This window comes from Pseudomonas gregormendelii (assembly GCF_017114825.1).
GTDB lineage: Bacteria > Pseudomonadota > Gammaproteobacteria > Pseudomonadales > Pseudomonadaceae > Aquipseudomonas > Aquipseudomonas gregormendelii.
In genome coordinates, this window is sequence record NZ_JADEVO010000019.1 from 1 (window position 1) to 56187 (window position 56187).

Annotated in this window: 54 protein-coding genes and 2 pseudogenes (1 of these 56 only partly in view); 27 read left to right on the forward strand and 29 right to left on the reverse strand. The window is 60.2% G+C overall.

Going from position 1 to position 56187, the window contains the following annotated elements; all coding sequences use genetic code 11:
* Both IMW75_RS14610 and IMW75_RS14615 read left to right on the forward strand, forming a co-directional pair.
* Nucleotides 1-459: pseudogene (locus tag IMW75_RS14610) on the forward strand (hypothetical protein); the annotation flags it as partial.
* Nucleotides 460-473: 14 nt separating this feature from the next.
* Complete coding sequence (locus tag IMW75_RS14615) at nt 474-1052, forward strand: MFS transporter (protein ID WP_336512429.1); 579 nt, start codon at nt 474-476, stop codon at nt 1050-1052.
* Between the two features lie 48 nt (nt 1053-1100).
* On the opposite strand, the gene IMW75_RS14620 is transcribed toward IMW75_RS14615, so the two are convergent.
* From IMW75_RS14620 to exaC, 11 genes are all read right to left on the reverse strand, one after another.
* On the reverse strand, nt 1101-1265 hold the full coding sequence (locus tag IMW75_RS14620) for an SRPBCC family protein (RefSeq protein ID WP_205893026.1): 165 nt from the start codon (nt 1263-1265) through the stop codon (nt 1101-1103).
* 69 nt (nt 1266-1334) lie between these two features.
* Entirely contained in the window at nt 1335-1589 is a 255-nt protein-coding gene (locus tag IMW75_RS14625) for a helix-turn-helix domain-containing protein (RefSeq protein WP_205893027.1), read from the reverse strand.
* A gap of 473 nt (nt 1590-2062) precedes the next feature.
* Nucleotides 2063-2815: a S24 family peptidase gene (locus IMW75_RS14630; RefSeq protein WP_205893028.1), complete on the reverse strand. Its 753-nt coding sequence runs from the start codon at nt 2813-2815 to the stop codon at nt 2063-2065.
* Between the two features lie 229 nt (nt 2816-3044).
* Nucleotides 3045-3572, reverse strand: coding sequence for an inorganic diphosphatase (gene ppa / locus IMW75_RS14635; RefSeq protein WP_045061525.1), 528 nt, complete (start codon nt 3570-3572; stop codon nt 3045-3047).
* A 113-nt stretch (nt 3573-3685) separates the two neighbouring features.
* Nucleotides 3686-4498, reverse strand: a complete 813-nt coding sequence (locus tag IMW75_RS14640; RefSeq protein ID WP_205893029.1) for a M90 family metallopeptidase — start codon at nt 4496-4498, stop codon at nt 3686-3688.
* A 6-nt stretch (nt 4499-4504) separates the two neighbouring features.
* A complete protein-coding gene (locus IMW75_RS14645; protein ID WP_045061523.1) occupies nt 4505-5161 on the reverse strand; it encodes a DedA family protein in 657 nt (218 codons plus the stop codon).
* Nucleotides 5162-5481: 320 nt separating this feature from the next.
* Nucleotides 5482-5940 (reverse strand): GNAT family N-acetyltransferase, encoded by a 459-nt coding sequence (locus IMW75_RS14650; protein WP_045061522.1) that lies wholly within the window; start codon nt 5938-5940, stop codon nt 5482-5484.
* A gap of 118 nt (nt 5941-6058) precedes the next feature.
* Nucleotides 6059-6883 carry an ethanolamine ammonia-lyase subunit EutC gene (eutC, locus tag IMW75_RS14655; RefSeq protein WP_205893030.1) on the reverse strand — a complete coding sequence of 275 codons (825 nt, stop codon included), beginning with the start codon at nt 6881-6883 and terminating at the stop codon, nt 6059-6061.
* Between the two features lie 8 nt (nt 6884-6891).
* On the reverse strand, nt 6892-8286 hold the full coding sequence (locus tag IMW75_RS14660) for an ethanolamine ammonia-lyase subunit EutB (protein ID WP_205893031.1): 1395 nt from the start codon (nt 8284-8286) through the stop codon (nt 6892-6894).
* A gap of 51 nt (nt 8287-8337) precedes the next feature.
* Nucleotides 8338-9789 (reverse strand): ethanolamine permease, encoded by a 1452-nt coding sequence (gene eat / locus IMW75_RS14665; protein WP_045061519.1) that lies wholly within the window; start codon nt 9787-9789, stop codon nt 8338-8340.
* A 148-nt stretch (nt 9790-9937) separates the two neighbouring features.
* A complete protein-coding gene (exaC, locus tag IMW75_RS14670; protein ID WP_045061518.1) occupies nt 9938-11458 on the reverse strand; it encodes an acetaldehyde dehydrogenase ExaC in 1521 nt (506 codons plus the stop codon).
* Nucleotides 11459-11757: 299 nt separating this feature from the next.
* Here exaC and IMW75_RS14675 point away from each other — a divergent pair, with 299 nt between their 5' ends.
* The 4 genes from IMW75_RS14675 (at nt 11758) to IMW75_RS14690 (ending at nt 16106) form a co-directional block, all read left to right on the forward strand.
* Nucleotides 11758-13674, forward strand: coding sequence for a sigma-54-dependent Fis family transcriptional regulator (locus IMW75_RS14675; protein WP_205893032.1), 1917 nt, complete (start codon nt 11758-11760; stop codon nt 13672-13674).
* A gap of 176 nt (nt 13675-13850) precedes the next feature.
* Nucleotides 13851-15200, forward strand: coding sequence for a UDP-N-acetylmuramate:L-alanyl-gamma-D-glutamyl-meso-diaminopimelate ligase (gene mpl, locus IMW75_RS14680; protein WP_205893033.1), 1350 nt, complete (start codon nt 13851-13853; stop codon nt 15198-15200).
* Nucleotides 15197-15829 carry a flavin prenyltransferase UbiX gene (ubiX, locus tag IMW75_RS14685; RefSeq protein ID WP_045061515.1) on the forward strand — a complete coding sequence of 211 codons (633 nt, stop codon included), beginning with the start codon at nt 15197-15199 and terminating at the stop codon, nt 15827-15829. Before mpl ends, ubiX begins: the two co-directional genes overlap by 4 nt.
* Nucleotides 15822-16106, forward strand: coding sequence for a YceK/YidQ family lipoprotein (locus IMW75_RS14690; RefSeq protein WP_205893034.1), 285 nt, complete (start codon nt 15822-15824; stop codon nt 16104-16106). The genes ubiX and IMW75_RS14690 overlap by 8 nt, the downstream gene beginning before the upstream one ends.
* Nucleotides 16107-16158: 52 nt before the next feature.
* On the opposite strand, the gene IMW75_RS14695 is transcribed toward IMW75_RS14690, so the two are convergent.
* The 3 genes from IMW75_RS14695 to IMW75_RS14705 all read right to left on the reverse strand — a co-directional run bounded on the left by IMW75_RS14695 (nt 16159) and on the right by IMW75_RS14705 (nt 19115).
* Nucleotides 16159-16800 carry an oxidoreductase gene (locus tag IMW75_RS14695; protein ID WP_045061513.1) on the reverse strand — a complete coding sequence of 214 codons (642 nt, stop codon included), beginning with the start codon at nt 16798-16800 and terminating at the stop codon, nt 16159-16161.
* A gap of 27 nt (nt 16801-16827) precedes the next feature.
* On the reverse strand, nt 16828-18546 hold the full coding sequence (locus IMW75_RS14700; protein WP_045061512.1) for a C13 family peptidase: 1719 nt from the start codon (nt 18544-18546) through the stop codon (nt 16828-16830).
* A gap of 113 nt (nt 18547-18659) precedes the next feature.
* Nucleotides 18660-19115: a MaoC family dehydratase gene (locus IMW75_RS14705; RefSeq protein WP_045061511.1), complete on the reverse strand. Its 456-nt coding sequence runs from the start codon at nt 19113-19115 to the stop codon at nt 18660-18662.
* Between the two features lie 196 nt (nt 19116-19311).
* On the opposite strand from IMW75_RS14705, the gene IMW75_RS14710 reads away from it, so the two are divergent.
* The 3 genes from IMW75_RS14710 to IMW75_RS14720 are packed head-to-tail and all read left to right on the forward strand — an operon-like array spanning nt 19312 to nt 20989.
* The gene (locus IMW75_RS14710; RefSeq protein ID WP_045061510.1) at nt 19312-19674 is read left to right on the forward strand and encodes a CidA/LrgA family protein; all 363 of its coding nucleotides are present in this window, start codon (nt 19312-19314) and stop codon (nt 19672-19674) included.
* Nucleotides 19671-20387, forward strand: a complete 717-nt coding sequence (locus IMW75_RS14715) for an LrgB family protein (protein WP_045061509.1) — start codon at nt 19671-19673, stop codon at nt 20385-20387. Before IMW75_RS14710 ends, IMW75_RS14715 begins: the two co-directional genes overlap by 4 nt.
* A gap of 11 nt (nt 20388-20398) precedes the next feature.
* Nucleotides 20399-20989, forward strand: coding sequence for an LON peptidase substrate-binding domain-containing protein (locus IMW75_RS14720; RefSeq protein ID WP_045061508.1), 591 nt, complete (start codon nt 20399-20401; stop codon nt 20987-20989).
* Between the two features lie 23 nt (nt 20990-21012).
* Here IMW75_RS14720 and IMW75_RS14725 read toward each other — a convergent pair whose 3' ends face one another.
* Both IMW75_RS14725 and IMW75_RS14730 read right to left on the reverse strand, forming a co-directional pair.
* Entirely contained in the window at nt 21013-22329 is a 1317-nt protein-coding gene (locus IMW75_RS14725; protein ID WP_205893035.1) for a bifunctional DedA family/phosphatase PAP2 family protein, read from the reverse strand.
* Nucleotides 22330-22513: 184 nt separating this feature from the next.
* Entirely contained in the window at nt 22514-23212 is a 699-nt protein-coding gene (locus tag IMW75_RS14730; RefSeq protein ID WP_205893036.1) for a DNA-3-methyladenine glycosylase, read from the reverse strand.
* A gap of 170 nt (nt 23213-23382) precedes the next feature.
* Between IMW75_RS14730 and IMW75_RS14735 the strand changes: the two are divergent.
* From IMW75_RS14735 to IMW75_RS14795, 13 genes and pseudogenes are all read left to right on the forward strand, one after another.
* Nucleotides 23383-24672 (forward strand): annotated as a pseudogene (locus tag IMW75_RS14735) (glutamate-5-semialdehyde dehydrogenase); the annotation flags it as partial.
* Between the two features lies 1 nt (nt 24673).
* Nucleotides 24674-25363 carry a nicotinate-nucleotide adenylyltransferase gene (gene nadD, locus IMW75_RS14740; RefSeq protein WP_163019394.1) on the forward strand — a complete coding sequence of 230 codons (690 nt, stop codon included), beginning with the start codon at nt 24674-24676 and terminating at the stop codon, nt 25361-25363.
* Nucleotides 25364-25435: 72 nt separating this feature from the next.
* On the forward strand, nt 25436-25930 hold the full coding sequence (gene rsfS / locus IMW75_RS14745; RefSeq protein WP_045062095.1) for a ribosome silencing factor: 495 nt from the start codon (nt 25436-25438) through the stop codon (nt 25928-25930).
* Nucleotides 25931-25942: 12 nt separating this feature from the next.
* Nucleotides 25943-26410 (forward strand): 23S rRNA (pseudouridine(1915)-N(3))-methyltransferase RlmH, encoded by a 468-nt coding sequence (gene rlmH / locus IMW75_RS14750; RefSeq protein WP_003185785.1) that lies wholly within the window; start codon nt 25943-25945, stop codon nt 26408-26410.
* Between the two features lie 10 nt (nt 26411-26420).
* Nucleotides 26421-28316, forward strand: a complete 1896-nt coding sequence (mrdA, locus tag IMW75_RS14755; RefSeq protein WP_205893038.1) for a penicillin-binding protein 2 — start codon at nt 26421-26423, stop codon at nt 28314-28316.
* Between the two features lie 31 nt (nt 28317-28347).
* Nucleotides 28348-29451: a rod shape-determining protein RodA gene (gene rodA, locus IMW75_RS14760; RefSeq protein ID WP_205893075.1), complete on the forward strand. Its 1104-nt coding sequence runs from the start codon at nt 28348-28350 to the stop codon at nt 29449-29451.
* A 17-nt stretch (nt 29452-29468) separates the two neighbouring features.
* Entirely contained in the window at nt 29469-30479 is a 1011-nt protein-coding gene (gene mltB / locus IMW75_RS14765) for a lytic murein transglycosylase B (protein WP_045062093.1), read from the forward strand.
* A complete protein-coding gene (locus IMW75_RS14770; protein WP_045062092.1) occupies nt 30479-31492 on the forward strand; it encodes a septal ring lytic transglycosylase RlpA family protein in 1014 nt (337 codons plus the stop codon). Before mltB ends, IMW75_RS14770 begins: the two co-directional genes overlap by 1 nt.
* A 180-nt stretch (nt 31493-31672) precedes the next feature.
* On the forward strand, nt 31673-32830 hold the full coding sequence (locus IMW75_RS14775) for a D-alanyl-D-alanine carboxypeptidase family protein (protein ID WP_205893039.1): 1158 nt from the start codon (nt 31673-31675) through the stop codon (nt 32828-32830).
* A gap of 86 nt (nt 32831-32916) precedes the next feature.
* Nucleotides 32917-33192, forward strand: coding sequence for a DUF493 domain-containing protein (locus tag IMW75_RS14780; RefSeq protein WP_045062090.1), 276 nt, complete (start codon nt 32917-32919; stop codon nt 33190-33192).
* Nucleotides 33192-33839, forward strand: coding sequence for a lipoyl(octanoyl) transferase LipB (lipB, locus tag IMW75_RS14785; protein ID WP_205893040.1), 648 nt, complete (start codon nt 33192-33194; stop codon nt 33837-33839). The genes IMW75_RS14780 and lipB overlap by 1 nt, the downstream gene beginning before the upstream one ends.
* Nucleotide 33840: 1 nt before the next feature.
* A complete protein-coding gene (gene lipA / locus IMW75_RS14790) occupies nt 33841-34863 on the forward strand; it encodes a lipoyl synthase (RefSeq protein WP_045062088.1) in 1023 nt (340 codons plus the stop codon).
* Nucleotides 34864-35035: 172 nt separating this feature from the next.
* A complete protein-coding gene (locus IMW75_RS14795; protein WP_205893041.1) occupies nt 35036-35986 on the forward strand; it encodes a S66 peptidase family protein in 951 nt (316 codons plus the stop codon).
* Between the two features lie 117 nt (nt 35987-36103).
* On the opposite strand, the gene IMW75_RS14800 is transcribed toward IMW75_RS14795, so the two are convergent.
* The 4 genes from IMW75_RS14800 to leuS form a co-directional block, all read right to left on the reverse strand.
* Entirely contained in the window at nt 36104-37426 is a 1323-nt protein-coding gene (locus tag IMW75_RS14800) for a lytic murein transglycosylase (RefSeq protein WP_205893042.1), read from the reverse strand.
* Nucleotides 37427-37550: 124 nt separating this feature from the next.
* A complete protein-coding gene (gene holA / locus IMW75_RS14805; protein WP_122838934.1) occupies nt 37551-38588 on the reverse strand; it encodes a DNA polymerase III subunit delta in 1038 nt (345 codons plus the stop codon).
* Nucleotides 38589-38627: 39 nt separating this feature from the next.
* The gene (locus tag IMW75_RS14810) at nt 38628-39233 is read right to left on the reverse strand and encodes an LPS-assembly lipoprotein LptE (RefSeq protein WP_205893043.1); all 606 of its coding nucleotides are present in this window, start codon (nt 39231-39233) and stop codon (nt 38628-38630) included.
* Nucleotides 39234-39320: 87 nt separating this feature from the next.
* Nucleotides 39321-41927 (reverse strand): leucine--tRNA ligase, encoded by a 2607-nt coding sequence (leuS, locus tag IMW75_RS14815; RefSeq protein WP_205893044.1) that lies wholly within the window; start codon nt 41925-41927, stop codon nt 39321-39323.
* 279 nt (nt 41928-42206) lie between these two features.
* On the opposite strand from leuS, the gene IMW75_RS14820 reads away from it, so the two are divergent.
* Both IMW75_RS14820 and IMW75_RS14825 read left to right on the forward strand, forming a co-directional pair.
* On the forward strand, nt 42207-42527 hold the full coding sequence (locus IMW75_RS14820) for a hypothetical protein (protein ID WP_205893045.1): 321 nt from the start codon (nt 42207-42209) through the stop codon (nt 42525-42527).
* A gap of 106 nt (nt 42528-42633) precedes the next feature.
* Nucleotides 42634-43395, forward strand: coding sequence for a YdcF family protein (locus tag IMW75_RS14825; protein WP_205893046.1), 762 nt, complete (start codon nt 42634-42636; stop codon nt 43393-43395).
* Nucleotides 43396-43526: 131 nt separating this feature from the next.
* Here IMW75_RS14825 and lnt read toward each other — a convergent pair whose 3' ends face one another.
* The 5 genes from lnt to miaB all read right to left on the reverse strand — a co-directional run bounded on the left by lnt (nt 43527) and on the right by miaB (nt 48952).
* The gene (lnt, locus tag IMW75_RS14830) at nt 43527-45050 is read right to left on the reverse strand and encodes an apolipoprotein N-acyltransferase (protein ID WP_205893047.1); all 1524 of its coding nucleotides are present in this window, start codon (nt 45048-45050) and stop codon (nt 43527-43529) included.
* Between the two features lie 8 nt (nt 45051-45058).
* Nucleotides 45059-45898, reverse strand: a complete 840-nt coding sequence (locus tag IMW75_RS14835; protein WP_045062079.1) for an HlyC/CorC family transporter — start codon at nt 45896-45898, stop codon at nt 45059-45061.
* 5 nt (nt 45899-45903) lie between these two features.
* Nucleotides 45904-46398 (reverse strand): rRNA maturation RNase YbeY, encoded by a 495-nt coding sequence (gene ybeY / locus IMW75_RS14840; protein ID WP_205893048.1) that lies wholly within the window; start codon nt 46396-46398, stop codon nt 45904-45906.
* Nucleotides 46391-47395, reverse strand: a complete 1005-nt coding sequence (locus IMW75_RS14845) for a PhoH family protein (protein WP_205893049.1) — start codon at nt 47393-47395, stop codon at nt 46391-46393. Before IMW75_RS14845 ends, ybeY begins: the two co-directional genes overlap by 8 nt.
* Before the next feature lie 228 nt (nt 47396-47623).
* Complete coding sequence (gene miaB, locus IMW75_RS14850) at nt 47624-48952, reverse strand: tRNA (N6-isopentenyl adenosine(37)-C2)-methylthiotransferase MiaB (protein WP_177328596.1); 1329 nt, start codon at nt 48950-48952, stop codon at nt 47624-47626.
* A 135-nt stretch (nt 48953-49087) separates the two neighbouring features.
* Between miaB and IMW75_RS14855 the strand changes: the two genes are divergently transcribed.
* The gene (locus tag IMW75_RS14855) at nt 49088-49417 is read left to right on the forward strand and encodes a DUF1820 family protein (protein ID WP_045062075.1); all 330 of its coding nucleotides are present in this window, start codon (nt 49088-49090) and stop codon (nt 49415-49417) included.
* A 67-nt stretch (nt 49418-49484) separates the two neighbouring features.
* Here the strand turns inward: IMW75_RS14855 and IMW75_RS14860 are convergent, their stop codons facing one another.
* The 4 genes from IMW75_RS14860 to IMW75_RS14875 form a co-directional block, all read right to left on the reverse strand.
* A complete protein-coding gene (locus IMW75_RS14860) occupies nt 49485-50033 on the reverse strand; it encodes a tetratricopeptide repeat protein (RefSeq protein WP_045062074.1) in 549 nt (182 codons plus the stop codon).
* A gap of 224 nt (nt 50034-50257) precedes the next feature.
* Nucleotides 50258-51541 carry a glutamate-1-semialdehyde 2,1-aminomutase gene (hemL, locus tag IMW75_RS14865; RefSeq protein ID WP_045062073.1) on the reverse strand — a complete coding sequence of 428 codons (1284 nt, stop codon included), beginning with the start codon at nt 51539-51541 and terminating at the stop codon, nt 50258-50260.
* Nucleotides 51542-51572: 31 nt separating this feature from the next.
* On the reverse strand, nt 51573-52196 hold the full coding sequence (gene thiE / locus IMW75_RS14870; protein WP_045062072.1) for a thiamine phosphate synthase: 624 nt from the start codon (nt 52194-52196) through the stop codon (nt 51573-51575).
* Between the two features lie 32 nt (nt 52197-52228).
* Nucleotides 52229-53026 (reverse strand): hydroxymethylpyrimidine/phosphomethylpyrimidine kinase, encoded by a 798-nt coding sequence (locus IMW75_RS14875; RefSeq protein ID WP_045062071.1) that lies wholly within the window; start codon nt 53024-53026, stop codon nt 52229-52231.
* Between the two features lie 284 nt (nt 53027-53310).
* Here IMW75_RS14875 and IMW75_RS14880 point away from each other — a divergent pair, with 284 nt between their 5' ends.
* Nucleotides 53311-55689, forward strand: a complete 2379-nt coding sequence (locus tag IMW75_RS14880) for a hybrid sensor histidine kinase/response regulator (protein ID WP_205893050.1) — start codon at nt 53311-53313, stop codon at nt 55687-55689.
* Nucleotides 55690-55764: 75 nt separating this feature from the next.
* Nucleotides 55765-56187, forward strand: the 5' portion of a protein-coding gene (locus IMW75_RS14885; protein WP_205893051.1) for an acyl-CoA dehydrogenase family protein. Its footprint extends 1227 nt past the window's final position; 423 of the gene's 1650 nt are visible here — the first part of the coding sequence; it begins with the start codon at nt 55765-55767; its stop codon lies beyond the right edge, outside the window.

Here is a 56187-nt window from a genome sequence, read left to right on the forward strand (position 1 = left end):
CTGGCTGAGGCCCTGGATATGACCGATTTGAATGGCGGCGCGTTCTTCGACGCTGAGTTCGTGATAGGACATGGGGCAGCACCGTACCGGAAAGGTCAGGTGTTGCACTCAGTTTTTGCCGCCGCCGGTCTAGCTAATATGCTATATTTTCCAGCATTAGCGATATCAATTAAGCAGCTAGTGTCAGCGGACTGTAGAACAGATTTCTTTAGTTACTCTAGCCTGCTTGATCAACTTACAAAAATATCCACTCCACTTCTCGCTGGAGTACTCACTATTTTTCTGCCTGTGCAATCAATATTTTTGGTTTCAGTCGCACTTCTACTTGCGGCTGTGCCCTTTTTAAGATTTATATGGCCTAGCTTGCAGCCAACTCTGCCAAATGCTGTGCTTACTATAAGGTCAGTTTTTATCGACCTTATAAACGGAGTTAAAATCTTTCGATCTTTCGATCTTTAGACTTTTAGTTAAAAATAGGTTTTTTTTACTCGCTCTTAACATCTCTCGCTTTGGCTAGCTACGACCCTCACCTTGCATCGCTCATAACGTCTCTTCAATTTCCAGCGATTGTTTTTTCCTTAATAGTATCCTCTACCGCAGCGGGTGCTGTATGTGCTGCCATTGCGGTTAAATTTAAAATAATAAAGTTTAATGAAATAAAGTTGCGGACTCTTGGGTTGGTTTTTTTTAGTGCCGGGGTCTTGTCTGCATGTATTATTTTGTATTTCTCTTCTGTTATCCACCCTGCTTATTTTATGGTCTCTTGGCTTCTAAATGGATTTGGCTACGAGCTATTGATTATATCTTCTAATGTCATACTTCAAAATCTCTGTCCAGCAGAAAAGTTAGGAAGGGTTTCAGCGTCATTCAGAAGCCTGCAAATGCTCTGTATCGTCTTAGGCCCAATATTAGGTAGTCTGCTTATTTCAATGTTTGGTCGGGCCTCACCTTTTATTTTGGCTTCTACATTAACTTTGCTCACTGCAGTATTGGCGATTTATTTCCAGTGTGTGTCGAAGCGCATCGAAAATGCAGAATCACAAATGATGTGAGTTTGCCTCCGTCGTTCGACAGAGAAACCCAGGCTTGCGTCATTACCCTCAATACGCAACAACAGTTGTCCCCCCCACCGTCAGATCATTCGCTGCATGAGTGGTGCGCCAATCATCAGTGGCGTCCCATTGCAGGATATCCCCGGGATTATTGAACGCCTGCCAGGTTTCACCGATGGGCGCGGCAACGCTCGTTTGGATCTTGATTTTCATAATGTAAAAGCCATTCCGGCACAAACCGGGCGTCCAGTGGCAAGTACGCGCATGTAGTGGCCGCTCGCTCTAGGCATGGCGGTTCCTGATTAGCATTTGTTCTATCTCGGTCAGGATGCGGTGCGGGTCAGCACCCAGATTCATGGAGACCTCGAGGAATTCAATCACGTCGAGCCTGCGCTCTCCACGCTCATACTTCGATACGTAGGACTGAGGTCGGCCCAGCTTTTCGGACAGCTCTTGCTGAGTGAGCTGCGAGGTCTTCCGTGCCTCGACCAAAAGCGCGAGAAAGTGTTGATACGGTGCTGTGTGAATCGTCTTCATGCTGATCTGCCGATTTTTTACCAACAGATCAAATAAACCTTTTTCAGGTTTATCCCAAAACGGGTTTGGCCCGTTTTAGGTTTGTGGTAGATTCTGATTTTCTTCGCAGACGTTGGGAGCATGTCGTGGCGTCGACCAGCACAAGAGCAATCAGGAAGGATGCCAAAGCGGACAGGTTTATTTCAGGCATTAAAAAGCCGGCTTGTGGCCGGCTTCTCGGGGACTGGCTTGATTCATTTTTGGTAAACCGCGCCAGCCTTCAAAACGTACACCCGGCTCTTGCGTCCGGCTGTGGGACCTGGGGAGAAAATCATCTGCCAGGTCGGTGCGATCTGGGCCTCGGAAGGGTCGATGCGCAAATGTGGGGCGCAGCATACTGATTTTTGTGGGCAATTCCCAGTGTGACGTGGCCGGTAGAGCGTTTCGGTGTGTAGCAGCTAGCTGCACAGCTGCTACAGGTCAGTTCGTCAGGTTTACAGGAACGGCACGATCGGCCGGCGTTTGTTGAGGGTGGACCACCAGAAGACCCAGCCGAGCACGCGGATGTTTTCTTCTTCGATTTGCGCCGAGCGGAAGACTTCGTCGGGGTATTGGGCGTTGTTGTGACTGCGCATGCGAATGGCGTTGCCGGGCACGCGGTGCAGGTATTTGATCAGGAGCATACCATCGTGTTCGACGGCGTAGATCTCGCCGTCGATGATTTGAGTGAGTCCGCGATCGATTGCGAGCAGGGAGCCGTCTTCGATTTTCTCGGCCATGCTGTTGCCCATCATTCGTGCGCAAATGGCGTCGGAATATTTGATTTCCAGGGAGTCGAGGTCGCAGCGGGGCAGGCGGATGAAGTTTTCCGGGTCCTTGCCGACGTGGGTTTTGCTGGAGCCGGGTGTAATTGGCATTTCCTTGTAGAAGGGCACTTCGACATCCGTCGGCTCGATCACCTGGTAGGTGCCGCGGATGGCATGGGCGTCGAAGATGTTGCCGGTGTTTTCGATCTGGCGCGCTTCCGTGGCGTCCTTGGGGCCTTCGCCGATTTTCAGCCAGGCGCTGTTGATGGACAGAATCCTGGCGACTTCTTCCATGCGGTACTCGGGCACGCCTCGGGTGTACCAGTTATGGACGTTTTGCGCATTGGAGATCTGCAGGAAGTCGGCGAATGCCGTCGTCGTGATCTTCGCTTCCTCGAGGGCTGCCTTGAATCGTTTGCCACAGGTTTTGTTCTTTTTCATAAACGCGAGTTTAATGCGGCGGGCCAAGGCTTTGAATCAACGAGCCGTTCAAATATCGCCTGATTTTTGCCACGGGATGTAAGACGCTTTGTAGGAAAATTAAACAAAGAAAAACCAATTCGGCTTGTTGTTAAACACATTGTTTAAGGCGCTTTTCAGCGCCCATAAAAAACCCCGGGTCTCCGGGGTTTTTCTTGAAGCTGCAAGCTTGGGGCTCGAAGCGGCTTCTTTAGCCTTTATAGGCCGCAACCGACTTCATGATCTCGGTGCGGGCTGCTTCTGCGTCGCCCCAACCTTCGATCTTCACCCATTTGCCTTTTTCGAGGTCTTTGTAGTTCTCGAAGAAGTGCTTGATCTGTTCCAGCAGCAGGGCTGGCAGATCGGTGTATTCCTTCACGTCGACGTACAGCTGGGACAGCTTGTCGTGCGGGACTGCGATGACTTTGGCATCGCCGCCGCCGTCGTCGGTCATGTGCAGGATGCCGACCGGACGAGCGCGGATCACCGAGCCTGGGGCAACCGGGTAAGGGGTTACGACCAGCACGTCGAGGGGGTCACCGTCGTCAGCCAGGGTGTTCGGGATGAAACCGTAGTTGGCCGGGTAGAACATCGGGGTGGCCATGAAACGGTCAACGAACAGGCAATCGCTGTCTTTGTCGATTTCGTACTTGATCGGCGCGTGGTTGGCCGGAATCTCGATCGCGACGTAGATGTCGTTCGGCAGGTCTTTGCCAGCCGGAATCTTGCTGTAGCTCATTGGGCGGTGCCCCCGTTAGTTGACCAAAAACACTTGGCCGGATTGACCAAAAAGTGGCGGCGATTATAGGCATATTCCGCCGTCGATGCCACGTACCAAGGGTCGTAGAGACCTTAGTCGTGTGCCTGATAGACCGGGTCTTCGGCCTGAAGTTGCCGCAGCCGGGCGAGCGGGTCCTGCCGGTAAAACAGCTTCAGCTGCTCGTAGACCTGAGGATACGCCTCGTGCAGCAAATCCGGGGCGCTGAAGAAGTATTCGCTGGTGACGGCAAAGAACTCCGCAGGATTCTCTGCGGCGTACGGGTCAATGGCGGTCTGGGCGTCGGGATCTTGGTCCAGTTGCCCATCGAGGTCGTCGTACGCCTGCTGCATGACCCGGGCCCAGTCGCTGACCCGCATGTCGGCATGCAGCGGCGGCAGGCCGTTGGCGTCGCCGTTGAGCATGTCGAGTTTGTGTGCGAGTTCGTGGATGACCAGGTTGTAGCCTTCCCAGCCGCCGCTGGCCATCACGCCCGGCCAGGCGAGGATGATCGGGCCTTGCTGCCAGGCTTCACCGCTGTGTTCGCCATCCCACTCATGCTCGACGCCGCTCGCGTCGCGATGGCGCTGAGGGCTGAGGAAGTCATCCGGGTACAGAACGATCTCGTGAAAACCCTGATACCAGTTCAGGTCACCCAGGTGCAGCAACGGCAATTGCGCCTGGACGGCCAACAGCAGGCGCTGTTCCTGGTGCAGTTCGACGCCGGGCAGGGCGGTCAGGTGTTTATCGTCGAGGAACAGCACGCTGGCTTCACGCAGCCACTGGTCTTCCTCGGCGCTGATGCCGTCGAGGAAGCTCAAATGATGGCGCACCCGTTGCCACAGGTCGTCGGCAATCGGGTGCTTTGCCAGGATGCGCTGGCGCCGCCAGGCGCTCAGGGACCACATGGCCGGTCAGTGTTGGGCGGTTTTGGAGCTGGAGCCACCCATGCGGCTGCGCACGATACCGATGATCATCGGAATCAGCGACAGCAGAATGATGCCGACCACCAGCAACGACAGGTTGGTCTTGATGAACGGTACGTTGCCGAAGAAGTAGCCCAGCGTCACCAGCCCGCCGACCCAGAGGATGGTGCCCAGTACGCTGAAAAAGAAGAAACGCGGGTAAGGCATCCTGGCAACGCCGGCGACGAACGGTGCGAAGGTGCGGATGATCGGCAGGAAGCGCGCCAGGGTCACCGTTTTGCCACCGTGCTTGTCGTAGAAGTCGTGGGTCTGCTGCAAGTAGTCGCGACGAAAGATTTTCGAGTTGGGGTTGCTGAACAAGCGCTCGCCCGCCGTTCGTCCGATCACGTAGTTGGTGCTGTCGCCGAGGATGGCCGCCAGCATCAACAGGCCTCCCAGCAGTACCGGGTCCATGCCGCCACCGGCGGCTACGGCACCGGCGATGAACAACAGGGAATCGCCCGGCAGGAACGGCATGACCACCAGGCCGGTCTCGCAGAAGATCACCAGGAACAGAATGGCGTAGATCCATGGCCCGTAGTTGTTGACCAGCAAATCGAGGTAGACGTCGAGATGCAGGATAAGGTCGAGCGGGTTGAAATCCATGGAAAGCACCTGTGGTGACGGCCCGACTCAGCAAGCCTGTGCGAATGACTACGCGAAAAGGCCTACAAGGGGATGTAGTTTTTCTTACGAGCCGAAAAGGTCGGCATTATACGAGCTGACAACTGAAAAGCCCGTTGAGTTTGTAGCGGGGGATGTCGGGGAGACCGGCGGTGTATTCGGCAGGGTTTTGTGTGGGCTGCTCGCGATCTGGTGTGTCATGCAGCAACTGAGGTGAATGTGCCACCGCTATCGCGAGCAAGCTTTGCTCCCACAGTAAAGGGTGAGCGTGCACCCTCAGTCGCGAGCTCCGGGTGTATCGCTCAGAGTTCGTCGCTGATCGGCAGCACGTAGTTCTTGAACTCGGTGTCTTCCTTGAAGCCAATGGACTCGTAGGTTTTCTGCGCGACTTCGTTATCACTGCTGGTGGAAACGCGCATGCGCACGGCGTTGGTGTCCTTGGCCATCTTCTTCGCAGTGCGGATCAGATTGTCGGCCACCAGTTGGCGCCGGGCATCTTCGGCGACGTAGATGTCGTTCAGGATCCACACGCGTTTGAGCGACAGCGAAGAAAAGCTTGGGTACAGCTGGCAGAAGCCCATCAGCTTGCTGTCGTCATCGGATACGGCCAGGTAAATCACCGACTCCTTGCGACGCAGGCGTTTTTCGAGGAACGCCCGGGATGAGTCCGGATAAGGCAGGGAGCCATAGAACTCGCGGTATTTGACGAATAACGGGGTCAGCATGTCCAGGTGTTCGAGGGTCGCTTGAATAATCCGCATCGATAGGTCTCGTCTTCAAGTGGCTGTCTTCACGTGCTCTGGCGGCGAACGGTTCTCACTCGGCAGCCGTGCGTCGATCCTGCCTGAAACCGCAGGCCAAACGCAATGCGGAAACGGTTCAGGCTTCTGGTGGGCTGAGCAGGAAGTTGCCTTTCATTTCAACGTCCGGGTCCGCTTCGAGGGTTTGCACCTGGGCCTCATCCTTCAGATTGACCCCGGATAACTGCCGCCGACAGGCCTCGCGCATCAGGTACAGCAAACGATGGGCCGCCATGCCGTAGCTCAAGCCCTCGAGACGAACGTTGGAAATACAGTTGCGATAGGCATCGGTCAGTCCGACCTTGGGGTTGTAGGTGAAGTACAGCCCCAGGCTGTCCGGCGAGCTGAGGCCGGGGCGTTCGCCAATCAGTATGACTACCATCTTTGCGCCCAGCAGCTCGCCGATTTCGTCACCCACGGCGACTCGACCCTGTTCCACCAGGATCACCGGCGACACTGACCAGCCTTCGGCCTGGATCTGTTCTTCCATGCGCTCCAGGAAAGGCAGGGTGTGCCGATGCACGGCCAGCGCCGACAGGCCGTCGGCCACCACGATGACCAGGTCCACTCCGCCGGGGTTGGCTTGTGCGTGTTCGCGCAGGGTCTGGGCCGACTCGTCGCTCAATTTCCGGCCCAGATCGGGGCGTTGCAGATAGCTGTGGCGGTCGGTGGCGGCACTGCGCAGCAGCAGGCTTTGACGTGCGCGTTGATCAAGTTGTGCACTGATAGCGGAGTGATCAAACGGCAGATGCACTGCGTCCCGCGCCTGGGCGTGGGCCAGCTGGAAGTCCAGCTGGGCACTGGTGGGCATGCTGGTGCCAGTTCGTCCGAGGGCGATCCGCGCCGGTGTCAGGCGGCGCAGTTCCAGCCAGGGGTTTTGCGGATCAACAGGTGGTTTGTCCATATCAACACTCATCCCAATTGCGCCAAGGCCTGGCGGAAAGCCGGGGGCAGGTTGTTGCCGAAGAGGACCTTGCCGTCCGCCTGGGTGAAGATGCCCATCCTGGCCAGCCACTGTTCGAATTCCGGCGCGGGTTTCAGGCCCAGGGTCTGCCGGGCATAGAGCGCGTCATGGAACGAGGTGGTCTGGTAGTTGAGCATGATGTCGTCGGAGCCGGGGATGCCCATGATGAAATTGATCCCGGCAACGCCCAGCAAGGTCAGCAGGGTGTCCATGTCGTCCTGGTCGGCTTCAGCGTGGTTGGTGTAGCAGATGTCGCAGCCCATGGGCACGCCCAGCAGCTTGCCGCAGAAGTGATCCTCGAGGCCGGCGCGGATGATTTGCTTGCCGTTGTACAGGTATTCGGGGCCGATAAACCCGACCACCGTGTTCACCAGGAACGGTTTGAAATGTCGCGCAACGGCGTAGGCCCGGGTTTCACAAGTCTGTTGATCGACCCCGTGGTGGGCGTTGGCGGACAACGCACTGCCCTGGCCGGTCTCGAAATACATCAGGTTCTTCCCCAGAGTGCCGCGATTCAGGCTTAGCCCGGCGTCGTAGCCTTCCTGCAGGACATTGAGGTTGATGCCGAAACTGGCATTGGCCGCTTCGGTGCCGGCGATGGACTGGAACACCAGGTCCAGGGGAACTCCGCGATTGACCGCTTCGATGGAGGTCGTGACATGGGTCAGCACACACGCCTGGGTCGGGATGTCATAGCGCTGGATGATGGCATCGAGCATTTCCAGCATCGCGCAGATGGAGGCGATGCTGTCGGTGGCCGGGTTGATCCCGATCATGGCGTCGCCGTTGCCATACAGCAGGCCATCGAGAATGCTCGCGGCAATGCCGGCGGGTTCGTCGGTGGGGTGATTGGGCTGCAAACGAGTGGAGAGCCGGCCGCGCAAGCCCATCGTGCCGCGGAACCGGGTGACCACGCGGATCTTCTGCGCGACCAGCACCAGGTCCTGTACGCGCATGATCTTCGATACGGCAGCGACCATTTCCGGGATCAGGCCAGGTGCGAGGGCGCGCAGGCTCTGTTCGTCGGCGTGGTCGCTGAGCAGCCAGTCGCGAAAACCGCCGACGGTTAAGTGGCTGACCACCGCGAAGGCCTGCTTGTCGTGGGTGTCGATGATCAGCCGGGTGACTTCATCGGCTTCATAGGGGATTAGTACTTCCTGCAGGAAGTGGGTCAGCGGGATGTCGGCCAGCGCCATTTGCGCGGCCACCCGCTCGCCGTCGTTGAGCGCGGCAACGCCGGCCAGGAAGTCCCCGGAGCGTGCCGGGCTGGCCTTGGCCATGACGTCCTTGAGGCTTTCGAACCGATAGACCTGGGCGCCGACGGTGTGAGCAAAACTAGCCATACAGATTCTCCGTGACGGCGCAGGCCGGGCCTGCGCCGTGGTTTGCGGCGGTCAGTGCAAGGCTTTTTCAGCGGCCTGAATCGCCGCGAACTCTTCTTCGGGCGTGCCTGCTACCAAGTGATGCCGACTGTAGAACGCAAAGTAAGCAATTAACACTCCATAGATGATCGCTGCGCCGATGACCACCCGCGGATCCACCAGGAAGCCCGCCACTACCGCGATGCAGGCCAGTACCAGGGCTACGCCGGAGGTGAAGATGCCGCCCGGCGTACGGTATGGCCGATCCATTTTGGGGCGGCGAATGCGCAGGGTGATGTGGGCGGCCATCATCAGGACGTAGGAAATGGTCGCGCCGAACACGGCCACGAGGATGAGCAGGTCACCCTGGCCGGTCAGCGACAGGCCGAAACCGATAATCCCTGGAATGATCAGCGCCAGCACCGGTGCTTTGCTTTTATTGGTTTCAGACAGTTTGCGCGGCAGGTAGCCGGCGCGGGACAGGGCGAAAATCTGCCGCGAATAGGCATAGATGATCGAGAAAAAGCTGGCGATCAGGCCTGCAAGGCCCACCAGGTTGACGAAGCCGCCCATCCAGGTCGAACCGCCATACGCTTTGCTCAAGGCTTCGACCAGCGGGTTGCCCGAGGTCAGCAGCGCGTTGGCACCTGCACCACCGGGCCCAATGACCAGGATCAGCAGGGCAAAGCTCACCAGCACCAGCATCGCGCCGATCAGGCCGCGGGGCAGGTCGCGTTTCGGGTTCTTGGTTTCTTCTGCCGCCAGCGGCACACCTTCGACCGCGAGGAAGAACCAGATCGCGTAGGGAATCGCGGCCCACACGCCGACGTAACCAAAGGGCAGGAAGCTGCTCGCGCCCTTGGCGTCCGTTACGGGAATGTCCAGCAGGTTGGCGACGTTGAAGTGCGGCACCATCGCCACCAGAAATACGCCCAGGGCCAGCGCGGCAACGGCGGTGATGATAAACATCAGCTTCAGGGCCTCACCGACACCGAAGATGTGGATGGCGATGAAGATGATGTAGAACGCCAGGTAGATCATCCAGCCGCCAATGCCGAACAATGACTCGCAATAGGCGCCGATAAACACCGCGATCGCTGCGGGTGCGATGGCGTACTCGATCAGAATCGCTGTTCCGGTCAGGAATCCGCCCCAGGGGCCGAATGCGCTGCGGGCAAAACCGTAACCGCCACCAGCGGTAGGAATCATGGAAGACAGTTCGGCCAGTGAAAAGCACATGCACAGGTACATGGTGGCCATCAGCAATGTGGCGAGGAACATGCCACCCCAGCCACCTTGGGCGAGGCCGAAGTTCCACCCGGCGTAATCTCCGGAAATGACGTAGGCCACGCCGAGGCCGACCAGCAGGACCCAGCCGGCGGCGCCTTTTTTCAGTTCACGTTGCTGGAAGTATTGCGAGTCGACTTTTTCAAAGTCCACGGAAGAGCCGGTCGCCGGGACGCCCGAAGGGGATTCGCTAGGCATAGGGTTCACCATTCTTATTGTTTTGGGTGGGCCTTGTGGGGTGTGAGCCTGCTCGCGATGGCGGTGGATCATTCAACTGATGCGTTGAAAGGGTGAACCGCTATCGCGAGCAGGCTCGCTCCCACAGGGGGAGCAAGTGCTGCGAGTTTTAGAAGAAGCCCAGCGGATTGATGTCGTAGCTCACCAGCAGGTTTTTGGTCTGCTGATAGTGGTCGAGCATCATTTTGTGGGTTTCACGACCGACGCCGGATTTTTTGTAACCGCCGAACGCGGCGTGCGCCGGGTACAGGTGGTAGCAGTTGGTCCATACGCGACCGGCCTTGATGGCGCGGCCCATGCGGTAGGCGCGGTTGATGTCACGGGTCCAAAGGCCGGCACCCAGGCCGAACTCGGTGTCGTTGGCGATGGCCAGGGCTTCGGCTTCGTCCTTGAAGGTGGTGATGCTCACCACCGGGCCAAAGATTTCTTCCTGGAACACGCGCATTTTGTTGGTGCCCTTGAGCAGGGTCGGCTGGATGTAATACCCGGTCGCCAGGTTGCCCTCGAGTTTTTCCACCTTGCCGCCGGTCAGCAGCTCCGCGCCTTCGCCCTTGGCAATTTCCAGGTACGACAGAATCTTGTCGAACTGCTGCTCGGACGCCTGTGCGCCGACCATGGTGTCGGTGTCCAGCGGGTCGCCCCGCTTGATCTGCAGGACTTTTTTCATCACCACTTTCATGAAGTCGTCGTAGATCGACTCCTGCACCAGTGCGCGGGACGGGCAGGTGCAGACTTCGCCCTGGTTGAAGAATGCCAGCACCAGGCCTTCAGCGGCCTTTTCAATGAAAGTTTCTTCAGCGTCCATGATGTCGGCGAAGAAGATGTTCGGCGACTTGCCGCCCAGCTCCACGGTGGACGGGATGATATTTTCGGCGGCGCATTTCATGATGTGCGAGCCCACCGGGGTCGAGCCGGTGAACGCGATCTTGGCGATGCGTTTGCTGGTGGCGAGCGCTTCGCCGGCTTCTTTGCCGAAGCCTTGCACGACGTTGAGCACGCCCGGCGGCAGCAGGTCGCCGATCAGCTCCATCAGCACGGTGATGCCCAGTGGAGTTTGCTCGGCTGGCTTGAGCACTACGCAGTTACCGGCGGCCAGCGCCGGGGCGAGTTTCCAGGCGGCCATCAGGATCGGGAAGTTCCACGGGATGATCTGCCCGACCACGCCCAGGGGCTCATGGATGTGATAGGCCACGGTGTTGCCGTCGATCTCGGCAGCGCTGCCTTCCTGGGCGCGCAGGCAACCGGCGAAGTAGCGGAAATGGTCGGCCGCCAGCGGGATGTCGGCATTCAGGGTTTCGCGCACGGCCTTGCCGTTGTCCCACGACTCGGTGATCGCCAGGACTTCCAGGTTCTGCTCGATACGATCGGCAATTTTCAGCAGTACCAGCGAACGCGCCTGGGCAGAAGTGCTGCCCCAGGCGTCAGCGGCGGCGTGTGCAGCGTCCAGCGCCTTGTCGATATCTTCGGCGGTGGAACGCGGGAATTCGGCGATGGGCTGGCCATTGACTGGCGAGGTATTGGTGAAGTACTGACCTTTGACAGGCGCGACGAACTCGCCGCCGATGTAGTTACCGTATTTGCTTTTGAACGAAACGATAGCGCCTTCAGTACCGGGGTGAGCGTAACGCATGATGGTTCTCCTTGGCTTTTATGCTTATTGAGGGAGTGGCGCATGTGCGCTTGCCATAAGCGTAGAGCAAAGGTTGGGCCACTGCCTTGCAGGGCAGGGGAATCAAGGGGTTGCGCGGTTTTTCTCGGACGGGTGGGCGGGCGCTGTGACGGTATCGGCACAGCGTGGGTGACAGTTTGTGCCGGATTTGCCACACCTTGTGACTGGGCAGTCTTGCCAGCATTGCAATGCGCTGGAGCCTGGAGGATGCTCAGTGGGCGTGATGGACCGCGTAGGACCTCTCGGGAGAATAATAAGAGATGCAAGACAATCATTTGAGCCGCCATGCCCAGCAGGTCATGACCGTCACCCAGGGCAAGTCACACCTGCATGGCCCTGGCAGTGATCCGTCCATCGCCCGTTCGTGGCTGCGTTGTCTTGAGGATTATCACCTTGACCCTTCCCTGACGATGGCGCCCACGGTGCTGGAGCACGGCCGCGTGCTGGAAAGTCGCGAGCGCTTGCAGCAAGTGCTGCATATCGCCGGTACTGAAATGACCAGCCTGCACCAGCAATTGTCCGGCGCCGGTCATGCCGTGCTGCTGACCGATGCCCGGGGGGTGATTCTCAACTGTGTCACGGCGCCTGCCGAACGCAAGATCTTCGAGCGTGCCGGCCTCTGGCTGGGCGCCGACTGGAGCGAAGCGTGCGAAGGCACCAATGGCATCGGCACCTGCCTGGTGGAGCGTCAGTCGCTGACCATCCATCAGGATGAACATTTTCGCGGGCGTCACACCGGCCTGACCTGTTCGGCGAGCCCCGTGTTTGACCCGCATGGCGAGCTGCTGGCGGTGCTCGACGTGTCCTCGGCGCGCCACGATGTATCGCGCCAGAGCCAGTTCCACACCATGGCCCTGGTCAACCTCTCGGCGAAGATGATCGAGAGCTGTTACTTCCTGCGCTATTTCGATAATCAATGGCTGCTGCGCTTTCACCTGCAAGCCGAATCCGTCGGGCTGTTCAGCGAAGGCTTGCTGGCATTTGACGGGGAAGGGCGGATCAGCGCCGTCAACCAGAGCGCCCTGAATCTGTTGGGGCACATTCGCGGCGGGCTGCTCGGCAAGCCCGTCGAGGCGTTTTTCGATTGTTCGCTGGACGAGCTGCTCGGTCGTGCAAGTATCAATGCCAGCGCCAGTTGGCCACTGCGCACCCGTGACGGGCGCAACCTGTTCGCCTTGTTGCGCGGGCAATCGCGCAGTGTTGCGGCACCACTAGTAAAGAGCCCGGTAGCGCCGCAGCAACCGCGTCCTGCCGGCATTTGCCTGGGGGATACGTCGCTGCAGGAGGATTTTCGCAAGTCCTTGCGAGTCTTCGAGCGTGACGTGCCGCTGCTGATCAACGGCGAGACGGGCTCGGGCAAGGAGGCTTTTGCCAAAGCCGTGCACAACGCCAGCCAGCGCTGCGAAAAAGCATTCGTCGCGCTCAATTGTGCGGCCATCCCCGAAAGCCTGATCGAAAGTGAGTTGTTCGGCTATCGCGGCGGCAGTTTCACCGGGGCGCGCAAGGAAGGCATGCGAGGCAAACTACAGCAGGCGGATGGCGGCACCCTGTTCCTGGATGAGATCGGTGACATGCCCCTGGCATTGCAAACCCGCCTGCTCAGGGTGCTGGAAGATCGCCAGGTGGTGCCGATCGGCGGTGAACCGGAGGCGGTGGATGTACGCATCATCAGTGCGACTCACCGTAACTTGCTGGGGCGGGTGCAGGACGGCAGTTTCCGCGAAGACTTGTATTACCGGCTCAATGGACTCGAAGTCGCCTTGCCGGCGCTGCGCGAACGCTCCGATAAATCGCAGTTGCTCGATTTCCTGCTGGCCGAGGAGGCCGGCTCGGACGCTGTGCTGATTGAAGAGCCTGCGCGCCAGGCGCTGCTCGGGTTTGCCTGGCCGGGTAATGTGCGCCAACTGCGCAATGTGCTGCGCACCTTGGCGGCATTGTGCGACGGCGGGCGGATCGGTCTTGCGGACTTGCCGGCAATGATTCGCCAGGCGTTGCCGCAAACGTATATTGCCCCGGCACCATCGGAGCATCCGCTGGAGGATGCCGAGCGGTTGGCCTTGCTCAATGCGCTGGAGCAAACGCGCTGGCACATGACTCACACGGCCGAGCAGCTGGGTGTCAGCCGAAATACCCTGTATCGCAAACTTCGCAAGCACGGCCTAAGCCGATCCCTGTAGGAGCGAGCTTGCTCGCGAAAAACCAGAGAACAATGTGCTCATTCAGAATACACGCGTCATCGTTGACGTTTTTCGCGAGCAAGCTCGCTCCTTCAGGGTAGGCGGTGATCTTGAAACACAGGGTGCGAATTTTGCCTCCCTAGGCTAACCTGCGGCCATGTTTTACGAGGTCGACTATGCACATTCATATTCTTGGTATCTGCGGCACTTTCATGGGTTCGATGGCGGTCCTGGCCAAAGAGCTGGGCCATCGTGTCACGGGCTCCGATGCCAACGTCTACCCGCCAATGAGCACTCAGCTTGAGGCTCAGGGCATTGAGTTGACCCAGGGTTACGATCCCGCGCAACTGGACCCGGCTCCGGATCTGGTGGTGATTGGCAACGCCATGTCCCGCGGTAACCCGGCAGTCGAATACGTCCTGAACAAAGGCCTGCCGTATGTCTCCGGCCCGCAGTGGCTGGCGGACCATGTGCTGCAAGGCCGCTGGGTGCTGGCCGTCGCCGGGACCCATGGCAAGACCACTACCAGCAGCATGCTCGCCTGGGTGCTGGAACACGCGGGCATGAGCCCGGGTTTCCTGATCGGCGGCGTGCCGCAGAATTTCTCGGTGTCGGCGCGTCTGGGTGAAACGCCGTTCTTCGTCATCGAAGCAGACGAATACGACAGTGCCTTTTTCGACAAGCGCTCCAAATTCGTTCATTACCGTCCGCGCACCGCGATCCTGAATAACCTTGAGTTCGATCATGCGGACATCTTCCCGGATCTGCCGGCTATCGAACGGCAGTTTCACCATTTGGTCCGAACCATCCCGAGTGAAGGCCTGGTGATCCATCCGACTACCGAGCCTGCCCTGCAACGGGTGATCGACATGGGTTGCTGGACACCTGTGCAGACCACCGGTGCCGGCGGCCAGTGGCAGGCCAGGCTGCTCAGCGAAGACGGCTCGAAATTCGAAGTGATGTTCGAAGACAAGGTCCAGGGCGTGGTGGAGTGGGACATGACAGGCCAGCACAACGTTGCCAATGCCTTGGCAACCCTGGCGGCGGCGCGACATGTCGGCGTGGTGCCGTCCATGGGCATCGCAGCCCTGAGCGCCTTCAAAAGCGTGAAGCGGCGGATGGAGAAAGTGGCGGAAGTTCGCGGCATCACCATCTATGACGACTTCGCTCACCACCCGACGGCTATCGCCACGACGCTCGACGGCCTGCGCAAGCGAATCGGCGACGCACCGCTGATTGCGATCATCGAACCGCGTTCCAACTCCATGAAACTTGGCGCACACCGTGATGGCCTGCCGGAAAGCGTGGTCGATGCCGACCAGGTGATCTGGTATGCCCCGGCCAATCTTGGCTGGGACCTGGGCGCGACCGCCGCGCTGTGCACGGTACCGTCGATTGTCAGTGATTCCCTGGAAGGCATCATCGAACGCGTGAAGAGCCAGGCCCAGCCCGGCACTCACGTGGTGATCATGAGCAACGGCGGCTTCGGCGGCCTGCACGGCAAACTTGCCGAGGCGCTGCAATGAACAACGGTCCGGAACGCATCACGCTGGCGATGACCGGCGCTTCGGGCGCCCAATACGGCTTGCGCCTGCTGGACTGCCTGGTGCGCGAAGACCGCGAGGTGCACTTTCTGATCTCGAAGGCGGCGCAATTGGTGATGGCCACCGAGACTGACGTTTCGCTACCACCGAAAACCCAGATGATGCAGGCGTTCCTGACCGAATACACCGGCGCTGCCGCCGGGCAGATTCGCGTCTATGGCAAGGAAGACTGGATGTCGCCGGTCGCTTCGGGCTCCGGGGCCCCGGCGGCGATGGTGGTGGTGCCCTGTTCCACCGGGACTTTGTCGGCCATCGCCACCGGGGCCTGCAACAACCTGATCGAACGGGCGGCCGATGTCACCTTGAAAGAGCGTCGCCAGCTGATCCTGGTGCCCCGTGAAGCGCCTTATTCGAGCATTCATCTGGAGCACATGCTCAAGCTGTCGAACATGGGCGTGACCATTCTGCCGGCATCGCCGGGCTTCTATCATCAGCCGCAGACGATTGATGACCTGATCGATTTTGTCGTGGCGCGGATTCTCAACCTGCTGAACATTCCCCAGGACATGCTGCCGCGTTGGGGCGAACACCATCTGACCAGCGATGAATAAGCTGCTGTTGGTCGTCCTCGCGCTGCAACTGGGCGGCTGTGCCACGGCACGCACGCTGGATGCCGCCAAGCCCGGGGCGCCAGTGGTTTATTCGGGGACTCGTCTGGACTTGTATGCCTTGAACGGCGGGTGCTGCGCCATGGATCGCTTTGGCGCTGAGGCTCCCAGCTACCCTGGCGTAGACCTGCCGGCGAGTGCGTTGCTGGATACGCTGCTGTTGCCGTTGTCGTTGTTGACGGTGATTGGCGTGGGTTTTCAGGCGACTGGGGGATTGTGAAAGTCAAAAGATCGTCCGATCGCGGCCCGAGCCTTCGGACGATCTTTTGATCTTATTTACCTAACTTACGTAATTCATCCGACTCAACCACCCGAACCCCATCCTGTTCTTCCAGTGCCAGGCGCCACATCGCCCGCGCCAGTTGGCAGGCTTCGATCCCGTGGTACTTGCCCGGAATCAGCCGGGATAACGGCCCGACGACCTTTTCAGCCAGGCGTGGCTCAACTCGATCACCCAGCAGTAGAGAAGGGCGGCAGATAGTCAATTGCGGCCAGTCTTGCGCGCGCAAGGCTTGTTCCATCTCGCCTTTGACCCGGTTATAGAACACCGACGACTTCGGATCCGCACCCAGCGCGCTGACCACGATCAGGTGCCGAGCGCCCATCTCCCGGGCGCGTTTGGCGAATGCCACTACCATGTCCAGGTCCACGGCGCGGAACGCCTGTTCCGAGCCGGCCTGCTTGATGGTTGTGCCGAGGCAGCAGTAGGCAATGTCCACGCGGCCGTTGAGTTGCGGCAGAAACACCGCCGGGTCGCCGACAGGGTTTTCCAGGTGGGGGTGCTTGGCCAATGGCCGGCGTGAGGGCGCCAAAACCCGGTTAATCGTGGGTTCATTAAGCAGGCGGTCAAGCAAGTGTTCACCGGTCAAACCGGTAGCTCCGGCAAGCAATACGTGCTGAGGCGTCAAGTACATAGTGTTTCTCCCTTGATACTGTTCAGCTTAGTTGCTCTTTGCATCCTTGCTGTCGACAGACACACTTTGCAGCGCTTTGCGTGCCTGCTGCTTGCGCAATAATTGCCAGTGCGACAGGACGGTTTTGGGCGCCCAGATCTGCGGTTCGGATGCTTCAAAGTTGTCAGCCAGCTCGCGCTCGGCCACAGTCGCTCTGGCCAGCTTGAAGGCTTGTTCCAAGTCATCGGTCTGGTTCAGCGCCTGCGCGAACAGGGCATCGCCGAAATAGGTGAAGTTGGCTTCCTCGGAGCAGCCGAACGACACGCGATCAGCCCGTGAGGCGGTCATGATCAGGGTGCGTTCATCCTTGAGGGTCGGGATGAAACCACCGGAGTAGCACGCGGAAATCACGATGATCTTGTCGCGATTTTTCAGCGGGGCCAGCACTGCGGCAAGCTCGTCTGCCGGCAGGTCTGACAACTCCATGCGCGGTTGGTCCAGGACCAGTTCATGCTCGCTGGTGCCGTGGCTGGTCAGGTAAATGAAAATAAGGTCTTCCGGCCCGCTGCGCTCGGCCAGGGTCGCCGCGGCGCGGCGCAGGTTTTCCCGGGTGGCCATCGGTCGATCCACCAGATGGTCGCGATGATTGACCAGGCGGATCTGGCCAAACGCACCGAAACGGCTGCTGAGCATGTTGCTGACGTAATCGGACTCGCGCAGGAACACGCTCTGCTTGCCATCACCCCCGAGGGTCAGGGTGTAGAGCTCGACGGCTGGCGTCGAGGCGGGCACGCTTGCCAGCGCGTCGTCCAGTAACCGCCCCTGGGCCAGCAGGCCAAGCTCAAGGCTGTCAGGCAGCAGCTTGCCTTCGGCATCGCGAACCCGCTGGCCAGCGATCCAGGTACCGCTTTGCACGGTGCCGTCAGTCAACACCAGCGTGCCGCGACCCGAGTAGCTGTCATTGTCGAACTGGCCAACATAGAAACTGCCGTCCGCAAGGTTCAATCGCCCCGGGCCGCTGAAGCGCCAATCGCTGAACTGACCCACGTAATGGCTGCCATCGGCGCCAATCAGTTCGCCTTTGCCATTGAGCGACCCTTCCTTGAACTGGCCGAGCCAGACATCGCCATCGGCATTCTCGTAGCGACCCTTGCCGTGCAGCTGGTTGTTTTTGAAGCTGCCGACATAGATATCGCCATCGGCACTGTTGAAGGTCCCGTTACCCTCCAGCTGACCGTCGACAAAATTGCCGGTGAACTGGTTGCCACTGGCGTCGCCGCGCTGGCCTTCACCGTTGGGTTTGCCATGGGCGAACTGGCCCTGATACGAACTGCCGTCCTCGAGCTCGAGGCGACCCAGTCCTGAATATTGATCGGCCTTGAACTCGCCGCGATAGGTCATGCCGTTTTCTTTGAGGGTGCCTTCGCCGTCCCTTCGACCGGCCTTGAAACCGCCGGTATAGCTGCTGCCATTGGTGGTCAGCGTACCCTGGCCGTCGAACAGGCCCTGGTTGAATTGTCCGCGATACACTTCGCCATTGCTGCCGTGCCACTCGCCCTGGCCATGCCATTGGCCTTTGTCGAACTCGCCGGCATACCAGCTGCCGTTCGGATAATCGACGCGGCCCTGGCCTTGCAGCAATCCGTCTACCAGTTCGCCGCGATAGCGTCCGCCGTCCGGCAGGCGCGCGTCAGGGGGCAGCAGCGATTCGCCGTCTCCGCAAGCGGTCAGCAACAGGGTCAACGCGAGGAGGGCAATCGAGCGCATAGCGGGATCCGGGCAATTAGGCGACCGAGTATGCCGCAGCTCCATGACCTTATATAGCCAGGAAAGCAGGAGAAGGCGCGAAACAGCATGAGCTGCTTCGCATCCAGGATCATTTACACGAAGCAGAGCGACAGGGGTTCGGCAATGTAGGCCGGTTTCTCTGAGCCTTCGATTTCCAGCGTGGCGGTGGCCTTGAGGAGCCATTGGCCGGGCTTTTTCTCGGTGACTTCGGCCAGGTCGACCTTGAGGCGGACCCTGGAATTGACTTTGACCGGCTGAATGAACCGCACGCTGTCGAGGCCATAATTGACCACCATCTTCAGGCCTTCAGGCAGTATGAGGATGTCTTCCATCAGCTTGGGGATCAGCGACAGCGACAGGAAGCCGTGGGCAATGGTGCTACCGAATGGCGTTTGCGCGGCTTTGACCGGGTCGACGTGGATGAACTGGTAATCCCCGGTGGCTTCGGCGAACAGGTTGATGCGCTCCTGGTCGATGGTGAGCCATTCGGAACTTCCAAGTTCCTTGCCGACATAATCTTTGAGCTCTGCAACTGGAACATAGGGCATTGAGACTCTCCTTGGGTTCATCGGTTTTATAGTTTTGAGGTGGGGGGCTCAGACCTCCCGAGTTACCACTTTAGATCACCATGGCCGTGTAACGCGGTCAACTGTCCATGCTTTTGGCGAATGCCGGTCCATAGCGTGGGCATGCTTATAATGCTCGGCCCGCCATTGCGGGTGACGGGATTGGCGGGAGGCCAGGATGCTGCTACGAGGTTTGACATGGCTGGTGCTGTTCCAATTGCTGGGAACAGCGATCAATCACCTGTTTTTGCCGGTGTTGCCAGGGCCCATCGTCGGGCTGCTGCTGTTGCTGGCGTATCTGATCAGTCGCGGGCAGGTGGGCGAGCCACTGAGCCTGGCAGCCGGCAGCCTGCTGCGCTACCTGCCGCTGTTGCTGGTGCCGCCAGCCGTGGGCGTGATGGTGTACGCCAAGGATATTGCCGCAGACTTCTGGGCCATTGTTGGCGCGCTGGTGCTGTCGCTGCTGCTGTCGATGGCGTTCGCCGGGGTGCTGATGCAGCGTTTGGTCAAGCGTCACGCGCCGCCTGAGGACAGCCAATGATCTTTGACTGGCAGGGCGCCTGGACGTCCGTGATCCACCATCCATTGTTCGGCATCGGCATTACGCTGGGCGCCTACCAGCTGGTGCTGGCGGCATTCGAGAAAACCCGCTGGGTCTTTTTACAACCGGTGCTGGTCTCCATGCTGTTGGTGATCGCAGTGCTGGCAGGTTGCGGCATCACTTATGCCGAGTATCGCAAGAGCACCGAGATCCTCAGCATCCTCCTGGGGCCGGCGACTGTGGCGCTGGCCGTGCCGCTCTACCTGAACCTGCGACGCATTCGGCAGTTGTTCTGGCCGATATTTACTACGCTGGTGATAGGCGGCGTGGTCGCCACCGGTCTTGGAGTGTTGCTGGGCTGGTCGTTTGGCGCAGAGCACATGATCCTGATGACTATGGCGCCCAAGTCCGTGACCTCGCCGATCGCGATGCTGGTCGCGGAGCAGATTGGTGGGGTGGCCGCGCTGGCGGCGGTGTTCGTGCTCATAACCGGCGTGATCGGGGCGATTTTCGGGCCTGGCCTGTTGAATCGGCTCGGCGTGCACAGCCCTGAGGCGCGGGGCATGGCGTTGGGCATGACGGCCCATGCGGTGGGCACTTCGGTAGCCCTGCAGGAAAGTGAAGAGTGCGGCGCCTTTGCGGCGCTGGCAATGAGTCTGATGGGCGTGGCCACGGCGGTGTTCCTGCCGTTGGCGGTGTCGATGGTGGTGTAAGGAAAATGTCTATGAGCTTGCCGCTTTTTCCACTGAACACAGTGCTGTTTCCTGGTTGCATCCTCGACTTGCAGATTTTTGAGGCGCGCTATCTGGACATGATCGGTCGTTGCATGAAGCAGGGCGGCGGGTTCGGCGTGGTGTGCATCCTTGATGGTGAAGAGGTCGGCCTTGCTCCGCAGGGTTATGCGCTGGTGGGTTGTGAAGCGCTGATCACCGACTTCAAGCAGCAGGCCAATGGTTTGCTGGGCATCCGCGTCCAGGGCGGCAGGCGCTTCAATGTGCTGAGCACCGAGGTCCAGCGCGATCAGTTGACGGTTGCCGAGGTCGAGTGGCTGGAAGACGAGCCGGAGCAACCGCTGCAGGACGAAGACGCGGACCTGGTGGCCTTGCTCAAGGCATTGGCCGAGCACCCGATGGTCGAGGCCTTGAACATGGGGACCGAAGCGACCGGGCAGCAGTCGTTGGCCAATCAGCTGGCGTATCTGTTGCCGTTCGCCGAAGTGGACAAGATCGATTTGCTGCAACTCGATGATCCGCAGCAGCGCCTGGATGCCATCCAGGCACTGCTCGATGAACTGCAAGGTGAGTTGTTCACCTGATCACCACGCCAATGCGCTGCGCCTCAGTAGGCGTAGCGCAGCATGGCATGCGGCAAGTGGCGCAGGGCAAAGAAGCCGAACAGCGCCACCATTGCCGGCAATACCAGCCACCAGACCCTGGGTGGCATGGCCTTCAATTCTTCACCGCGCTGTATTGTCCACAGGCTTGCCGCACAGACACAGGCCGCCAGCATGGCCCCTGCCGTAATGTCGGTCGGCCAGTGCGCACCCAGGTAGACCCGCGACAACGCAATCGCCAGCGCCGGCAGGCATCCCACCAGCAGCCAGGTCAGGCGCATGCGTGGGGGTTGCCCGCGACCGGCCAGCACCGCCAGGGTCAGGAACAGCGCAAACGCTCCGGAGGCATGGCCGCTGGGCATGCTGTAGCTGGTCAGTGGGTCGCTGAGAATTTCCGGACGTACCCGGGCGAAGAACTGTTTGGTCCCGGTATTGGCCAGTGCCGTGATCAACAAGGTTGCGCAGGCGAATACTGCCTGGCGCCACTGACGCATCACCAGCAGCAAGGTCACAAGCAGTGCACTGAACAGCAGCATGTTGCGGAATTCGCCAATAATCGTCAGCGTCACGGCGACTTCATCGAGTGTCGGGCTGCGATGTTCCTGCACCAGCGTCATCACCCCCTGGTCGAGTGCGGTCAGGTGCGGATAGCCGATGAACAACCCGGCCAGAATCAGCAGGCTCATGCTGGCAATCAACACCGTCGCCTTGCGATGGCGACGCATGCTGCTGGTGATGCTCAAGCCGACCATCACCGCAATGCTGCCCGCCACGATGCCGGCTTCCGGCCAGAAACCTTCCGGCAAAGGCAGGCGAATCGCCGCGCCGGTGGCCCAGCCAGGCAGGAGGTAGGCGACGCTCCAGCCAGCAGCAGCCAACAGGCTTACGGCGGCAAAGCGCGGGAAGGGCATGTCGAGCATTCCCGCGACCATGGGCAGCATGGGACGCAGCGGGCCGATGAAGCGGCCAACCAGCAAACTGGCAATGCCATAACGCTGGAAGTACGACTCTGCGCCGGCAATCCATTCCGGATGATGGCGCAAGCCTGGCAGGCGACGGATGTTCTGGTGAAAATGTCGCCCGATGAAGTACGACACGATATCGCCCGATATGCCGGCGATAAATCCCAGGAATAACGTCTCGCTCAAGGATAGCGCGCCACTGCCGGCCAGCACTGCGACGGCAAACAGCAATACGGTACCGGGGACAATCAGTCCTGCAATCGCCAGGCACTCGACGAAGGCCACGATGAATACAGCCGCGGCCAACCACTGCGGGTTCGCCGCAAGCCATCCGGTCACGCTATCGAGCCATGGGCCCATAAAAACTACTCCATCGAATTTTTATAAGCGTCCGCAGTGGACGAACGCAGGCTTCAACACACCACCGAACCCTGTAGGAACGAGCTTGCTCGCGATGGTCGCTAACGATAGCGAGTGCTTTAGATCAGCGCGGCGCTCTGGAAAACATCGCGAGCAAGCTCGCGCCTACAGGGGGCTAGATTAATCAATTCAGCAAAATATAATCCCGCCCTTCGACCTGCCCGCGTCGCAGCGGGTTCCGCGTGCAATAGGGCGCATAAGCAGCATCGACGAAGCGGTACATCAGGTGTTCATCCCGTCCTTGGGGAATTCCCAGTCGAGTGGTCTGGATCACATGAGCCGGTGCCGCTCCCACGTCTTCCACCAGCAGCACCTCATGGTCAAAGCGCTTGGCGTCCCACATAGGCACTTTCAGGCCCAGCGCCTTGCACAGCAAGGTCTGCCCGGCGCAGAGCTTCTGCGACGGGCGAGGGCGTCCCTGGCCATCGGGGTTGTTCAACAGCATTTGCGCGAGGCTGGCCGGGCCGCTCAGTTCGTCGACCCAGGGGTAGGCCGACTTGATCAACACGGCATTGCCCGGCCCGAGGGCGCTGAAGTTCAGGGAGTCACCGCCGCGGGCGTAATACATATAGATGTGGCCGCCATCCAGAAACAAAGCCTTACGCTTTTCTGTATAGCCTAGGGAGGCGTGGCTGCCTTTTTCTTCGAAGTAATAGGCTTCGGTCTCGATGATTCTGGCGCTGAGCCACAATCCACCGACCCGGTGCCGGATAACTTTGCCCAGCAGATCCCGCGCCAGCGTCTGTGCGTCGCGGTCGAAAAAAGCGTCCGCAAGCCCGTGGGGCTTGAGGGCGGCGACGGATGGGGCATTAAGGTTAGTCATGATGAACAGCGTTTATCAGGGCTGATTGAGCGGTGATGATAACAATGTGCACCTTAATTACGGCTGAACGTCGGCAAATTGAAGTCCATTTCGACCATCCGCCCGTCACCGCTGTTAGTCACGGGTCGCGGCAGCTATAATCTGCCGCTTTACTCTTTAACAAGACCAAGCAAAGACCACTCCAGACCATGACTGAGTCCGTTCTTGACTACATGACCCGCCTGGGTCGCGCTGCCCGCGAAGCTTCTCGCGTCATTGGCCGTGCCAGCACCGCGCAGAAAAACCGCGCCCTGCAGGCTGCTGCCACTGCGCTGGACGCGGCGCGCGTCGAGCTTGCCGCTGCCAATGAGCTGGATCTGGCGGCCGGTCGTGCCAATGGTCTGGAGCCTGCGCTGCTGGAGCGCCTGGCCCTGACGCCGGAGCGTATCGACGGGATGATCGTCGGTCTGCGCCAGGTCGCGGCCTTGCCCGACCCTGTAGGCGCCATTCGCGACATGAGCTTTCGGCCTTCAGGTATTCAGGTCGGCAAGATGCGTGTGCCCCTGGGGGTGATCGGGATCATCTACGAGTCGCGTCCCAATGTGACCATCGACGCCGCCAGCCTTTGCCTCAAGTCGGGTAATGCGACCATTTTGCGTGGCGGCTCCGAGGCGATTCACTCCAATCGCGCCATCGCTGCGTGCATCCAGCGCGGCCTGGCCGAGGCCGAGTTGCCTGCCGCCGTGGTGCAAGTGGTCGAAACCACTGACCGTGCAGCAGTCGGCGCGCTGATTGCCATGCCCGAGTACGTCGATGTCATCGTGCCCCGTGGCGGCCGTGGCCTGATCGAACGGGTCAGCCGCGATGCGCGAGTGCCCGTGATCAAGCATCTTGACGGTATTTGCCACGTTTACGTCAGCGCTCACGCCGACCTGGCGAAAGCCCGGCGCATCGCCTTCAACGCCAAGACCTACCGGTATGGCATCTGCGGTGCGATGGAAACCCTGCTGGTGGATGAAGCCGTTGCCAGGGATTTCCTGCCGTCGATGGCCGCCCAGTTCCGCGAGAAAGGCGTTGAACTGCGCGGCTGCGCCCGGACCCGGGCGATCATCGATGCGGCCGTGGCCACCGAAGACGACTGGAACACCGAATACCTGGCGCCGATCCTGTCGATCCGCGTAGTCGATGGGCTGGACCAGGCCATCGAACATATCAACCAGCACGGTTCCCATCACACCGACTCGATTGTCAGCGAAAGCCTCGCCGACACGCGACGTTTCGTCGCCGAAGTCGATTCGGCATCGGTGATGATCAACACCCCGACCTGCTTCGCCGACGGGTTTGAATATGGATTAGGTGCCGAGATCGGCATTTCTACTGATAAGCTGCACGCCCGCGGACCTGTGGGTCTGGAAGGCCTGACCTGCGAGAAATACATCGTGGTCGGCGATGGCCAGTTGCGCGGCCAGGCGTCGGTTTGACTTGGGCGACCTCGACCTGACAGCGCCGGCCACTCCCGACGAGCCTGCCCCGCGACGCATAGGCGTACTGGGCGGCACGTTCGATCCGGTGCACATCGGCCACTTGCGCGGTGGGCTGGAAGTCGCCGAATCCCTGGCACTGGACGAATTGCGCCTGACACCCAGCGCCCGACCGCCTCATCGCGGTACGCCGCAGGTGTCGGCGAAGGACCGGTTGGCAATGGTCGAATGCGCGGTGGCCGGTGTGGCACCGTTGGTGGTGGACGCTCGCGAATTGCAGCGGGACAAACCGTCCTACACTATCGACACCCTGGAGCTGATGCGCGCCGAGCTGGCCGCTGAGGACCAGGTTTTTCTACTTTTGGGCTGGGACGCATTTTGCGGCCTGCCCACTTGGCATCGCTGGGAAGAGTTACTCCAGCATTGCCACATCCTGGTGCTGCAACGCCCGGATGCCGACAGCGAACCGCCGGATGCCTTGCGCAACCTGCTGGCAGCGCGTTCGGTGAGCGACCCGCTGGCCCTGAAAGGGCCGAGCGGACAGATTGCATTCGTCTGGCAGACGCCGCTCGCGGTATCCGCCACCCAGATCCGTCAACTGCTGGCCAGCGGTAAGTCGGTACGTTTCCTGGTGCCCGACGCGGTCCTGGCCTACATCGATGCGCACGGACTCTACCGTGCGTCGAACTGAAAAACGGCGAGCTTCAAGGCACGTGATCACGTGTAGCGAAGCGCCCGAACATACGAGCAAAACGAGTTTTATATGACTGACAAAGACGTAGCTAAAGTAAAGCGCAAAGGCACATTCAAGAGCGCCCCTCTGCCAGTAGAGGCGCCAACCGGGCCGGAGTTGCGCGGTGAAGAGCTGGTCAAGGTTGCCGTTGCAGCCCTGGAAGACGTGAAGGGCCAGGACATCCAGGTCATCGACGTTCGTGAAAAGCAGAGCATCACCGATTTCATGATCATCGCCACCGGTACTTCGAACCGCCAGATCGGCGCGATGCTGGACAAGGTCCGCGAAGCCGTCAAAGCCCTGGGCGTCAAGCCATTGGGTGAAGAAGGCAAGGGCGACAGCGACTGGGTATTGCTGGACATGGACGACGTCATCGTACACATGATGACTGCCTCGGCACGTCAGTTCTATGACCTGGAACGCCTGTGGGCCGGTGCCGAGCAAAGTCGTTCGGCCAGCGCTGCACACCACAGCCCAGAGAACACCCATGAGCACTTCACCAAGCTCAACAAAGACCAGCAATAATAAGGGACCGCTGTGCGACTGCGACTGATCGCCGTCGGTTCACGCATGCCCAAATGGGTGGAAGAAGGCTGGCATGAATATGCCAAGCGTCTTCCATCCGAGCTGGCGCTGGAACTGGTGGAAATACCGCTCAATACCCGTGGCAAGAACGCCGACGTGGCACGCTTCATCCGACAGGAAGGCGAAGCCATGCTGGCTAAAGTCGGCCCGAACGAGCGGATTGTCACTCTCGAAGTCCACGGCAAGCCCTGGAGTACAGAGCAGTTGGCGGTCGAACTCGATCGCTGGCGCCTGGACTCGCGTACGGTGAACTTCATGGTCGGTGGCCCCGAAGGGCTGGCGCCGGAAGTCTGTGCCCGGGCAGATCAGCGCTGGTCGCTCTCGCCGTTGACCCTGCCGCACCCCCTGGTGCGGATCCTGATCGGCGAACAGCTGTATCGTGCCTGGACAGTGCTGTCCGGCCACCCTTACCACAAGTAGCTTTGCCCTCATGCCCCAGCCAATCCGCATCAAGGACCACGAAAAAGACGCCCGTCTGGTGCGTGGCCGCGTCGTGTTCGGGGCAATTGCGGTGGTGACGCTGATTTGTGTGCTGATTGCGCGGCTGTATTTCCTGCAGGTGATTCAGTACGAGTATCACTCGACCCTGTCGGAAAACAACCGGGTGCATGTGCAGCCGATCCCTCCGACTCGCGGGTTGATCTTCGACCGCAATGGGGTCGTTGTCGCCGACAACCGGCCCAGTTTCAGTCTGAGCATGACCCGCGAGCGTTCCGGCGACTGGCAGCAGGTGCTCGATGTGATCGTCGAAGTCCTGGAGCTGACGCCGGACGATCGGGTGATATTCGAAAAGCGCATGAAACAGGGGCGCCGGCCGTTCGAGCCGGTGCCGATCCTGTTTGAACTCTCGGAAGAACAGATCGCCCGGATCGCGGTCAACCAGTTCCGCCTGCCCGGGGTGGAAGTGGTTGCGCAACTGGTGCGCCACTACCCGCAGGGCGCGCACTTCGCGCACTCGGTGGGTTACATGGGGCGGATCAACGAGAAAGAGCTCAAATCCCTCGATCCGGTCAATTACAGCGGCACCCATCACATTGGCAAGACCGGTATCGAACGATTCTACGAACCCGAACTGCACGGCCAGGTGGGTTACGAAGAGGTCGAAACCAACGCGCGAGGCCGTGTACTGCGGGTGCTCAAGCGTACCGATCCGATTCCCGGCAAGGACATTGTCCTGAGCCTGGACATCAAATTGCAGGAAGCTGCCGAAGCGGCACTTGGCGGTCGGCGCGGCGCCGTGGTGGCATTGGACCCGGCCACCGGCGAAGTGCTGGCGATGGTCAGCCAGCCGAGTTTCGACCCTAACCTGTTCGTCACCGGCATCAGCTTCAAGGCCTATGCCGAGTTGCGCGATTCCATTGACCGGCCGCTGTTCAACCGCGTGTTGCGCGGCCTTTACCCGCCGGGCTCGACCATCAAGCCTGCCGTGGCCATTGCCGGCCTGGATTCAGGCGTGGTGACCGCATCGACCCGGGTGTTCGATCCGGGTTACTACCAGTTGCCAAACTACGACCACAAGTACCGCAACTGGAACCGTTCCGGTGACGGCTTCGTCGACCTGGACACGGCAATCATGCGCTCCAACGACACCTATTTCTACGACCTGGCCCACAAGCTGGGGATCGATCGGCTGTCGGCCTATATGGGCAAGTTCGGCATCGGCCAGAAGGTCTCGCTGGACATGTTCGAAGAATCGCCGGGGCTGATGCCGTCCCGCGAGTGGAAGCGCGCCACCCGCCGTCAGGCGTGGTTCCCTGGCGAGACATTGATCCTGGGGATCGGCCAGGGGTACATGCAGTCGACACCGCTGCAACTGGCGCAAGCCACGGCCCTGGTGGCGAACAAGGGCGTCTGGAAGCGTCCGCACCTGGCCAAGACGGTCGAAGGCGAGAGACCCAAGGACGAAAACCCGATGCCGGATATCATCCTGCGCGATCCGTCGGACTGGGCCAAGGTCAACCACGGAATGCAGCAGGTGATGCACGGTGCCAGGGGCACTGCGCGCAAGGCAGCCATTGGTGCGCAATACCGCATTGCCGGCAAAAGTGGTACGGCCCAGGTGGTCGCGATCAAGCAGGGCGAGAAGTACGACCGCTCCAAGGTTCAGGAACGTCACCGCGACCACGCCCTGTTCGTCGGCTTCGCGCCGGCCGATAACCCGAAAATCGTCGTGTCGGTAATGGTCGAGAACGGCGAGTCCGGTTCCGGCGTTGCGGCACCAGTGGTCCGTCAGATCATGGATGCCTGGCTCCTTGGCCAGGACGGTCGGCTGAAAGCCGAGTACGCCAGCCCTACCAGTGCGGAGGCTACGGCCCGTGAAGAGTAATTTCGACCGCATCCTCTCCAGTGAAGATGTGATGCGTCGCCGTGCGACGCTGCTGCAACGCATGCATATCGACGGTCCGTTGCTGATCCTGCTGTTGACCCTCGCGGCCGGCAGCCTGTTCGTGCTGTATTCGGCCAGCGGCAAGAGCTGGGATCTGCTGGCCAAGCAGGCCACCTCGTTCGGCATCGGCCTGGTGTCGATGGTCGTCATCGCCCAGTTCGAGCCGCGCTTCATGGCCCGTTGGGTGCCGGTAGGTTACGTGCTGGGCGTGCTGTTGCTGGTGGTGGTCGACATCATGGGCCACAACGCCATGGGTGCCACGCGCTGGATCAACATTCCCGGGGTCATCCGCTTCCAGCCTTCGGAGTTCATGAAGATCCTGATGCCGGCGACCATCGCCTGGTACCTGTCCAAGCGCACCTTGCCGCCACAGCTCAAGCACGTGGCGGTAAGCCTGTTCCTGATCGGTTTGCCGTTCATCCTGATCGTGCGCCAGCCCGACCTCGGCACTTCGCTGCTGATTCTGGCGGGGGGCGCCTTCGTGTTGTTCATGGGTGGCCTGCGCTGGCGCTGGATCCTGAGCGTGCTTGCGGCCGCGGTGCCGGTATCCGTCGCCATGTGGTACTTCGTGATGCACGAATACCAGAAACAGCGCGTCCTGACCTTCCTCGACCCTGAGAGCGATCCACTGGGCACCGGCTGGAACATCATTCAATCCAAAGCCGCCATTGGTTCCGGCGGGGTGTTCGGCAAGGGCTGGCTGCTGGGTACCCAGTCGCATCTGGACTTCCTGCCGGAAAGCCACACCGACTTCATTATTGCGGTGTTGGGCGAAGAGTTTGGCCTGGTGGGCATCTGTGCGCTGCTGCTGATCTACCTGTTGCTGATTGGCCGGGGCCTGGTCATTACTGCCCAGGCCCAGACATTGTTCGGAAAATTGCTCGCCGGTGCCCTGACCATGACGTTTTTTGTTTACGTTTTCGTCAACATCGGTATGGTCAGTGGCCTGTTGCCGGTTGTGGGGGTGCCGTTGCCGTTCATTAGCTACGGAGGAACTTCGCTGGTGACACTGCTGTCAGCGTTTGGGGTTTTGATGTCGATCCATACCCATCGTAAGTGGATCGCGCAAGTTTGAATAAGGTGAAGATTTCAATGCAAGAAATGCGTGGCTGGGCGACTCGATACGCGCCGTGGGTCGGCCTGGTAGGCATCCTTGGCACAGCGCAGCAAGCGCTGGCCGGCGATTACGAAGGCACTCCGCAGGTGGCCGAGTTCGTCGGTGAAATGACCCGCGACTACGGTTTCGCCGGTGAGCAGCTGATGGGCGTGTTCCGCGAAGCCGAGCGCAAGCAGTCGATTCTGGACGCGATCTCGAAACCTGCCGAGCGGGTCAAGCAGTGGAATGAGTATCGCCCGATGTTCATCTCCGACGCGCGCATTGCCCGCGGTGTGGACTTCTGGCGCCAGCACGAAGCCGTATTGGCGCGTGCCGAACAGGAATACGGGGTACCAGCCCAGGTGATTGTGTCGATTATCGGCGTTGAGACCTTTTTCGGCCGTAATACCGGTAATTTCCGGGTGATCGATGCCTTGTCCACCCTCGGTTTCGACTATCCTCCCCGTGCCGAATTTTTCCGCAAGGAATTACGCGAGTTTCTGCTGCTGGCCCGGGAAGAACAGGTCGATCCATTGACCCTCAAGGGCTCGTACGCCGGGGCCATGGGGCTTCCGCAGTTCATGCCGAGCAGTTTTCGCGCCTATGCAGTGGATTTCGACGGTGATGGTCACATTAATATCTGGACCAACCCGGACGACGCAATCGGCAGCGTCGCCAGTTATTTCAAGCGTCACGGCTGGGTGGCCGGAGAACCCGTGGTCAGTCGCGCCGATGCGCGTGGCGACCAGGTGGACGAGGGTTTGACCACGGGCATCGAGCCGACTAAAACCGTCGGGGAGTTGCGAGCGTTGGGGTGGTCGAGTCATGATGCGCTGCGCGATGATATGCCGGTCACGGCTTTCCGCCTGGAAGGTGACCAAGGTCCTGAATACTGGATGGGCCTGAAGAATTTTTACGCGATCACGCGTTATAACCGCAGCGTGATGTATGCCATGGCCGTACATCAACTGTCTGAACAGCTGGTCCAAGCACGGGGCGTCAAGTAATGCGGGCATTGCCTATGAATAAACCCCTGAAGCTGATGGCATTCGGTGCCTTGGCGGTGCTGGTCGCCAGTTGTTCGACCAGCCGTTCTCCTACGCAAAAACCTGCGACCACGGCTGTGCGCACCATGCCGGGCCTGGACATCAACCGCGCTCACAAAGACGGCGCGCCATGGTGGGATGTCGACGTATCGCGCATTCCGGATGCCACGCCGACCCTGCATACCGGTCCTTACAAAGCCAACCCCTACACCGTGCTGGGCAAGACCTACTTCCCGATTCAGGAATCGAAGAGCTACGTGGCATCGGGCACGGCGTCCTGGTATGGCACCAAGTTCCATGGCCAGAACACCGCCAACGGCGAAGTCTATGACTTGTACGGCATGAGTGCCGCCCACAAGACCTTGCCACTGCCAAGTTACGTTCGGGTGACCAACCTGGACAACAACAAATCAGTGGTGCTGCGAGTCAACGATCGTGGGCCGTTCTACTCCGACCGGATCATCGACCTGTCCTATGCGGCAGCCAAGAAGCTCGGTTATGCCGAAACCGGGACCGCGCGCGTCAAGGTCGAGGGTATCGACCCGCAACAATGGTGGGCCGCCAAGGGGCGTCCGGCGCCGTTGATGCTCAATGAACCGCAGATCGCCCAGAACAAGGCACCTGTCATCACGGCTTCGGCCGGTACGGTGGAGCAATGGACTCCGCCGCCACAGCAACACGCGGCGGCCGTAGTGCCCGTGCAGATCGATGCAAAAAAAAACGCTTCTGCACCAGCCTCTGGCCAGTATCTGCAGGTGGGCGCGTTCGCCAACCCGGACGCTGCAGAGCTCCTGAGATCGAAGCTGAGCGGAATGGTGAGCGCTCCGGTGTTCATCAGTTCGATAGTGCGCAATCAGCAAACCCTGCACCGGGTGCGCCTGGGGCCAATGGGCTCGCCGGGTGAAATCCAGCAGGTGCAGAACAGCGTGCGACTGGCCAATCTCGGTTCGCCGAGCCTGGTCACCGCCGAGTAATACGTAGTACTTGATTGAAGGCTCACTTGCGATTTGGGGGTGAGCCTGGTTGTTGGCTCGATGAAGAATAAAAGCCCGGCAAGGGTTATGAGTGAACAACTGAACACGCGACAGCTCGTTAGAGTGCTGTCTGATTAGTTTTGCCTTTGGGCAGTTCCCATTAGCGATTTCGAGAGACGGATGAACATCACCACCTTTGCCAAACGCCTTTGCCTGCTAGTCCCGCTGCTCATCTCGCCTGCCGCTTTCGCGGTCGAGATGATGCCGTCGCCACCTCAACTGGCGGCTAAATCCTATGTACTCATGGACGCCAGCAGCGGCAACGTGCTGGTCGAGAACAACGGTGACCAGCGTCTGCCTCCGGCCAGCCTGACCAAGCTGATGACCGCGTACATCGCGACCCTGGAAATTCGTCGTGGCCAGATCGGCGAAAACGATCCGGTGACCGTCAGCGAAAACGCCTGGCGCACCGGCGGTTCGCGGATGTTCATCAAAGTCGGCTCCCAGGTAACGGTCAGTGACCTGCTGCACGGCATCATCATCCAGTCGGGTAACGACGCCAGTGTTGCGCTCTCCGAGCACATCGCCGGCAGCGAAGACGCCTTCGCCGACATGATGAACAAAACCGTGGCCGACCTTGGCATGACCAACAGCCACTTCATGAATCCGACTGGCCTGCCGAACCCGGAGCACTACTCGTCGGCTCACGACATGGCCGTGCTGGCTCGCGCAATCATCCACGAAGACCCTGCTCACTATGCGATCTACTCGCAGAAAGAGTTCTTCTGGAACGGCATCAAGCAACCTAACCGCAACCTGCTGCTGTGGCGCGACAAGACCGTGGACGGCCTGAAAACCGGTCACACCGACGAAGCCGGCTTCTGCATGGTGTCTTCGGCTGTACGTGACGGCATGCGTCTGATCGCCGTGGTCTTCGGCACCAACAGCGAAGTGGCTCGCGCCTCTGAGACCCAGAAGCTGCTGACTTACGGTTTCCGCTTCTTCGAAACCCAGACCTTCTATCAGAAAGGCGCCGAGCTGGCCCAGGCTCCAGTCTGGAAAGGCACCACCAACCAGGTCAAGGCCGGCCTGGCTCAAGACCTGACCATGACCCTGCCAAAAGGTCAGCTGAAGAAGCTCGCCGCCAGCATGACCATGAACCCGCAACTGATTGCGCCAATCGCCAAAGGCGACGTGATCGGTAAAGTCGAAGTGAAACTGGACGACAAGGTTGTGCACAGCGCAGACCTGATCGCACTGGACGCGGTCGACGAGGGTGGTATCTTCCGTCGCATGTGGGATAGCATCCGTCTATTCTTCTACGGCTTGTTCAACTGATTTAGTGTGGACCTGCATGGCCCCGTTCCAATCCGGTGCGGGGCCATGTTCGTTACCACGGCTTACGCTTACGAGGCCGTTACGCCATGACCGATACCGAAGTAAAGGCGCCAAAGATCGAATTCCCCTGCGCGGATTATCCTATCAAGGTGATCGGCGATACCGGCGTAGGTTTCAAGGACAGGATCATCGCGATCCTTGAGAAGCACGCCACTGTTGACCTCAAGACGTTCGCCGAACGCCAGAGCACCAACGGCAAGTACACGACCATCCAGCTGCACATCATCGCTACCGGTCAAGAGCAGCTGTACGACATCAACAGCGAATTGCGCGCTACCGGTTTTGTGCACATGGTGCTGTGATGTCTGGCACGCTGGGCTTTCGCGAGCTTGGCCAGATGGCTTACGAGCCGGTCTGGCATGCCATGCAACGCTTTACCAACGAACGTGGCAGCAATGCCGCGGACGAGATCTGGCTGGTCGAGCACCCACCGGTGTTCACCCAGGGCCAGGCCGGCAAGGCTGAACATCTGCTGCTGCCGGGTGATATTCCGGTGGTGCAGGTCGACCGTGGTGGCCAGGTGACCTATCACGGCCCCGGCCAGTTGGTCGCCTACCTGTTGCTCGATGTACGCAAACTCGGTTTTGGTGTGCGTGACCTGGTCACCCGCATGGAGCATTGCCTGATCGAGCTGCTGGCGAGCTACGGCGTTATCGCTGCAGCCAAGCCGGATGCACCGGGTGTGTATGTAAACGGGGCAAAAATTGCCTCCCTGGGTTTGCGCATTCGTCACGGCTGTTCTTTTCATGGCCTGGCCCTGAACGTGGACATGAACCTGGAACCGTTTCGACGGATTAATCCCTGCGGCTACGCCGGGCTGGCGATGACCCAGCTCAGCGATCACGCAGGATCGATTGAATTTGCCGAGGTAAGTGCCCGGCTGCGCGCGCAGCTCGTCAAACACCTCGACTATGCTGAGCAGACGACCCTAACGGGCGGAATCGACTGATATGACTACTGATGCAGTGCAAACCATGATCCCGACGCTGGATGTTACCGAGCGTCCGGCCCCGCGTGCCAAGGTTGAAGCCGGCGTCAAGCTGCGCGGCGCCGAGAAGGTTGCACGCATCCCGGTAAAGATCATTCCGACCACCGAACTGCCAAAAAAGCCGGACTGGATCCGTGTGCGCATCCCGGTTTCCCCGGAAGTCGACCGCATCAAGGCGCTGCTGCGCAAACACAAGCTGCACAGCGTGTGCGAAGAGGCGTCCTGCCCGAACCTGGGCGAGTGCTTCTCCGGCGGCACGGCGACCTTCATGATCATGGGGGACATCTGCACCCGTCGTTGCCCGTTCTGCGACGTGGGCCACGGTCGTCCGAAGCCACTGGACGTCAATGAGCCGCAAAGCCTGGCCATCGCCATCGCTGATCTGAAACTCAAATACGTGGTGATCACCTCGGTTGACCGCGATGACCTGCGTGACGGCGGTGCCCAGCACTTCGCCGACTGCATCCGCGAAATTCGCAAGCTGTCGCCAAATGTGCAGCTCGAAACCCTGGTCCCGGATTACCGTGGACGCATGGACGTGGCGCTGGAAATCACTGTGGCTGAGCCGCCTGATGTGTTCAACCACAACCTGGAAACCGTGCCACGCCTGTACAAGGCTGCGCGTCCGGGCTCGGACTACCAGTGGTCGCTGACCCTGCTGCAACGCTTCAAGCAGATGATGCCGCACATTCCGACCAAGTCCGGCCTGATGCTGGGGCTGGGTGAAACCGATGAAGAAGTCATCGAAGTGATGAAGCGCATGCGCGAACATGACATCGACATGCTGACCCTGGGCCAGTACCTGCAACCGTCGCGCAGCCACTTGCCAGTCCAGCGCTTCGTGCACCCGGACACCTTCGCCTGGTTCGCCGAGGAAGGTTACAAGATGGGCTTCAAGAACGTCGCATCCGGCCCGCTGGTTCGTTCTTCGTATCACGCTGACGAGCAGGCCAAGCTGGTCAAGGCCGAGCTGATGTCGTCCTGATCAACTGCTGGTAAAACAGCCCGCAAGGCTTGTCCGGCTTGCGGGCTGTTTTTTGCCTGGCCTAAGGCACACCGCGATTTTTTCCTGCAGTTGGAGGGCGCTGTCCCTCTTCTGTTTGTGCCCGTTCCTGACTACTGTGGTGCAAGACGCCTTCACACCGGGAGATTCATGGATGACCGTTAAACCAACCCACGTTCTCAGCCCGCACGCTCCTGTCCCGGCGCTGCCTGCCGAGGGCCTGATCGGCGTCATCGCTCCCGCCGGCCCTGCGCCTCTGGACACCGACAAAGCCACCGCCTGGATGCGTGCTCGCGGGTATGCGCTGCGGATTTTTCCCGGGGTCTACGAGAAGGAGGGTTACCTTGCCGGCAGCGACGAAAGGCGGCTGGCGGATTTGCACGCCGCGTTTGCCGATCCGCAAGTCGATGCGATCATTTGCTTGCGTGGCGGTTACGGCACCCCGCGCTTGCTCGATCGCATTGATTTCGACCTGTTGCGCAACAATGCCAAGCCATTCATTGGCTACAGCGACATCACCGCGCTGCATCTGGCGATCAGTCGATACGCGGGGTTTGTGACCTTTCACGGGCCGCTGCTCAATGCCGACCTGCTGGGTGACCGGAAGCGGCCGACCGAGTCCTCGTTTTTCAACATGCTTAGAGGGCAGGTGAAGGCGGGGAGTGTACTGACTCACCCGGTGGCCTACCCCTTGATCACGATCGAGCCAGGCATTGCCCACGGGCGCTTGCTCGGCGGCAACTTGTCGATGATCGCGGCCGTCATGGGCACGCCCTACGCGATCGATGCCGAGGGCGTCATCCTGTTTATCGAGGACATCAACGAGCCGCTGTACCGTATTGACCGGCTGCTGACGCACCTGCGCCTGGCGGGCACGCTGGGCCAGCTGCGCGGGGTATTGGTTGGCGATGTGGCGGGGGTGGAGACGGCTGCGCTTGAGCGGTTGCTCAAGCAGACTTTCGAGCCTTTACGCATTCCGGTACTGGCCGGTTGGCGCAGCGGGCATTGTGATCCGAACCTGACGCTGCCGATGGGGGCGTTGGTGAAGCTCGATGCGGGGGGCAAGGCGTTGGTGTTGGAGCAGGATGTTGTAATCAAGTCTTAGATCATCACGGACTGATAGTCAGTCATCGCGGGCAAGCCCGCTCCCACAAGTTCCAGGTTGAATGCGAATGTTGCGTACGCCCTGGATCCTGTGGGAGCGGGCTTGCCCGCGAAGCTTTTAGCGGTTACGCAGGCCTTCCAGCAACTTGTGCGTCGGATACCCATCCGCCGGCCAGCCAAACGACTGTTGGGCACTGCGTATCGCCTTGCGCGTATTGGCGCCTATGATCCCGTCGGCGGTGCCCGCGTCGTAGTTCTGTGCACTCAGCAGGCTTTGCAATTCAATGCGCTCGGTACGACTGAGCGGCATGTCATCTTTGGGCCAGGTACCACTGATCAGGCCACCACCGCTGAACCGTTCCGACAGCAGGCTGACGGCCAGGGCGTAGGACGACGAGTTGTTGTACTTGAGAATCGCGCGGAAGTTATCCAGCACCAGGAAGGCCGGGCCACGGTAACCTGCCGGCAGCAGCAGGGCGGCAGACAGGTGCTCTGAGCCTGCTGGAACCTGGGCACCACCGGGCAGGGTTACGCCCAGCTGCCGCCATTCGGCGACACTCTTGCGCAGCGTGCCGTCTGCCAGGACGTAGTTGAAACCGCTCGGCAGCTGAACTTCAAAGCCCCAGGGCTGGCCTTTCTGCCATCCCGAGCTTTGCAGGTAGTGCGCGGTGGAGGCCAGCGCGTCGGCGGAGCTGCCCCAGATGTCACGGCGCCCGTCGCCATCGAAGTCCACGGCGTGGGTGTTGTAGGTCGTCGGGATGAACTGGGTCTGGCCCATGGCCCCGGCCCAGGAACCAAGCATTTTCTCGGGTTCGATATCACCCTGTTGCAGGATTTGCAGCGCGGCGATCAACTGCGCCTGGGCGAAGCCCGGACGGCGGCCTTCGTAGGCCAGGGTTGCCAGGGAGTTGATGACCGATTTACTGCCCTGGAACTGCCCGAAGTTGCTCTCCATGCCCCAGACCGACACCAGTACCTGCCGGTCAACGCCATAGCGCTGCTCGATGCTTTGCAGGATGTCGGCGTACTGGCTGACCAGCGCCTGGCCCTTGCGCACCCGCAGAGGCGAAAGCGCGCCATCGAGGTATTCCCACACCGGGCGGGAAAACTCCGGCTGGCTGCGGTCGGCGCGAATGACACTGGGGTCCAGGCTGACATTGGCGAACGCGCGATCGAACAGATCGGCACGGATCCCGGCGGCGAGTGCTTCCTTGCGGAAACCGGCCTGCCAGTCGGCAAACGTCTGCGTGGGCTGGAGGTCAAGATTTTCACCGGTCGGGACAACCGGCGGAATGACCGCAGGGGCTGTTGCGACAGGGAGGGTCTGGAGCGGTTGAGCGTCGGCGGCGGTGGGTTTTTCCGCGCAAGCGACAAGCATAACGAGGCTGGAGGCAGCTAGCAGTTGGCGCAGGGGCCAACGACGGGAAAGACTAAGGGGCATGCACAGGTCCAGGGAAAAACGAGTCAGGTGCAGACCTTAACATGTTGAGCGGTTGGTTGCCTTTCAGGCCGCCAGAAAGTAAGCAGCCCCGGCAGGCGTTGCCGAAGGCTGCGAACTGTTGATCTTATTCAGCCGGCAACATCAATCGCTGGCCAGCCATCAACAACGACAGGCGACTCAGGCTCATCCATGGCGAGCCCGCTGCCTGACCTTTGATCTGCGCATCAATACGCTGCGCTTCGAGCAACAACTGCGCCCAGCGTTGCGCCGAGTAGCGTTGCAGGGCCTTGCTCATGAGCGGTTTGCGCTTGTCCCAGACCGGTGGTCGGGCTGAGCTGAATGCCTTGTCCAGTGGTACGCCCTGGCTGTATTGCAGCGACAGGTTGGCGAGCAAACGCAGCTCCCGCGCCAGGGCCCAGAGAATGACCGGTGGCTCGACGCCTTCACCGCGCAGGCCTTCAAGCATTCGCAGTGCGTGGGCCGCTTCGCCGTTGAGAATCGCATCGGTCAGGCCAAAAACGTCGAAACGCGCGCTGTCGGCCACCGCCGCTTGCACGGTTTCCACCGTGATCTGCCCACCCTCGGCCATCAGCTTGAGCTTTTCGATTTCCTGGGCGGCAGCCAGCAGGTTGCCTTCGACCCTTGCGGCAATCAGTTCGACCGCGTCCTGGCTGGCGGAGAGCCCGGCCTGCGACAGACGCTGGCGGATCCAGCTGGGCAGCTGGTTGGCATCCACCGGCCAGATCTGCACGAACTGGGTGTGCTGGCCTTCGACCAACGCCTTGCCCCACTTGGTTTTCTGTGCGCTGCCGTCCAGCTTGGGCAGGCTGATCAGCAGTACTGTGTCTTCGGCAGGTCGCGAGCAATATTCGATGAAAGCGGCAGCGCCCTTGTCGCCGGGTTTACCCGACGGCAGGCGCAGTTCAAGCAAGCGTTTTTCAGCGAACAACGACATGCTGGCACCTGCTTGCAGCAAGGTGCCCCAGTCGAAACTGGCGTCGGCGGCGAATACCTGGCGCTCATCAAACCCCTGTTGGCGAGCCGCAGCGCGGATGGCGTCGGCGGCTTCCTGGCACAGCAGCGGGTCGTCGCCGCTGATGATGTAGACCGGCGCGAGGTTGCCTTGCAGGTGTTTGGCGAGTTGGGCGGGGGCGAGTTTCATGGGAAAGGGCGAGCGGGGCGCCTGGGCGCCCCACAGGTCTTACTGCTGCGGCAGTTCAACGGGCGATTGACGTGGCGTCTCCGCCTCGGCTTTCTGCGCCGCTTCCATGGCGGCGGCCTCAGCCTGGGCCTTGGCGTCAGCAGTCTGCTGCATCTGATCCAGTTGGGCCGGGGTGAGTTGTTGCAGGCGCAACATCATGCGCTGGACCAGATCGCGACGGATTTCCTTGCGCGCATCATCGGCTTCCAGCTCGGAGCCCACCAGGTTGTTGCCGTCGTGGATGAACACCTTCTGCACTTCGATCTTGTCGCTCAGCAGCTCGCGATCACGCTGGCCACGGATATCGTACTCAAGCACGGTCGTCAGCTGGTACTCGCCAGTACGGCCGGCACCTGCATAGCTGAGAGTGCGCTGGCTCTCCTGCTCGTTGGTCAGGATCAGCTTGTACGGCGCGCCGGCGATCACCTTGACGCCGCTGCTTTCGAGCACCTGGCGCATCTGGGTCACGGTAGGGCCGTAGGCATTACGTGCGCTCAGGTCGAGTTCCTTGATCGCCAGCTCAGTCGTACCAGTACCACGCAGCTGGAAACCGCAGGCGCTCAACAGGACCGCAAGGCCCATCACCAGCAAATTGCGTTTGATCATCTTGTTGTTCCCCTTGAAACCAGGTGGGCCGACTGTGCGGCCCGAAAGGTTTTACTCGGCGCCAGGCTCACCTGGCGCCTGGTCCAATTAGCTGGCGACGATATTGACCAGTTTCCCGGGCACTACGATCACTTTACGAATAGTCAGGCCGTCAACGAAGCGCAGCACGTTCTCGTTGGTGCGGGCAGCGGCTTCGACTTCTTCGCGAGTCGCGCTGGCCGGCATTTCGATCTGCCCACGCAATTTGCCGTTGACCTGGATAACCAGTGTCAGGCTGTCCTGCACCAGCGCGGTTTCGTCCAGCACCGGCCAGCCGGCGTCGATCACCGCATCCGGGTGACCGAGCTGATTCCACAGCTCGTGGCAGATGTGCGGAGTGATCGGAGCCAGCAGCAGGGTCACGGCCTCCAGGCCTTCCTGCACCAGGGCGCGATCCTGTTCGGTCACTTGCGGGGCTTTTTCCAACACGTTCATCAGCGTCATCACCTGGGCGATGGCGGTGTTGAATTTGTGGTTCTGGCCGACGTCGTGGCTGGCCTGCTTGATAGCCAGGTGGATCGAGCGGCGAATGGCCTTCTGCTCGTCGTTCAGGCCGGCGACGTCCAGTTTGCCCGGCAAGCCTTGAATGACATGGCCTTGAGCCAGGCGCCAGACGCGCTTGAGGAAGCGATGCGAGCCTTCCACGCCAGAGTCGGACCATTCCGCGCTCATGTCGGGTGGCGAAGCGAACATCATGAACAGACGGCAGGTGTCTGCGCCGAACTGGTCGATCATCGACTGTGGGTCGACGCCGTTGTTCTTCGACTTGGCCATCTTCTCGGTGCCACCGATTTCCACCGGCAGGCCATCGGCGATCAGCTTGGCGCTGATAACCTTGGCCTTGCTGTCGCGCTCGAGTTCGACGTCCGCCGGGTTGAACCAGGTGTAGGCACCATTGGCTTCGCGACGATAGTAAGTCTCGGCGATCACCATGCCCTGGGTCAGCAGGTTCTTGAACGGTTCGTTGGAGCTCACCAGGCCTTCATCACGCATCAACTTGTGGAAGAAGCGCGCGTACAGCAGGTGAAGGATGGCGTGCTCGATGCCGCCGATGTACTGATCCACCGGCAACCAGTGGTCAGCGGCGGATTTCTCCACCAGGCCGCCTTCATAGTGCGGCGAGGCGTAGCGGGCGTAGTACCACGAGGACTCGACGAAGGTGTCCATGGTGTCGGTTTCGCGCTTGGCCGGCTGGCCGCATTTCGGGCAGTTGCACTCGTAGAACTCGGGCATGCGCGCCAGAGGTGAACCTGCACCATCCGGGACCACGTCTTCGGGCAATACGACAGGCAGTTGATCTTCCGGAACCGGCACGTCACCACAAGACTGGCAGTGGATGATCGGGATCGGGCAGCCCCAGTAGCGCTGACGGCTGATGCCCCAGTCGCGCAGGCGGAACTGGGTGCGCGAGGCACCGAGGTTTTTCTTGATCAGCGCGACTTCGATGGCGTCAAACGCGCCCGGGAAGTCCAGGCCGTCGAACTCGCCGGAGTTGATCAGCATGCCGTGCTCGCCGTAGGCGTCCTGCCATGGCGCCGGGTTGGTGTCGCCGGAACTGGTGCGCACCACGGACTTGATAGGCAGGTTGTACTTGGTCGCGAACTCGAAATCACGTTCGTCGTGGGCCGGAACAGCCATGACCGCACCGTCGCCGTAGTGCATCAGCACGTAGTTGGCGACCCATACCGGGAGTTTCTCACCGGTCAGCGGGTGCTCGACGAACAACGAGGTCGGCAGGCCTTTTTTCTCCTGGGTGGCGACGTCGGCTTCGGCCACGCTGCCGCCTTTGCATTCGGCGATGAACGCCTGCAGCTCAGGGTTGTTCTGTGCCGCCAGGGTCGCCAGCGGGTGTTCGGCGGCCACGGCCACGTAGGTGGCGCCCATCAGGGTGTCCGGACGGGTGGTGAAGACTTTCAACGCGCCGGTTTCGCCGATGGAGTCGACGTTGTAAGGGAACTGCACTTCCATGCCGCGGGATTTGCCGATCCAGTTGCGCTGCATGGTCTTGACCTGTTCAGGCCAGCCAGTCAGCTCGTCGAGGCTCTCGAGCAGTTCATCCGCGTAGGCGGTGATCTTGAAGTAATACATCGGGATTTCGCGTTTTTCGATCAGCGCGCCGGAACGCCAGCCGCGACCGTCGATCACCTGTTCGTTGGCCAGGACGGTCTGGTCGACCGGGTCCCAGTTCACTGTGCCGCTTTTCTTGTAGATCACGCCTTTTTCGAACAGGCGGGTGAACAGCCATTGTTCCCAGCGGTAGTAATCGGGCTTGCAGGTGGTCACTTCACGCGACCAGTCCACCGCCAGGCCCAGGCTGCGCAGCTGGTTCTTCATGTAGGCGATGTTTTCGTAGGTCCACTTGGCGGGAGCCACGTTGTTCTTCATCGCGGCGTTTTCCGCCGGCATGCCGAAGGCGTCCCAACCCATGGGTTGCAGGACGTTCTTGCCTTGCATGCGCTGGTAGCGGGAGATCACGTCGCCGATGGTGTAGTTGCGCACGTGCCCCATGTGTAGCTTGCCGCTAGGGTAAGGGAACATCGACAGGCAGTAGAAAGTCTCCTTGCCTGGCTGTTCACTGACTTCAAAGGACTTTTGCTCGTCCCAGAATGACTGGGCGGCGGCTTCGATTTCACGGGGCTGATATTGTTCGTGCATGGCTACTTTTGAACTGAATAGGGGTGGCCTAATCCTCTTCGTTGCAATGCTGGACGGTGAACGCGCCAATTCGACGTTTCGCTGTCCAGGCGAGCTGGAAGTGGAGTTACAGGAAGCTCCGTAGCATACATGACCGCGCTCTGCCGAGGGAAACCCTGATTGCACGCAGGCGCCGCCCGATTTGCCCGGCGAGGGCCGTTGGTCGCGGCGCTTAGCCGGTTTGGTGATGGAAGCTAAGCTCTAAATGGGGAGCAAGACTTATCTTCAATGAGGTGAGGGATGGTTGAGTCACAGCAAAAAGTCACGAAACCGCAGCTGTATGAACGACTGATCGATCGTCTGGGGATCGCCCTGGACGCTGCTAAAACCGCTGACCGGCTGCGCGATGAGCGCCCCCTCGAGTTGGAACTGCGTGGCCTGAGCCCCGCAGAATTTGCCTTGGTAAAAGCGTATCTGGACCGCAGTGAACGTGAAACACACGGATGCCTGTCAGAAGCAGTGAAGCAGCTTGACGCACCGCGCTCGGCCAAAATCATCTGGCTCAAGGACAAGATACCTGGCAGGGACGCGGTAAAGGTCCGGTCGCTGCAATTCAAATAAATAAGGCTCCGGCCGCATTTCAGGCAATGAAGCAGTCTAGTCCTTTCGATTTAGTTGTCGCATTGCGTCAACCCTCTTAGGCTTCGGGCATCTCTGGAGATGCTCGATGCCTTTTCGTTATTTCGTGAAACAACTTCTCTTGCCGCCCGGCATCCTGTTGCTTTTGCTGGCCCTTGGCTGGTGGCTGCGCCGCACCCGGCCACGACTGGCTGGCCTGTGCTTTGCGTTGGGCCTGGGGGGCTTCTGGCTGATGAGCCTGCCGATTGTCGTGCAGTGGAGTGCCAATGCCCTGGAGCGCGTGCCGCCGCTGACACGTGAAGAGTGGGCGACACTTGGCCAACGTGCCGATGCCATCGTGGTTCTGGGTTCAGGGCGCGAGCGTGGTGACCCGGCATGGGGCGCCGATCAGCCGACAGGTATCGGGCTGGAGCGGCAACGTTATGCCGCGCGCCTGGCCAAGGCGTCGGGGTTGCCGGTGCTCACCAGTGGCGGCTTGCATTACGGCACCCCACCTTCCGAAGCCAGGTTGATGGCGGATTCGATGCTGGACGATTTCGGGGTGACCGTACGCTGGCAGGAAGGACTCAGCCGCACGACCTGGGAGAACGCGCAGATGAGCGCCAGCATGTTGCTGCCCCAGGGGATCAAGCGCGTGGTGCTGGTAACCCAGGCGGTCCACATGCCGCGGGCGGTATGGAGTTTCCAGAAAGCCGGATTCGAGGTGGTGCCTGCGCCGGTGGGGTTTCTCGGTGGGGATAACGCGCGACCGCTGGGCGGCTGGATGCCGGAGTTCAAGTCGATCTGGCAGAGCGGGCAGTTGATGAACGAGGCGGTAGGACAGGTGGGGTATTCGTTGTTTTACCGATAAACCGTGCTTAGGCATTCCGCGCTCTCTGTAGGAGCGAGCTTGCTCGCGAAAAACTTAACGACACCGCGTTCATTCAGAATGCCCGCGTTATCGTTAGCGTCCATCGCGAGCGAGCTCGCTCCTACAGACAGTCAGACGGTTTTTGCCATCCGGTTCGCCACCAGCGCCCAGCCAAACAACAACACACACACCACGATCAAGGGCCACGAACGCCATTGCAGGTAAGGCGTCAGGTTATGCATCGGCACCACTTCGCCATACAGGATGCCGCGCTCGAACTGCGGAATCTGTGCGGTGATCTGGCCGAATGGGTTGATCAGTCCGGTGACGCCATTGTTGGTCGCGCGAATCATCCAGCGACCGGCCTCCAGTGCGCGCATCTGCGCCATCTGCAAGTGTTGCAGCGGGCCGATGGACGTACCAAACCAGGTGTCGTTGCTGATCGTCAGCAGCAGGTCGCTGCGCGCCGACAGGTCGGCGGCGAAGTCTGGATACACCACTTCGTAGCAAATGAACGGCGCAATCTGATAACCCTTGGCTTGCAGCAGTGGCTGATCGGCCGGGCCGCGTGCGAAGTCGGACATCGGCAGGTCGAAGAACGCGATCAACCCGCGCAGGATGTCCTGCAGCGGCACGTATTCACCGAACGGGACGAGTTTCTGCTTGAGGTAGGTCCCGTCGCCTTCACCGACCACGGTAATGCCGTTGTAAAAGCGTTTCTGGTGGTGAACTTCCTGACGGATCGGCACGCCGGTGATCAGCGCAGAATCACGCTCGGCCGCGAACTTGCCCATCATGTTCAGGTAGCCTTCGGCGGATTCCTTGAGTACCGGAACCGCAGTTTCCGGCCAGATCAGCAGGTCGACCCGCTTGGAGCTGAGGCTCATGTCGCGATACAGGGCAAGCTGAGCGTTCAGCTGCGCCGGGTCCCACTTCATGCTCTGTTCGACGTTGCCCTGGATCGCGGCAACACTCAGCGGCGCGCCCGAGGGGCTGGTCCAGGCGTGTTCCTTCAGCGCAATGCCTGCCACCCACGGGCCGGCCAGCAGTAATACGCCCACCGCCATGAAACCTTTGTGTCCAGTGCGGACCAGGCGCAGGCCGTTACAGATAAGCGCCGCTGTGAGGGCCAGGGCAAAGGAGATCAGCCACATCCCGCCCACAGGCGCGAGCCCGGCCAGAGGCCCGTCGAGCTGGCTGTAACCGGAGTAGAGCCACGGGAAACCAGTGAGGAACCAGCCCCGGAAGGCTTCCTGGGCGACCCACAACGCGGCGAATGCCAGGGCGTCAGCCAGCGGCGCCTCATTACGGCGCAGCCAGCGCGCCCAGATCCACGCGGGCAGCGCGAAGAACCAGGCGATCGCCGCCGTGAAGATCAGCATCAGGAACCCGGCCAGCAGCACCGAGGCGCCACCGAAGTGGTGGATGCTGTAATAGATCCAGCTGGTACCGGCACCGAACAGGCCAAAACCGAAGCACCAGCCACGGCCCAAGGCCTGGCGTGGAGTCAGTTGGCGTAAGCCGGCGTAGAAAAAGCCGACCGCCAGCAATGCCAGCGGCCAGATATCGAACGGCGCCAGGGCCAGGGTGGTGAGTGCACCGGCCGCCACGGCCAGCAGGTTACCGGGCCAGCCGGGGGCGGTCAGACGGCGCATTTCAATCCTTAGCGAGCAATGGGTGTCAGGCGCAGCAAGTGAATTCGACGGCTGTCGGCGTTCAGGATGCGGAAGCGGTAAGGGCCGATTTCAGTGATTTCGTTGCGTTTTGGCAAGTGCCCGAACGCGCTCATCACCAGGCCTCCGACGGTGTCGAACTCGTCATCGGAGAACTCGCTGTCGAAGAACTCGTTGAAGTTCTCGATCGGCGTCAGGGCCTTGATCAGGAAGTCACCGCTGGGCAGTGGCTTGATGTAGCTGTCTTCTTCGACGTCGTGCTCGTCTTCGATGTCGCCAACGATCTGTTCCAGCACGTCTTCGATGGTCACCAGGCCCGCGACACCGCCGTATTCGTCGATCACGATGGCCATGTGATTGTGGTTGGCGCGGAATTCGCGCAGCAGCACATTAAGGCGCTTGGACTCCGGCACGAAAGTGGCCGGGCGCAGCAGATCCTTGATGTTGAAGCTGTCGCCGTTCTCCTTGAGGATCAACGGCAGCAGGTCCTTGGCCAGTAACACGCCCATCACGTCATCGTGGCTTTCGCCGATCACCGGGTAGCGGGAGTGGGCCGAATCGACCACGGCAGGCAGGAACTCGCGGGGTGTCTGGGTCGCCTTGATGCTGATCATCTGCGAGCGCGGGACCATGATGTCCCGTACCTGCAGGTCAGCGACCTGGATGGCGCCTTCGACAATGGCCAGCGCTTCGCTGTCCAGCAACTTGTTCTGGTGGGCATCACGCAAAAGCTCGAGGAGCTCCTGGCGGTTTTTCGGCTCGTGGGCAAAAGCCTGGGTGAGCTTACCCAGCCATGACTTCTGCCCGTTGCTCGATCGATCTTCGCTCATAGCGATTACTCTGAATCCTTTGTTGTAACGATAGGGGATGTTTCTGTTTCGTCGTCCGCGTACGGGTCCGGATGACCCAACTCGGCAAGCAACGTTCGTTCCAGCGCTTCCATTTCTTCGGCTTCGTCGTCATCTATATGGTCGTAACCCAACAGATGCAAGCAGCCATGAATCACCAGATGCGCCCAGTGGGCCTTTAGTTCCTTGCCTTGTTCAGCGGCCTCGCGCTCGACCACCGCCACGCAGATCACCAGATCGCCCAGCAGCGGTATATCGAGGAACTCGTCAGGCACGTCAGCCGGAAACGACAGTACGTTGGTGGCATAGTCTTTCTGCCGCCAGGTGTGGTTCAGCTCGCGCGCCTCTTCCTGGTCAACCAGGCGAATGGTCATTTCGGAATCGGCGGTGCGTTGGCGCAGGGCCAGCTCGCACCATTGGCGGAACTCGGCTTCGCTGGGAACAGGCGCCTGGGTAGCCAGTTGCAGATCAAGCTCAAGCATCGCGGCGGCTGTCCTTCGGTGCTTCGTCGGCCACACGGTTTTCAAAGCGCTCGTAGGCTTCGACGATGCGTTGCACCAGCGGATGGCGCACGACGTCCTTGGGCATGAAATGGGTAAAACTGATGCCTGGCACGTCCTTGAGCACCTCGATCACGTGGTGCAGCCCGGATTTGGTGCCCTTTGGCAGGTCGACCTGGGTGATGTCACCGGTGATGACTGCCGTGGAGCCGAAGCCGATCCGGGTCAGGAACATCTTCATCTGCTCAACGGTGGTGTTCTGGCTTTCGTCGAGGATGATGAAGCTGTTATTGAGCGTGCGGCCACGCATGTAGGCCAGCGGTGCGACTTCGATTACCTGGCGTTCGATCAGCTTGGCCACGTATTCGAAGCCGAGCATTTCGTACAGCGCGTCGTACAGCGGGCGCAGGTAAGGGTCGATTTTCTGCGACAGGTCGCCCGGCAGGAAACCGAGCTTTTCGCCCGCTTCAACCGCCGGACGAACCAGCAGGATGCGGCGGATTTGCTCCCGTTCCAGCGCATCTACTGCGCAAGCAACGGCCAGGTAAGTCTTGCCGGTACCGGCGGGGCCGATGCCGAAGTTGATGTCGTTGCCGAGGATTTCCTTCACGTAGCGCAACTGATTCAAGCCGCGAGGGCGAATCATGCCTTTTTTGGTGCGCAGGGCGACGGACGGTTCGGACGGGGACACGTTATCCAGCTCTGCGACGGCCGATTCCTGCAGGAACAGGTGGACCATGTCTGGCGACAGCTCGGTACCCTTGGTTTCCCGGTACAGGCGGCGCAGCAGGTTTTCCGCGGAGGTGGTGTGTTTAGGGTCGCCGATCAGCTCGAACTGGTTCCCGCGGTTGCGGATCTCGATTGTCAGGCGCTGTTCGATCAAGCGCAGGTGCTCGTCGAATTGCCCGCACAGATTGGCGAAGCGGCGAGCCTCAAAGGGCTCGAGGATAAAGCGATGTGGTTCGATAGGTGCGTTCAAGGTCGTATTTAGCCGCCCTGGGGCAATTAGGATGAAATCAAGGATAACGCCAGTGGGCTGGGTGCGAAAGCTCTTAAATGGATGAGCTCATTCTTATGATCAACTCCGTCCACTGTGGGAGCTGGATTGCCAGCGATGAGGCCATCAAGTCCAGCGAAGATGTTGCCAGTTACGCCGCTATCGCTGGCAAGCCACCTCCCACAAAGTCTTCAATGCCTCGGATATTTGCTACTGGATCAACGAGCCCCGCAGTGAGTGCGGCTGTGCGGCATCGATGTGCACGTCGGCAAACTGGCCAATCAGGGTTGGATTGTCGCAACGGAAGTTGACGATACGATTATTCTCGGTGCGGCCTTGCAGTTCGCCAGGGTCCTTTTTCGAATAATCGGTGACCAGGATCCGCTGGATCGAACCGACCATTTGTCGGCTGATTTCGAAACCTTGCTGGTTCAGGCGATGTTGCAAAGCGTTCAGGCGCTCTTTTTTCAACGCTTCCGGCGTCTCGTCCGCCAGGTCGGCTGCCGGCGTGCCCGGGCGCTGGCTATAGACGAACGAGTAGGAGAAGTCGAAACCGACGTCCTCGATCAGCTTCATGGTCTGCTCGAAATCTTTTTCGGTTTCGCCCGGAAAACCGACGATAAAGTCCGAACTGATGCAAATTCCCGGAACGGCTGCACGCAATTTGCGCAGCTTGGATTTGTACTCCAGCGCCGTGTGGTTGCGCTTCATCGCCGAGAGAATCCGATCGGAACCCGACTGAACCGGCAAATGCAGGTGTTTGACCAGTTGCGGTACTTCGGCGTGGGCCTGGATCAGGCTGTCGGAGAACTCCAGCGGGTGTGAAGTGGTGTAGCGGATGCGGTCGATGCCATCGACAGCCGCAACTACGCGGATCAGCTCGGCCAGGTCGGCCAGGCGTCCGTCGTGAGTGGCGCCACGATAGCCGTTGACGTTCTGGCCCAACAGGGTCACCTCACGCACGCCATTTTCGGCCAGGTGGATGATCTCGGCGATCACGTCGTCGAACGGGCGGCTGACTTCTTCGCCGCGGGTGTAAGGCACCACGCAGAAAGTGCAGTACTTGCTGCACCCTTCCATCACCGACACGTAGGCGCTTGGGCCGTCGATGCGCGGCTCGGGCAGGTGGTCGAATTTTTCGATTTCCGGAAAGGAGACGTCGACTTGCGGCAACTTGGTGGCACGCGCGGCGTCGATCATTTCTGGCAGGCGGTGCAATGTCTGTGGTCCGAACACTACGTCGACATAGGGCGCGCGGTCGCGAATGGCCGCACCTTCCTGGCTCGCCACGCAACCGCCCACGGCGATCACCATGTCCGGGTTGGCCAGTTTCAATTCGCGCCAGCGGCCGAGCTGGGAGTACACCCGGTCCTGGGCACGTTCGCGGATCGAGCAGGTATTGAGCAGGATCACGTCGGCATCTTCAGCGCGAGCAGTGACTTCCAGGGCCTGGTGTTCACCCAGTAAGTCGACCATGCGCGAGCTGTCGTACTCGTTCATCTGGCAACCGTGGGTTTCGATGTAAAGCTTCTTGGCCATGGACAGAGTCATCACGTGATTCAAAGAACCGCGCATTATAGGGAACATGGTCCCATGTTCCTACCGCTGTGCGTCCGGCGGCTATGCTATAGTTCGCGCCCTCATTTTTATCCCCCGATGTGTTGCTCGCCCACCATGACCAAACGTGAAGCTCCAATCTACAAGGTGATTTTCCTCAACCAGGGCCAGGTGTACGAAATGTATGCCAAACAGATCTACCAAAGTGATCTGTGGGGTTTCCTGGAAGTGGAAGAATTCGTCTTTGGCGAGCGCACGCAAGTGGTCGTCGATCCGAGCGAAGAGAAGCTCAAGGCTCAGTTCGAGGGTGTGGTACGCAGTTTTGTGCCGATGCATTCGATTGTGCGCATCGATGAAGTGGAGCGCCTGGGTACGCCAAAAATCAGCGAAGCCCGTGGCGCGGTCGGCAATGTGATGCCGTTTCCGATGCCGATGCCGGACAAGTAAGCCTTCGAGACCGCGTCGACCTTATCGCTGGCAAGCCAGCGATGGGGTCGTCAGATAGAAGCAAAAATCAGGGAAGTGGCGAAAACGGCGTTCGCCCATCCGCGCTTTGCAATTCCATCAAGTACTTGCGGAAAATCTGCCCGAGCACCTGAGTGGCCACCTCAAGCTCTTCACGCGGCATCTTCTCGGCCACCTCGTCGGCAGTGTCCAGCGCATCCTCCGCGCCATTGACCGCCGCCATCTTCAGCACGATATACGCCTGGACATTGTTGGCCGGCACACCTTCGCCGTGGAAGAACATGGTGCCGAGCTTGAATTGCGCCTGGGCGTGGCCTTGCAGTGAGGCTTTTTCGAAGTAGCTCAGGGCTTGATTGAGGTCGCGCGGCGCATTTTTGCCGTCGTAGTAGAACTCACCCAACTCGTATTGCGCCTGTGCATCCCCTTCATCCGAGGCTTTCTGGCAGGCAGCAAGCGCCTGGGCCAAGTCCTGCGGCTGAGTATTGAGGGTGCAGCGACCCATCGCTGGGATTAACAACGAGTTGCCGCCTGCTTGTACAAGCAAGGGCTGAAGGAGCAACAGGCAGCCCAGTGCAAGGGCGCGGCCGGTGCGGTTCATGGGAATCGACTTACCTCTGAAGGGCGCGCGGACCCATCGAGGGGATCCAATAAGCGCGCATTATGAAATAAGCAGGGCCATCCTTACAAAGTCTTTACTCGTTTTTCTGCTGCGAGGGAAATATATAACCCACTTTGCGGGAAAAACCTGGCAGATGAGCAGGAAAAGGTGCGCGGATGCAGGGAATACTGACGCTGGCAATCACCAACGTCAGCGGCACGGCATTACTTCAAGGCAGCGAATGCACGTTCAGCGGCATCCAGCGTCAGTTTCAACTCGGCTTCGCCATGGGCGATGGAGGTGAAACCGGCTTCGAATGCGCTTGGCGCCAGGTACACGCCGCCTTCGAGCATCAGGTGGAAGAAACGCCCGAACAGTTTGGCATCGCTGGCCATTACGTCGTCGAAGGTCACGATGTCATCGGCACCACTGAAGTACAGGCCGAACATGCCGCCGGCCTGGGTGGTCACGAACGGGATACCGGCTGCATCGGCGCGTTGTTGCAGGCCATCGAGCAGGCGACTGGTGTAGTCGGTCAACTCGGCATGGAAGCCAGGACGGCTGATCAGGCGCAAGGTGGTCAGGCCCGCCGCCATTGCCAGCGGGTTACCCGACAGCGTACCGGCCTGGTAAACAGGCCCCAGTGGTGCAATGTGCGACATGATTTCACGCTTGCCGCCGAAGCAGCCAACCGGCATGCCACCACCAATGATCTTGCCGAAGGTGGTCAGGTCCGGGTTCACGCCGTAATGCGCTTGTGCACCGCCCAGTGCCACGCGGAAACCGGTCATCACTTCGTCGAAAATCAGCACCACGCCGTGCTTGTCGCACAGGGTCCGCAGGCCTTCGAGAAAGCCCGGTGCCGGAGGAACGCAGTTCATGTTGCCGGCCACCGGCTCGACGATGATGCACGCGACGTCCTGGCCCACTTCAGCGAGCATGGTTTCGACGGCGTCGATGTCGTTGAAGGGCAAAGTCAGCGTGTGTTTGGCAAATGCCGCCGGTACACCTGCCGAACTCGGCACGCCTTGGGTCAGGGCGCCGGAACCGGCCTTGACCAGCAGGCTGTCGGAGTGACCGTGATAGCAGCCTTCGAACTTGATGATGCTGTCGCGACCGGTAAAGCCGCGGGCCAGGCGAATGGCACTCATGGTCGCTTCGGTGCCGGAGCTGACCATGCGCACCATTTCCATTGAAGGCACGAGCGAGCACACCAGATCCGCCATCTGGGTTTCCATCTCGGTCGGTGCGCCATAGGACAGGCCGTGCTCAAGCTGCTTGCGCACGGCGTCCAGAACGTCCGGGTGGCTGTGGCCGAGGATCATCGGGCCCCACGAGCCGACGTAATCAACGTAGCGCTTATTGTCTTCGTCGGTGACGTAGGCCCCTTCAGCGTGTTTGAAAAACAGCGGCGTACCGCCAACGCTCTTGAACGCGCGCACTGGCGAGTTCACACCGCCGGGGATGTGTTTCTGGGCATTGGCAAATAGCGTTTCGGAACGAGACATGATCGGACTCTCAAATCAGATTTTAAGCGACTTAAATGGAAAGCAGTTCGTTGAATGCGCGGGCGCGGCGTGTGACTTCAGCCGTGCTTTGGGCGCCAAACAGGCCGTGGACCACCGCCAGCAGATCGACCCCGTGGGCCACCAGCGGCTCCGCGTTTTCCAGGGTGATGCCACCGATTGCGCAGATCGGCAAATGCAATGTGCTGCGAGCCTGATCCAGCAGTTCGAGGCTGCAGGTCGGCGCGCCGGGTTTGGTGCTGGAATTGAAGAAGCGACCGAAGGCAACGTAACTGGCGCCTTCTTTGGCGGCCTGCTCGGCAAGGTTGATCTGCGCGTGGCAGGTCGAACCGATGATCGCCTGGCGGCCCAGCAATGCGCGGGCCGGGGTCAGCGGGCCGTCGGTCTGGCCGAGGTGTACGCCAACGTTCAGGCGCGCAGCCAGCTCGGCATCGTCATTGATGATCAGCCGGGTCTTGTAGCGGTCGCACAGATCCCGCAGGGTTTCGGCCTCGCGCAGGCGCCGCGCTTCGTCCGTACTCTTGTCGCGGTACTGCAGCAGGGTGACGCCACCTTCGAGCGCCGCCTCCACGTACGAGAGGAATTTACCGGCCAGCAACTGGCTGTCGGTGATGGCGTAAAGGCCACGTAGTTTCATCGGACAAGCCTCACCGCATGACTAATGGGAAGTTACGAACAGAAATCCAGCGGCAGGCGGCGTGGCACAAATTGACCTTTACCCAGCTGCTCGGCATCACGCAGGGTGCGCCATGTGTAGTTAAGCGCGGTCTGCACGGCACTGACGAGGTTTTCACCCTGCGCCAGACGACCGGCCAGGGCGCTGGCCAGGGTGCAGCCGGAACCGTGGTAACTGCCGGGCAAACGCTGGCAGGTGAAGGTTTCGCGGCGACCGTCGCGGGTGTACAGGCGGTTGTGAATTTCCTGCTCGTCGCCGTGACCGCCGGTGATCAGCAGATGCTTGACGTAGGGCAGCAGTTTTTCCGCGCATTGGTCTGCCGTGCCTTCGGGGAGCTCGGCGAGGATGCGCGCTTCGGGCAGGTTGGGGGTGGCAATGATCGCCAGTGGGAGCAGGCGTTCGCGCATCGCGTAGCCGACTTCGTCCTTGCCCAGGCGTCCGCCGCCGCCCGCACGCAGTACCGGGTCGCAAACCATCGGCAAGTGCGGATGCGCCTGCAGCAGCTCGACCACGGTGTCGACCATTTCCAGCGAACCGAGCATGCCCAGCTTGACGGCGGCGACTTCGGAATCGTTAAGCACGGCGTTGGCCTGGGCCAGTACCCACGCTCGGTCGAGTACGCGGAAATCAGTGACGTTGACCGTGTCTTGCACAGTCAGCGCGGTGACGGCCGGAGCCGCATGACAACCCTGGGCGAGCAGGGCTTCGATATCTGCCTGCAAGCCGGCGCCACCACTGGGGTCGTGGCCGGAGAGACAGAGGACAACGGGGCGGGAGCTGTAGATATTCATGGTGCGCGAGCTTACCACCAGTCACTCGACTCATGACAGTGGACTCTGTAGCAGCAGGGCCGCTCCCACAGTCGGCATGAGGGGGGCAACCGCTCTAGCTCAATAGATAGCGCTGCAAAGCCCGTACTAGAGCCTTTCGAGTATATTTTTCAATGGTGTTCATTGGCCACTAACGGCTATGCTAGAGTGGATCCAAATCAATAACAGGTAATACCGGTTTTACGTCTACTCAAAGGGAATGAGGGGCTTCCTGAGATAACCGGACCGGCCACGCTGGGGCTTAGATGCGCTATTTGCTGATGTTGCTGCTCTGCTTGCCCCTTTTGGCGAGCGCAGTCGAATTCGACGAGAACACTCAAAGCCTGCCATTGGGCCGAACCCTGCAAGTGTTCGAAGACGCGGGCGGGCAAGCGACCATTGCCGACGTCCGTGCCGAGGATGCCGCAGGACGGTTCAAGCCCCACGATAATGCCACCCTCAACGCCGGCTATTCGCGTTCAGCGTTCTGGCTGAAAATCGACTTGCACTATCGTCCGAAGAATCCAGCGGCGCAAAGAACCTGGCTGCTGGAACTGGCCTACCCGCCCCTCGATCATCTGGATCTGTATTTACCCGACGCTGCTGGCGAATACCGACTGGTGCGCCAGACCGGCGATGCCTTGCCTTTCTCCACCCGCGAAATTCGCCAGAACAATTACCTGTTCGATCTCGATTTCACCCCCGACCAGGCGCAAACCCTGTACCTGCGCCTGCAAAGCGAGGGATCGATCCAGGCGCCGGTGACCTTGTGGTCCAGTACCGCGTTCCTCGAAGAGCAACCGCTGCGCCTGTACGTGCTGGGCCTGATCTACGGTGTGTTGCTGGGGATGCTGGTCTACAACCTGTTCATCTACCTGAGCGTGCGGGACACCAGCTACCTCTATTACATCTTCTATATTGCCTCGTTCGGCTTGTACCAACTGTCGGTGAACGGTGCGGCCGTGCAATATTTCTGGCCGGACAGTCCATGGTGGGCCAATGCCGCCACGCCGTTCTTCATCGGCTGTTCCGGGTTGTTTGGCAGTCAGTTCGCCCGCAGCTTCCTGCAGACGGCCACCCACAGTCGCTGGCTCGATCGCTTGTTGCTGGCGCTGGTTGTGTTTGGCGCAGTGGTCATTGGTTTGTCCCTCATGACCAGCTACGCCCTGGCCCTGCGCCTGGCCACGGCCCTGGCGCTGACTTTCACCGTGGTGATTTTTGCCGCAGGGATCTTCGCCTGGCTGCGCGGTTTGCGCGTGGCGCGGTATTTCATCATTGCCTGGTCGGCCTTTTTGCTCGGCGGCATCATCAACACACTGATGGTCCTGGGTTACCTGCCAAACGTGTTCCTGACCATGTATTCCAGTCAGATCGGTTCGGCCATCGAAGTGGCACTTCTGTCCCTGGCGCTGGCCGACCGCATCAATGCCATGCGCGAGCAGCAGGCGCAGACCCTGTTTGATGCCGGGCAGAAGCTCGAAGTGCTGAACCAGCAACTGGCCCACAGCAACCGGCTCAAAGACGAATTCCTCGCCACCCTGACCCACGAGTTGCGCACGCCCATGAACGGGGTCATCGGTTCGCTGGAGCTGATGCAAACCGTCGAGATGGATCCGGAGCTGGAGCAGTACCAGCAAACAGCGGCGGGATCTGCCCGGGACATGATGCGCATGGTCAACGGCATCCTCACGTTGACCGAATTGCAGGCCGGCAGGCTTTCGGCCAGCGCGGCGTCGTTCAGTTTGCGCAGCGTGATCGAAGCCTTGCGCGTGCAGTTCGAGGGCAATGCCCTGAGCAAGTTGCTGGACTTCAAGGTCGATGTGACACCCGGCCTTCCGGACCGCCTGCACGGTGATAGCGCCAAGCTGACGCAATGCCTGGAATGCCTGCTGGACAATGCGATCAAGTTCACCCGGGTCGGCGGGCTGGCGCTGCGCGTCACAGGCAAACCCGCGCAACCTGGAAGAATGGCGCTGTGTTTTGCGGTGATTGATACCGGTATCGGTTTTACCGACCTGGGGGAGGCGACCATGTATCAGCGCTTCTTCCAGCTCGATGGCTCAATGACCCGCGAGTATGGCGGGCTGGGCGTGGGTCTGGCCATTTGTCGGCAGCTGGTCGAGTTGCTTGGGGGGCGACTGACGCACCGTTCCGAGCCAGGTCGCGGCAGTCGGTTCCAGCTGGATGTCGAATTTGAACTGTCAATAACGCAATCCCCGCCCCGCACCTCACAGCATTACTCGCGCCTGCGCCAGCCGCGAGATTGCAAGGTGCTGTTGGTGGATGAGAACACCGTCAACCAATTGGTTATCCGCGGCATGCTGCTCAAGCTCGGGTACCAGGTGCGCACGGCCGACAGCGGGTCCGCGGCACTCGATTACCTGCAGCGGGAGGCGTTTGATGCGGTATTGCTCGACTGCCAATTGCCGCCATTGAACGGCATGTCTGTCAGTAGCCAGATCCGTACGCTGGCGGGCTGCGCCGAGCTTGCGGTCTTCATGATTGCCTTGAGCATTGATCGCGAGCACTGCACCGGCGCCAGTTTCATCGACTACTTGAGCAAGCCGGTGAAGTTCGAGGATTTGCAGGCAGCACTGCAACGCCGGGTGCTGGGTTTTGAACAGGGCGAAAGCGCCGCCAATTAGGCAGGTATGACACTTTGAACGGTCAGGGGGCAGTGCTTAACTGAAAACCCCTTGGCCGACCAAAGGAGCCCCGTCATGAACCTGCATCAGTTCGCCGAAACCCACGAAGTCACCAACCAGCCACCGTCGCTGGATGGCGCCAACCTGTACCGCGTGGATTTGCCGCTGCAGCAATGGTCGCGGCATTTTGGCGCCGGCTGGGCCGAATCGCGCATTGATGCCTACGGTGCGTTGGCCGGTGGGCCGTTGATGGCAGCCGGGTTCCTGGCCAACGAGAACAAGCCGGTATTTTCCAGCCACGACCGATACGGCCATCGCATCGACCTGGTGGAATTTCACCCGGCCTATCATGAGTTGATGCGCACGGCGGTCGAGCATGGCCTGACGTCGTTACCCTGGGCGCAGCCGCAGCCGGGAGCGCACGTTGCCCGCGCTGCCATGACCTATCTGCATAGCCAGGCCGAAGCCGGTAGTGGTTGCCCGCTGACCATGACGTTT

Excerpts from the sequence above, each read along its gene's own strand:
- IMW75_RS14660 (WP_205893031.1), bottom strand. The coding sequence starts at position 8,286 with ATGGCTAGTTTTGCTCACACCGTCGGCGCCCAGGTCTATCGGTTCGAA.
- IMW75_RS14860 (WP_045062074.1), bottom strand. The coding sequence starts at position 50,033 with ATGAACCGCACCGGCCGCGCCCTTGCACTGGGCTGCCTGTTGCTCCTT.
- IMW75_RS14650 (WP_045061522.1), bottom strand. The coding sequence starts at position 5,940 with ATGCGGATTATTCAAGCGACCCTCGAACACCTGGACATGCTGACCCCG.
- lnt (WP_205893047.1), bottom strand. The coding sequence starts at position 45,050 with ATGCGCCGTCTGACCGCCCCCGGCTGGCCCGGTAACCTGCTGGCCGTG.
- mpl (WP_205893033.1), top strand. The coding sequence starts at position 13,851 with ATGCACATTCATATTCTTGGTATCTGCGGCACTTTCATGGGTTCGATG.
- ybeY (WP_205893048.1), bottom strand. The coding sequence starts at position 46,398 with ATGCTTGAGCTTGATCTGCAACTGGCTACCCAGGCGCCTGTTCCCAGC.
- miaB (WP_177328596.1), bottom strand. The coding sequence starts at position 48,952 with ATGGCCAAGAAGCTTTACATCGAAACCCACGGTTGCCAGATGAACGAG.
- IMW75_RS14880 (WP_205893050.1), top strand. The coding sequence starts at position 53,311 with ATGCGCTATTTGCTGATGTTGCTGCTCTGCTTGCCCCTTTTGGCGAGC.
- rsfS (WP_045062095.1), top strand. The coding sequence starts at position 25,436 with ATGACTGACAAAGACGTAGCTAAAGTAAAGCGCAAAGGCACATTCAAG.
- IMW75_RS14795 (WP_205893041.1), top strand. The coding sequence starts at position 35,036 with ATGACCGTTAAACCAACCCACGTTCTCAGCCCGCACGCTCCTGTCCCG.
- holA (WP_122838934.1), bottom strand. The coding sequence starts at position 38,588 with ATGAAACTCGCCCCCGCCCAACTCGCCAAACACCTGCAAGGCAACCTC.
- IMW75_RS14855 (WP_045062075.1), top strand. The coding sequence starts at position 49,088 with ATGACCAAACGTGAAGCTCCAATCTACAAGGTGATTTTCCTCAACCAG.
- rodA (WP_205893075.1), top strand. The coding sequence starts at position 28,348 with ATGCGTCGCCGTGCGACGCTGCTGCAACGCATGCATATCGACGGTCCG.
- IMW75_RS14780 (WP_045062090.1), top strand. The coding sequence starts at position 32,917 with ATGACCGATACCGAAGTAAAGGCGCCAAAGATCGAATTCCCCTGCGCG.
- hemL (WP_045062073.1), bottom strand. The coding sequence starts at position 51,541 with ATGTCTCGTTCCGAAACGCTATTTGCCAATGCCCAGAAACACATCCCC.
- ppa (WP_045061525.1), bottom strand. The coding sequence starts at position 3,572 with ATGAGCTACAGCAAGATTCCGGCTGGCAAAGACCTGCCGAACGACATC.
- IMW75_RS14690 (WP_205893034.1), top strand. The coding sequence starts at position 15,822 with ATGAATAAGCTGCTGTTGGTCGTCCTCGCGCTGCAACTGGGCGGCTGT.
- IMW75_RS14620 (WP_205893026.1), bottom strand. The coding sequence starts at position 1,265 with ATGAAAATCAAGATCCAAACGAGCGTTGCCGCGCCCATCGGTGAAACC.
- IMW75_RS14705 (WP_045061511.1), bottom strand. The coding sequence starts at position 19,115 with ATGCCCTATGTTCCAGTTGCAGAGCTCAAAGATTATGTCGGCAAGGAA.
- thiE (WP_045062072.1), bottom strand. The coding sequence starts at position 52,196 with ATGAAACTACGTGGCCTTTACGCCATCACCGACAGCCAGTTGCTGGCC.
- IMW75_RS14720 (WP_045061508.1), top strand. The coding sequence starts at position 20,399 with ATGAGCTTGCCGCTTTTTCCACTGAACACAGTGCTGTTTCCTGGTTGC.
- IMW75_RS14875 (WP_045062071.1), bottom strand. The coding sequence starts at position 53,026 with ATGAATATCTACAGCTCCCGCCCCGTTGTCCTCTGTCTCTCCGGCCAC.
- IMW75_RS14820 (WP_205893045.1), top strand. The coding sequence starts at position 42,207 with ATGGTTGAGTCACAGCAAAAAGTCACGAAACCGCAGCTGTATGAACGA.
- mltB (WP_045062093.1), top strand. The coding sequence starts at position 29,469 with ATGCAAGAAATGCGTGGCTGGGCGACTCGATACGCGCCGTGGGTCGGC.
- IMW75_RS14835 (WP_045062079.1), bottom strand. The coding sequence starts at position 45,898 with ATGAGCGAAGATCGATCGAGCAACGGGCAGAAGTCATGGCTGGGTAAG.
- IMW75_RS14775 (WP_205893039.1), top strand. The coding sequence starts at position 31,673 with ATGAACATCACCACCTTTGCCAAACGCCTTTGCCTGCTAGTCCCGCTG.
- IMW75_RS14730 (WP_205893036.1), bottom strand. The coding sequence starts at position 23,212 with ATGACTAACCTTAATGCCCCATCCGTCGCCGCCCTCAAGCCCCACGGG.
- IMW75_RS14700 (WP_045061512.1), bottom strand. The coding sequence starts at position 18,546 with ATGCGCTCGATTGCCCTCCTCGCGTTGACCCTGTTGCTGACCGCTTGC.
- IMW75_RS14640 (WP_205893029.1), bottom strand. The coding sequence starts at position 4,498 with ATGTGGTCCCTGAGCGCCTGGCGGCGCCAGCGCATCCTGGCAAAGCAC.
- IMW75_RS14770 (WP_045062092.1), top strand. The coding sequence starts at position 30,479 with ATGCGGGCATTGCCTATGAATAAACCCCTGAAGCTGATGGCATTCGGT.
- lipA (WP_045062088.1), top strand. The coding sequence starts at position 33,841 with ATGACTACTGATGCAGTGCAAACCATGATCCCGACGCTGGATGTTACC.
- IMW75_RS14800 (WP_205893042.1), bottom strand. The coding sequence starts at position 37,426 with ATGCCCCTTAGTCTTTCCCGTCGTTGGCCCCTGCGCCAACTGCTAGCT.
- IMW75_RS14825 (WP_205893046.1), top strand. The coding sequence starts at position 42,634 with ATGCCTTTTCGTTATTTCGTGAAACAACTTCTCTTGCCGCCCGGCATC.
- ubiX (WP_045061515.1), top strand. The coding sequence starts at position 15,197 with ATGAACAACGGTCCGGAACGCATCACGCTGGCGATGACCGGCGCTTCG.
- leuS (WP_205893044.1), bottom strand. The coding sequence starts at position 41,927 with ATGCACGAACAATATCAGCCCCGTGAAATCGAAGCCGCCGCCCAGTCA.
- IMW75_RS14715 (WP_045061509.1), top strand. The coding sequence starts at position 19,671 with ATGATCTTTGACTGGCAGGGCGCCTGGACGTCCGTGATCCACCATCCA.
- IMW75_RS14630 (WP_205893028.1), bottom strand. The coding sequence starts at position 2,815 with ATGAAAAAGAACAAAACCTGTGGCAAACGATTCAAGGCAGCCCTCGAG.
- IMW75_RS14675 (WP_205893032.1), top strand. The coding sequence starts at position 11,758 with ATGCAAGACAATCATTTGAGCCGCCATGCCCAGCAGGTCATGACCGTC.
- eat (WP_045061519.1), bottom strand. The coding sequence starts at position 9,789 with ATGCCTAGCGAATCCCCTTCGGGCGTCCCGGCGACCGGCTCTTCCGTG.
- IMW75_RS14695 (WP_045061513.1), bottom strand. The coding sequence starts at position 16,800 with ATGTACTTGACGCCTCAGCACGTATTGCTTGCCGGAGCTACCGGTTTG.
- IMW75_RS14710 (WP_045061510.1), top strand. The coding sequence starts at position 19,312 with ATGCTGCTACGAGGTTTGACATGGCTGGTGCTGTTCCAATTGCTGGGA.
- IMW75_RS14645 (WP_045061523.1), bottom strand. The coding sequence starts at position 5,161 with ATGGATTTCAACCCGCTCGACCTTATCCTGCATCTCGACGTCTACCTC.
- IMW75_RS14810 (WP_205893043.1), bottom strand. The coding sequence starts at position 39,233 with ATGATCAAACGCAATTTGCTGGTGATGGGCCTTGCGGTCCTGTTGAGC.
- mrdA (WP_205893038.1), top strand. The coding sequence starts at position 26,421 with ATGCCCCAGCCAATCCGCATCAAGGACCACGAAAAAGACGCCCGTCTG.
- eutC (WP_205893030.1), bottom strand. The coding sequence starts at position 6,883 with ATGGACAAACCACCTGTTGATCCGCAAAACCCCTGGCTGGAACTGCGC.
- IMW75_RS14725 (WP_205893035.1), bottom strand. The coding sequence starts at position 22,329 with ATGGGCCCATGGCTCGATAGCGTGACCGGATGGCTTGCGGCGAACCCG.
- exaC (WP_045061518.1), bottom strand. The coding sequence starts at position 11,458 with ATGCGTTACGCTCACCCCGGTACTGAAGGCGCTATCGTTTCGTTCAAA.
- lipB (WP_205893040.1), top strand. The coding sequence starts at position 33,192 with ATGTCTGGCACGCTGGGCTTTCGCGAGCTTGGCCAGATGGCTTACGAG.
- IMW75_RS14625 (WP_205893027.1), bottom strand. The coding sequence starts at position 1,589 with ATGAAGACGATTCACACAGCACCGTATCAACACTTTCTCGCGCTTTTG.